The sequence below is a fragment of the Streptomyces sp. NPDC093568 genome (assembly GCF_044764945.1).
Classification (GTDB): Bacteria; Actinomycetota; Actinomycetes; order Streptomycetales; family Streptomycetaceae; genus Streptomyces.
Genome location: NZ_JBIWJD010000001.1, coordinates 1,712,412 through 1,762,626, shown reverse-complemented (window position 1 = coordinate 1,762,626; position 50,215 = coordinate 1,712,412). Strand labels below are relative to the sequence as shown.

Below are 50,215 nucleotides of genomic sequence, written 5' to 3'. Positions count from 1 at the left end.
GCCCCGCGCCCCTCCTGCCGTCGGCATCGACGCGAATCTCCCGCCACTTGACCGCATACCGCACCATGGGCCTATGAAAGAGCTGGCCGGGCGTCCCACCCAAACCGGCTGCGGCGGCCGTTGAGGCAGTAGCCATGCGCCGCGGCCACTCGCCCACCGGGATCGGCGCACGCGCGGCTCCGCCGCGTGGGCCCGACGAGCCAAGGGGGCCCCGCGCCCCTCCTGCCGTCGGCATCGACGCGAATCTCCCGCCACTTGACCGCATACCGCACCATGGGCCTATGAAAGAGCTGGCCGGGCGTCTGACCGCGCTCGATCCGGACGCCGGGGCCGCCGTCCGGGTCATCGCCTACTTCGATCGGCTCGCCGAGTCCCGGGCCGGTCTGGAGACGCTGGTGCGCGGTGCGGCCGTGCTCGCCGGGGTGCCGGCGCGGCTGGTGGAGGCGGACCGGCGGGTGCATGTCCGGGTCGAGGCCGACGGCGCGCGCCGGGACAGCGACCTGCCGCCGGATCCCGCCTGGCCGTCCGCCGCGCTGACACCGGGCGGGGCTCCGGCGCTGTGGCTGGAGCGGGCCGAGCAGGCGGAACCGAGCGTCGTGGACGCGGTGATCCTGGAGCGGGCCGCAGGCGTCATACGGCTGGTCCTCGACCGGACGCGCGGGCGGGCCCCCGCCGATGATCCGGCGCTGGTCGAGACCGTCCTCGACGCCACCGCGCCCGACGCCGCGCGGCTGCACGCGGCCCGCCGACTGGGGCTGGACCCCGCCGCACCGGCCCGCGTGCTCGCCCCGCTGGACGGCCGCCCGCGGATCGTCCCCGAGCACCTGGCCGTCGACGACTCCCCGGGCCGGGTCGGCGTGGGACCCGCCGTCCCGGTGCTCGACCTGCCGCGCTCCTGGTCCGAGGCCCGCGTCGCCCTGCGCTTCACGGCCGAGGGCACGGGACAGGACCCCGGCCCCGGCGTCGTCCACGCCGACGAGTTGGGCGGCATCGCCCTCCTCGCCGGCCTGGTCGTACCGGGTGCCGAGCCGCCGCCCGACGTCCAGGCACTGGAGGCGGCAGCGGCGGCCGCGCCCTGGCTGCTCGGCACGCTGCACGCGGTCGCCACGACGGTGAGCCTGCGGGCGGCGGCAGCCGAGATCAACGTCCACCACTCCACGCTCCAGGAGCGCCTGGCCCAGGCCGAGCACCTGCTGGGCTGGCCGCTGCGCACTCCGCAGGGCCGCTTCCGGCTCGGCCTGGCCCTGACGATGCGGCACCTGACGAGGACCTAGACCGGGTCCGCGAAGTCCCGCCCGTCCCGCTCGCGCCGACGTCCTGTCGCCGTCAGCGGAACTCGTGCACGACCTCGATCGTGCCGACGATGTGGGCGTTGAACTCGTCGAGCTCCTCGGCGGGCACCCACAGTTCGAGGATCGTCTCGCCCCCGGCCTGCCGGACGGGGTACCGGCCCAGGAACTCCGAGTCGACCTCGAACCGGGTCACGAAGCCGGCGCCGTCGTGCTTGACGTTCCAGTCCCGGGCGATCCGCACGGCGTAGTCCTCGTTGAGCACCGGGTAGAAGATCGGCTGCTCGGGCAACCGGGGCGGCCAGGCACGCCAGTTCAGCTCGCGGACCAGGTCCAGCTCGATGGGGCCGGTGGGTCGCCACAGTGTGGTCGTCGAGGGGCGGGTGATCACGGGCGGCGACGATAGCCGGACGTCCGAGGCGACGGCCAGGGAGTTTCCGCCGCGCGGTGCGCATGACGCCGGCCCCACGATGCTTGCAAGCGCTCAATAAACGCATTCGCAGGAAATTTCACGGATGCCCTATCCTGGATGTCATTCACATCGGGACGGAGGACACCGGCGCCATGACCGCCACGGATCCCGCGCTCACCGCCCTCGCGCAGGGCTGGTGCGCCCTCTCCCTGCTGCACGGCAGGATCGAGTCGCACATCGAACGCGCCCTGCAGGCCGGGCACGACCTCAGCGTGCGCGAGTACTCACTCCTCGACGTCCTCAGCCGCCAGCACAACGGCGAGGGCGGCCACCTGCAGATGAAACAGGTCGCCGACGCCGTCGTCCTCAGCCAGAGCGCCACCACCAGGCTGGTGACCCGCCTCGAGGACCGCGGACTGCTCTCCCGCTACCTCTGCCCCACCGACCGCCGCGGCATCTACACCGACGTCACAGAAGCCGGCCTCAAACTCCTCGCGGAAGCCCGGCCCACCAACGAGTCTGCCCTGCGCGAGGCACTGGACGAGGCCGCGAGGAATCCCGAACTGGCCCCGCTGGTCAGGGCGGTCGAGACCCTTCGCGTGCCCGCCTGAGCAGGACCGCGCCCCTCGTCACCCCGGCCTGCGAAGTCGGGCGCCGTTGACGCGATCTCCGGTGGGGCCGTACACATGGCCCCTATGAACGCGCCCCGCCTTCCCTTGTCCGGTGTCACCGTCGTCAGCCTGGAGCAGGCCGTGGCAGCCCCGTACGCCACCCGCCAGCTCGCCGACCTCGGGGCGCGGGTGATCAAGGTCGAGCGGCCCGGGGACGGGGACTTCGCCCGCCGGTACGACACGACCGTGCACGGCCAGTCCAGTTATTTCGTCTGGCTCAACCGGTCCAAGGAATCCCTCACGCTGGACCTCAAGGCCCCGCGAGGCCTGGAGATCCTGCACCGACTCCTCGACGGCGCCGACGTGTTCGTACAGAACCTGGCGCCGGGCGCCGCCGACCGCCTGGGCCTCGGTGCCGAGGCGCTCGGGGAGCGATGGCCGCGCCTGATCCCGTGCACGATCTCCGGGTACGGCACGTCCGGGCCGTGGGCCGGCCGGAAGTCGTACGACCTGCTGGTCCAGTGTCAGACGGGGCTGGTGTCCCTGACCGGAACCGCCGAGGAGAGCGCGCGGGTCGGTATCTCCGTCGCCGACATCGCCGCCGGGATGTACGCGTACAGCGGCATCCTCACCGCCCTGTACACCCGCGCCACCACGGGCACGGCCCACCCGGTGGAGGTATCCCTGTTCGAGGCGCTCGCCGAGTGGATGGGGCAGCCCGCCTACTACACCCGCCACGGCGGCACGCAGCCCGCGCGGCTGGGCACCCAGCACCCCACGCTCGCCCCGTACGGCGCCTTCACGGCCGCCGACGGCGGCGAGGTGCTGTTCTCCATCCAGAACGAGCGCGAGTGGGGCGTGCTGTGCGCCGAGTTCCTCGGCAGGCCCGAGCTCACCGACGATCCGCGCTTCGCCACGAGCTCCGCGCGGGTCGCGCACCGGGACGAGCTCAACGCCGTCGTCGCCGAGCGCTGCGCCCGCTCGGACGCCGAGGAGATCCTCAAGGACCTGGAGGCCGCCGGCATCGCCTGCGCCGGGGTCAACGACGTCGCCGCGTTCCTGGACCACCCGGTCCTGGCCGCCCGCGGCCGCTGGCGGGACGTGGCGGTGCCCGGGGGCGCGTCGGTTCAGGCCCTGCTGCCGCCGGCCGACCTCACCGGCGTGCCCGCGCGCATGGACCCGGTGCCCGCGGTGGGCGAGCACACCGAGGCGATCCTCGCCGAGCTGGGCCGTACGCCCGCCGAGATCGAGGCCCTGCGCGCCGACGCCGTCGTGTGAGGGGCCCGCCTCACCAGGGAAGCGGCCCGTCGAGGTCCAGGTAGGCGCCGGTCGGGCCGTCGGGGCCGATCTGCGCCATGCGGACGATGATCTCCGCGCCCTGCTCGACGCTCTGGGAGCCGGTGCGTCCGTTGAGGTCGGTGGCGGTGAAGCCGGGCTCGACGGCGTTGATCCGCATGTCCGGGAACGCCTTCGCGTACTGCACGGTGATCATGTTGACCGCCGTCTTCGAGGTCGGGTAGGCGACGGCCTGGTAGAAGTGGGCCGGTGAATCCGGCTCGGACAGCGCGGTCAGGGAGGCCAGGCCGCTGCTGACGTTGACCACGACGGGGGCCTCGGACCGCCGCAGGAGCGGCAGGAAGGCGTGCAGGACCCGGACGACGCCGAAGACGTTCGTCTCGAACACGGTGCGCATCTCGTCGGCGGTGGTGTCCGCGGCGGCCGGGATGCTGTTGTTCTCGCCCCGCACCTCGATGCCGGCGTTGTTGACCAGGACGTCCAGCCCGCCCTCGGCCTCGACGGTCTTCGCGGCGGCCCGCACGGAGGCGTCGTCGGTGACGTCGAGCTGCACGAACCGGGCGCCGAGCCGTTCTGCGGCGGCGCGGCCCCGCTCGGCGTTCCGGGCGCCGAGGTAGACGGTGTGACCTGCTTCGACGAGCCGACGTGCGGTCTCGAATCCGAGGCCCTTGTTAGCTCCGGTGATGAGTGTTGTCGTCATGCCCTCAGCGTCCTGCGCGGCCAGCGGGTCAGCCAGCAGTCCCGTCTTCCTGGGACTGCGGGTACCAGGCACGCGCCCGCGCGGCGGTGTTCACTGGGGGCATGACGGCGACGGAACTCGGCAAGGCCCTGCGCCGCTGGCGGGACCGGGTCGCACCGCAGTCGGCGGGTCTGCCGGCGGGCGGCCGGCGGCGTGCGGCCGGGCTGCGCCGTGAGGAACTGGCCCTGCTGGCCGGGATCTCGGTCGACTACGTCACCCGGCTCGAACAGGGCCGGGCGAGCAATCCGTCCGGCCAGATCGTCGAGGCCCTGGCCCGGGCGCTGCGGCTGTCGGCGGAGGAACGCGCGCACCTGTTCCGGCTGGCGGGTCTCGCGCCGCCCGGCCCCGAGACGGTGCCCGGGTACCTCACGCCGAGTGTGCAGCGCCTGCTGGACCGGCTGAACGGCACGCCCGTCGGGGTCTACGACGCGGCATGGACCCTGCTGGTGGCCAACTCCCACTACGCGGCCCTCGTGGGCGACCCGTCCGGATGGCGCGGCTTCGAACGCAACGGCGTGTGGCGGACCTTCCTCGGCCCACCCAGCCGGGCTCGCCAGACACCGCAGGAGAGAAGCGCCTTCGAGGCGGGGATCGTCGCCGACCTGAGCGCGACGGCGGCCCGCTACCCGTCGGACCCCCAACTCCGGCGCCTGATCGAGGAGTTGCGCACGCGCAGCCCGCGCTTCGCCGAACTGTGGGAGACGGGCACGGTCGGGCGCCACGAGGCCGGCCGCAAGGTCATCGACCACCCGCAGGTCGGCCCCATGGCGCTGGACTGCGACATCCTCACCGTGGCGGGCAGCGACCTGCGGCTGATGGTCTACACGGCCGCCCCCGGCACCGAGGACGCACAGCGGCTCGCCCTGCTCTCCGTGCTCGGCACCCAGTCACTGGTCTGACCGAACGCCGGCCGCCCTTCGTGCGTCACAGTGTCGGGGTGGTCGCGGGATCACCCCCTTTGTACCCATCGCCGTCCGCCCGGGGGAATCCATGCGTACGACCGTCACCCGCACCGCCCAACTGCTCACCGCACTCGGCCTGCTCGCCGCCGGATGCGGCACCGCGACGCAGAAGGTCGAGGGCTCCGATCCGGCGCCGGAGACCAGGACCCGCGCGGGAGCGGTGGCGAAGGCCTGGGACGGTTCACCGGCCGCCGCCGCCTGGCGCAAGGGGTACTACCCGATGGCGGACACGGTGCAACTGCCCGAGGACGCCTTCCACAACGAGGCCGACAAGGAGGCGTACCTCACCGAGAATTTCGTGTTGCGCGCCGACCTCCCCAAGTCGCCGAAGAAGGAGACACGGGTGACATGGCAGGGCGGCGGCTCGCTCACGCTGCCGCTCATGGGCGCGCGGGAGACCTACGAGCGGCTGGACCGCGGCGACGGCCCCGCCCCGCAGCTGACCGTGACCGGGGTGAAGCTGGGCGAGACGACGCTGGCCACCAGTCGCGGCCCGGCCACCGTGCCGGCCTGGCTGTTCACCCTCGAGGGCTACGACACCCCGCTGAAGCGCGTCGCCCTCGACCCGTCGAAGCTCCCCCGGCCGCCGATCGGGCCGGCCCGGGAGACCGGCACGAACGACCTGAACGAGCTCCAGGAGCTGGTCGAAGTGGCCGAGGACGAGCGGTCCCTCGTCGTGCACGCGTTCCACGGGTCCTGCGACGACGGCCCCCGCGTGAAAGCGCTAGAGACGGACGGCAGTGTGGTCCTTTCCGCGTACGTCGCCGACTCGCATGACGACGGGCTTCCGTGCACGGCCGACCTGCGCTCGAAGAAGGTGACGGTCAACCTGGACCGTCCGCTCGGCGACCGCATCCTGCTGGACGCGTTCACGGGCCGCCCCGTACCGCACGGCAACCTCACCGGGCCCTCGCCCAGCTGGCGTTGATCCCGGACGGATCCCGGTCAGCCGCGCGGGGAGAGCTGTTCGCGCACCCATGCCGGATCGGGGTTGGTGTGGGGACGGCCCGCCACGACGACGGTGGGCACCGTCTCGTTGCCGTCGTTGGCCGCCCTCACCTCGGCGGCTGCGGCCGGGTCGCGCCAGATGTCGACCCAGTGCAGCCGCCAGGCGTCCCTGCCCAGCCGGAGGCGCAGCCGCAGACAGTACGCGCAGCCGGGCCTCCAGAACACGATCGGCCGGCCGTCGACCGCGCTTCGGCGTTCCGCCTCCCGCGCGGCGATCGACGCCGGAAAGATCAGGGGCGAGTGCACGAAAGCCAGCACCGCGAACACCGACGCCAGTGCCGCGGCTGTCCCATGGCTGCCCTGGAGGGACAGCACGGTCGCGACGACCGAGCCGGTGAGCAGGAGCAGCAGCGGCAGGATCCAGGCACGGGTCATGGTGACGAAGGCTACCGATGCGCCCGGTCACCGTTCCCCGAGGACCTTCACATCCCAGAGGCTGAGGGGGACTTCCGCGGGAAGGGCCCATCGGAGCAGCTCCTTGGCGAAGGCGGGGTCCGGGCCGGTGCCGACGTAGGTGATGCGCCCGGCGCCGTGACGGTGCGTGGCCGGTTTCCTCCCGCGGCTCACGCCGTCAGCGCCGACTCGGCCGCCGCCAGGGCCTGTTCGGCGTATCCGCGGCCGAAGAGCACGGCGTGCACCAGAAGCGGGAACAGCTGGTGCAGGCCGACGCGGTCGCGCCAGCCGTCGGCGAGGGGCGCGCTCTCCTGATAGGCGGCGAGGACGCGGTCCAGGTGGGGGCAGCCGAAGAGGTGGAGCATGGCCAGGTCGGTCTCGCGGTGGCCGCCGTGCGCGGCGGGGTCGATCAGCCGGACATGTCCGTCGGCGCCCCACAGGACGTTGCCGTTCCACAGGTCGCCGTGCAGCCGGGCCGGCGGCTCGGCGGGTCCGGCCAGGTCGGTCAGCCGCGCGCAGACCCGCTCGATCACCGGCGCCTCGGCACCGCGGACGATCCCGTCGTCGACCGCCCGGCGCAGATACGGCAGCACCCGGTGCTCGGCGTACCAGCCGGGCCACTCGGGGCCGGTGACGTTACGCATCGGGGCCATCCCGATGTACGCGTCCTCGGGGCCGCCGGGTGGTGGGGCGCCGAACGCCCGGGCGCCGGAGGCGTGCAGGGCCGCCAGCTCGCGCCCGAACCGCTCCGCCGCGCCGGCGCTCGGCCGTCCGGTCACCACCCGGTCGAGGACCAGCCACCGCGCGTCCCGGCCGTGTACGGGCGGGACCCGGACGGTGCCGGACGCGGCCAGCCAGCGCAGTCCGGCCGCCTCGGCCCACGTGGCCCGGTCGTCGCCGCCGCGCTTGACGATCACCACCTGCCCGCCGTCGAGGGTGACTTCGGCGAGCGCTCCGGACAGACGGCGTTCACCGGTCACCGGACGCCCGGTGAGGCGCGCCGCCACGGCACCCGGGCTCTCGAAGCTGCTGTGCACGGCCCTCAGGGTACGGCCGCCGCGTGCCGTACCCGGATGCGGCGGGTCAGGAGTTGGCGGCGGCCTTGTTGATCGCCTCGCGGATCCGGGAGTAGGTGCCGCAGCGGCAGACGTTCTCGATGCGGTCGATGTCGTCGTCCGTCGGCCGGGGTGTCTTCTTCAGCAGGGCGGCCGTGGCCATGATCTGGCCGGGCTGGCAGAAGCCGCACTGGGCGACGTCGCAGTCCAGCCAGGCCCGTTGTACGGGGTGGAGGCGGTCGCCGTCGGCCAGGCCCTCGATGGTGGTGACCTCGCGGTCCGCGCAGTCGGCGACCGGGACGACACAGGGCTGGATCTCGTCGCCGTCGAGATGGCTGGTGCAGGCGCGGCAGGCGCCCACCCCGCAGCCGTACTTGGGGCCGGTGACGTTCAGCAGGTCGCGCAGCACCCAGAGCAGCGGCATGTCGGCCGGCGCCTCGACGGAGACCTGCTTCCCGTTGAGGGTGAAGGTGTAGGAGGGCATCAAGACCTTCTCTTCGGATGGCTCAGAGGCCTTCGGACGGCTGAGAGGCTCCCCGATGGCTCGGAAGCTTTCGGTCGGCTCAGAGGCCTTCGGACGGCTCAGAAGTTGAGGGGGAAGCGGCGCGGCTTCGTGCCGGTCGCGCGGGCGTAGGCGTTGGCCACGGCGCCTGCCGCGGCCGGGACGCCGAGTTCGCCCGCTCCGCCCGGGGCACGTCGGGACGGCATGATGTGCGCCTCGAAGTGGTAGGGGGCGTGCCGCGCACGGGCGTAATGGAAGTCGGCGAAGCTGCTCTCGCGGACGGCACCCTTGTCGATGTGCAGCCCGGCCCGCAGCACGGTGGAGATGCCGTCGACGGCGGTGCCCATGAGCTGGGCCTCCAGTCCGCGCGGGTTGACGGCCGTGCCGACGTCGGCCGCCATGACCACCTTGGTCACCCGGGGGTTCTTCGGGTCGGTGGCGTCGATCTCGACGAGGCAGGCGACGCACGAGCCGTACTCCTCGTGCAGCGCGACGCCCTGCCCATGGCCCCGGGGCAGCCGCCGGCCCCATTGACCGGCGGCCGCGACCTTGTCCAGTACGGCCTTGACGGTCTTGCTCCTGAGGGTCGTACGCCGGAAGGCGACCGGGTCCTGGCCGAGGGCGCGGGCCACCTCGTCCACGACGATCTCCTCGGCGGTGCGGACCGTACCGGAGTCGACCGAGCGCCAGGCGCCGAGCGGGATCGCCAGCGCGACCGAGCCCGAGTCGCCGGAGAGGCGGCCGAAGTTGTACAGGCCGCTGTCGCTGGGAAGCGGAGCCGCAGCGGGGCCGCGAACGGCGGATCGCGCGCCGCCCTGCGCGGACAGGCCCTGCTCGCCGAACGACTCGCTGACCGAGGCGGTGGCGTGGGCGAACGCCACCACCCTGCCCCGGGCGTGGCTGGCCCGGATGCGGTGGTGGGAGGCGGGGCGCATCCTGCCGTGCCGGATGTCGTCGGCCCGGCTCCACATCAGCTTCACCGGCCGGCGCGCCTTCTGGGAGATGACGGCCGCCTCGAGCGCGGCGTCGTGGTTCAGGCGCCGCCCGAACGAGCCGCCGCCGCGCAGCACATGGATCCGCACCTTCGACACCGGCACTCCGAGCGTCGCGGCGATGTCCTCCCGCGCCCCTTGCGGGGACTGGGAGGAGAACCAGATCTCGGCCCGGTCGGCCCGTACGTCCGCGACGGCGGTGAGCACTTCCATCGGGGCGTGGCTGACGAAGGCGAACTCGAACTCGGCCTCGGTCTGCGCCGATCCGCTCGGCGGGGTCCCCAGCTTCGGTACGGCAGCGCGCAGCCGGGAGCGGATCCGGTCGTCGGAGAGGTTCGCCAGCGGTCCCGGCGCCCACGTGACGCGCAGGGCGTCACGGGCCTGGAAGGCGTGGTGGAAGGTCTCCGCGACGACTGCGACACCGCCGCCGAACTGCACGACCGCGTGCACCCCGGGCATGGCGCGTGCGGCGGCCGAGTCGACCGTGACGACCTTCCCGCCGATCGTCGGCGGCCGGGCCACGACCGTCGGCTTCGCCCCCGCGACCGCGAGGTCTCCGGTGTACTTGGCCTTGCCGGTGACGATGTCGCGGGCGTCGATACGGTTCGTGGGCCGTCCGATGATCCGGTGCCGCGACGCCGGTTTGGGCGTGGTGGGCACGGTGGGCCGGGTGATCGGGGCGGCGGCTCTGGTCAGGGAACCGAAGGTGGCCATGCGGCCGTCCGGTGCGAAGACCCGGGTGCCCCGGGTGATCAGGGTCCGCGCGGGGACGTGCCAGCGACGGGCGGCGGCGGTCAGGAGTTTGGCGCGGGCGGTGGCGGCCAGTTGACGGGCCGGTCCGTACAGCGAACTGACCGAGCTGGAACCGCCGGTGAACTGGTTGCCCCGGCTGCGGGCGTCCGCGAGCGGGATCTCGACGTCGGCGAGCCGGGCGTCCAGTTCCTCGGCGATCATCATGGCGACGGCGGTGGTGACGCCCTGGCCGACCTCGACGCGCGGCAGCCGTACGACGACCTTGTTGGTCTGGGTGACCTCCAGGACCAGCATTTCGGCGTCGGTGCCGGTCACCAGCACGTCGGACGCGCGGCGTTCGCCGTCGGCGGTCTGCTCGGCACCCTCGGCGGTCGAGCCGTCGCAGCCGAGTGGCGCCGCGACGGTCAGGGTGGTCGCCGCGAGCGAGTAGACCACGAACTGCCGCCGGGACAATTGACGGGCCAACAGGTGCTCCTCTCCGCGAACCCGGTGTGGTTCGACCTCTATGAGGGGCCTGTGCGCTTCGGGGTTGCCCCGCTTGGCATGTCCATCGATCTAGGACGCGGGCCACCGGAGGCCGGTGTTCCAGTCGAGCTGCCCCATGAGCTCGTCGTCGCCGTGCCGGTGCGGACCCGCGCCGCGCGGACCGGGGCCCGACGGGGTGTGGATGCCGCGGGAGATGTTGCCGCTGACGGCGATGTTGTGTTCCACACGCGGGCGGCGCAGTCGCTCGTACAGGGCGAGCGCGGTGTCGGTGTCCGGCGCGTCCCGCAGGGACTTGGCGAGGACGACGGCGTCCTCCAGCGCCATCGACGCGCCCTGCCCGGTGGCGGGGGACGCCGCGTGGGCCGCGTCGCCGATGAGGAGGGTCCGGCCGCTGCGCCAGGGCGTCCCGGCGGGGAGTTCGGTGGCGTTGGTGACCATGAGGTCGTCCGGGGTGGCCGCGACGAGGTCCGCGGCCGGAGTGGCGTCCTTGCGGAGCAGCGGCAGCAGAAGGTCACGCAGGCGGGCCGGTGTGGCCCGCTCGATCTCGTCGGCGGCCAGGGGCTCGGCGGCGACGCGCGCGAACCAGTGGGTCTCCCCCTCGGGCGAGACCGCGTACCCGAAGGCGACGGCCCTGCCGCGCACCATGGTGATCGTCTCGGCGTGGCCCGCCTCGGGCGCCTCGGAGGTGTAGCCGTAGAAGACCTGCTGACCGGCGTGGGCCGGGCGGGAGTCGGGGGCGGCGAGCCGGCGGACGGTGGAGTTCAGGCCGTCGGCCCCGATGAGCAGATCGCCGGTCGCCTTGCTGCCGTCGGCGAAGTGGGCGGTGACGCCGTCGGGGCCGTCGTCGACCGAGGCGAGGCGTATGCCGTGCCGGATCCCGATGCCCCGGCGGGTGACCTCCGTCTGGAGGGCGGCGTTGAGCTCGCCGCGCCGCACGCAGCGGTACCGAAGGTGCGAGGTGCCGGCCTCGCCGAGGGGCACCCGGGCGATCTCGGCGCCGGTGTCGTCGAGGACCCGCATCGAGGTCAGCGGGAAGCCGATCGCGGTGACCGCCGCCGAGGCGTCCAGCTCCGCCAGGGCGCGCATGCCGTTGCTCGCGAGGGTGAGGAACGCGCCGATGTCCTCCGCGGAGTCGGGGTGCGCCTCGTGCACGGTGACGTCGAATCCGGCCTTGTGCAGTGCCAGAGCCGCACCCGCGCCGGCGATTCCGCCCCCCACGACCAGTAATCGCGCCACATCGCCCCCGCTTCACCGTCGAAACCCCGCCCCTCGCGGCCGTCCTTCGTGGAACGTCCCAGGTCCGGTCCGGGTTCCCCGGCGGGCCGCCGGTCGCCGCGAAGTCCGGACGGTCGACCTCCGGAAGAGTGCAACCATTCCACCAAGACGGTTGTCTCCCCTAATATCAGGCACATCACCTCCCGGGGGACACAATGGGACGAAACAGAACCGCCTGGGCGGCCACCACCGCGCTCATGGTCGCCACCTTGGGCGTGGCGGCGGTCCCGGCCGAAGCGACCACGACCGCCGCCACCGCGCAGGCAACGGCCTGCCCCGTCGGCTGGGGCAGCCAGGCCAAGACCCGCTCCGCCGGCACCACGGACTCGATGACGAACATCAGGACCGGCCGGCACGCGTGCTTCGACCGGATGGTCGTCGACGTCCCCGGCGCGGGCACCCGTGAACTGGGCTACTCCGTCCAGTACGTCAGCCGCCTGTACCAGGACGGCTCGGGCCGGCAGATCGCCGTCGGCGGCGGAGCCGTCATCGAGGTACGGGTGACCGCTCCGGCGTACGACCCCGACACCGGCAAGCCCACCTATCCCGCGAGGGCCGGCCAGCGTCTGGTCGGCGTCGATCTCACGGGATACCGCACCTTCCGGGACGCGAGGTTCGTCGGCAGTTTCGAGGGCGACACACAGATCGGGCTCGGCGTCCGGGCACGGCTGCCGTTCCGGGTCTGGGTGGCGGACGGCCGTGTCGTCGTCGACGTCGCGCACAACTGGACCGGGGCGCGCTGAGCACCCTCGCGGTCAGGGCCTCGGCCCGATGAGGGCGTCCCGGCCCTGATACTCCCGCAGCTTGCGGTACAGGGTGGCGCGGGCGATCCCCAACGCCGCCGCGGCGCGCGCCTTGTTGCCGCCGTGGCGGCGCAGCGTCTCCAGGATCGCGGCCCGTTCGGCCAGTTCCATCGGGCTGAGGGTCCGGCCCGCGGGTCCTTCGCGCACCGGATCGGGCAGTTCGCCGCGCCGCACCGGCCCCGAGTACCGTCGCCGGCCGGCCAGGGCCCGGACGAGATGGGCGAGTTCCGTCACGTTCCCGGGCCAGGGATGCCGCTCCAGCGCCCGCAGCGCGTCCAGCGTCCAGGTCAGCGGCGGGCTGCCGGGGTCGGGGTCGGGCGCCAGGGCGGGGAGCAACTCCCGGATGTCCTCGGGGCGTTCCCGCAGCGCCGGCAGGGTCACCGAGCGGGCCGCGAGGGTGTCGAGGAGGCGCTGGAGGCAGGGGCCCGGTGGGGCGCCGGGCGTGTAGGTCGCGACGAGCGGGGCGTCCGGGCGCTCGTCGAGGAGGGAGTTGAGGGCGGCGACGTCCGGCTGGGCCAGCCGTTCGGCGTGACGCAGCACCAGGGGGCGGCCGCCGGCCGGGCCGTGGCCCTTGAGGTCCAGTTCGGGTGACTCGGCGGCGTCCACGACCAACGGGTCGGTCGCGTCGAGCAGTTCGAGGGCGAGGGTGGTCTTTCCGGTGCCCCGCTCGCCGATCACCAGGACGGGGCCCGCCGTACGGAACAGCGCGGTCGCTCGTGCGACCGCGTGCCGCCAGGGCACCGAGCCTCCTGCCGGAGCGCTCGCCGGTGCCCGGGACGACGGCTGCGGCTCCACCGGGCGCGGTTCGAGCACGGCGACCAGGCCGAGACAGCGGCCCTCGTGCCGTACCGGAGTGACCTCGGCGGTGCACCCGGCGTCCTCGGGCAGCGGGACCGCGTACGGACCGCCGGCGGTCCCCCTCCCCCACTCGCGCGCCGCGTGCTCCAGTGCCTCCAGCACCTGCGGCGAGGCGAGACGTGCGGCGGCCTCGCTGACCAGGCGGCTGCGGCCGTCCAGCGCGACGACCGCCCGCTCGTGCCCGCGCGCGGCCCGCTCGTAGGCGTCGAGCAGCGCGCGTTCCGCGGTACGCGCGCGTGCCCGCAGTTCCGCCTCCACCGCCGCGGCGGCCGCCTCGGCGAGGGCGGCGCCGGGATGCGGACGGCAGCCCGCGCACAGGCCGCAGGCCAGGGTGACCGTGCCGAGCGTCTGCCCGGTCCTGGGCGAGATCAGGGGGACGCTGACCGCGGAGACGTCCTGCCACACGTCGAGGAAGTGCTCGGGGCCGTGCACCTCGGCCCGGCAGCGGGTGCGCAGGGCGAGCGCGGCGCTGTTGTGCCCGACTTCCCGCTCGGACAGGTCGGCGCAGGTGGCGTCGCCGGGCGCGCTGCCGCTCGACCACAGCACCCGCAGCCGCTCGTCGGTGAGCACGAGCGCCGAGCGTCCCGCGTCCAGGGTCGAGGCGATGCGGGCGAGCGCGGGGCGTGCCGCCTCCAGCAGCGGTGAGTCGGCCGGGCGGGCCGACTCCCGGACGGGGCCGTCGAGATCGGGCCGGACGCCGAAGAACCGGGCGCGCCGCCAGGCGGCGACCACGTCGTCCGGTACGCCGTCCGGCAGGGGACGCCCCGTCAGGAACCGTTCGCGGGCCTGGCGTAGCGGGGCGAGGGCTGGGGAATGTTCCGCGGTGGTCATGGCGTCCCTCACCGTATCGGGGGCGTCACCCGCGTCGCGACGGCGGGTTCTCCCCCGCTCCCACCGCACACCCGCGACGGCGGGATGTCTCGTAATGAGACACCCACGACCGGCCGAACCGCTCCATGATCTTGAAAGTCGGGGTCTCTTCTCATCTCCTGGAGCGTTCTGTCGTGCACACCGTCGAGACCGATGTACTGATCGTGGGCAGCGGCCCGGCGGGCGCGTCGGCCGCGCTGGCCCTGAGCACCTACGGCGTGCGCAACATGGTCGTCACCCGGTACGCGAGCCTCGCCGACACACCCCGCGCGCACATCACCAACCAGCGCACCATGGAGGTGCTGCGCGACCTGGGCGTCGAGCGGGACGTGATCGCCAAGGCGACGCCGCAGCATCTGATGGGGAACACGACCTTCTGCACCAGCCTCGCCGGCGAGGAGCTCGGCCGGGTGCGCTCGTGGGGCAACGACCCGCTGGTGCAGGCCGCGCACGAGCTGGCCAGCCCGACCCGGATGTGCGACATGCCGCAGCATCTGATGGAGCCGGTGCTGGTGGACGCGGCCATCGCGCGCGGCACCGACTTCCGGTTCAGCACGGTCTACAAGTCCTTCGTGCAGGACGAGGACGGCGTCACGGTCACCGTCGAGGACCGGCTGCGCGGCGACGAGTACACCATCCGCGCGAAGTACCTGATCGGCGCCGACGGCGGCCGTTCCAAGGTTGCCGAGGACGCGGGGCTGCCGATGGGCGGTCAGATGGGCGTCGCGGGCAGCATCAACATCGTCTTCGACGCGGACCTGAGCAAGTACACCGCGCACCGCCCCTCCACCCTCTACTGGGTGCTCGCGCCGGGCGCCACCGTCGGCGGCATCGGCGCGGGCCTGGTGCGCTGCGTGCGGCCCTGGGACGAGTGGCTGATCGTGTGGGGCTACGACGTGACGGCGGGCGCCCCCGATCTGACCGAGGAGTACGCCCTGTCCGTCGTACGCCAGCTGATCGGCGACGACGAGATCCCGGTGACCATCAAGTCGTCGTCGGCGTGGACGGTCAACGAGATGTACGCCGAGACGTACGCGAACGGCCGGGTCTTCTGCGCCGGTGACGCCGTGCACCGGCACCCGCCGTCCAACGGGCTCGGCTCCAACACCTCCATCCAGGACTCCCACAACCTGGCCTGGAAGCTGAAGCTGGTCCTGGACGGGGTGGCGACGCCGAAGCTCCTCGACACCTACACCGTGGAGCGCGCGCCCGTCGGCCGGCAGATCGTGACGCGGGCCAACAAGTCCATCGCCGAGACCGCCCCGATCTTCGAGGCGCTCGACGGGCTCTCGCCGCAGACGCCCGAGCAGCTGTGGGCCAACATCGCCGCCCGCAAGGACGCCACCGAGGCCGCCGCCAAGCAGCGGACGGCACTGCGCGAGGCCATCGCCTTCAAGGCGTACGAGTTCAACGCGCACGGCGTCGACCTCAACCAGCGCTACGCCTCCGACGCGGTGATCCCCGACGGCACGCCCGACCCGGGCTTCACCCGCGACCCCGAGCTGCACCACCAGCCCACCTCCCGCCCCGGCGCCAAGCTCCCGCACGCCTGGCTCACCGCCGGCACCCGGACCCTGTCCACCCTCGACACCGTCGGCGGGGGCCGCTTCACCCTGCTCACCGGCATCGGCGGCGAGGCGTGGCTGCGGGCCGCCGAGGCCCAGCCCCTCGACATCCGGGCGGTCGTCGTCGGACCGGGCCAGGAGTACGAGGACCCCTACGGCGACTGGGCGGGCCTGAGCGAGATCTCCGACGCGGGCGCCCTCCTCGTACGCCCCGACGGGTATGTGGCGTTCCGGCACGCCGAGCCGGCCTCGGCCGAGGACGCCGAACGGTTGCTCACGGACGCGCTGCGGCGGATCCTCGGGCACGGTTGAGATGGGTGCCGAGAAGGGAGCCGACATGAGCGGCGACACGACGGTCACGGACGAGGCCGTCGCCAGTCTCCACGGGGCGGCCGATCCACGTCTGCGGGAGCTGCTGACCGGCCTGATCCGGCATCTGCACGCCTTCGCGCGCGAGACCCGGCTGACGCAGCAGGAGTGGGAACGCGCGATCGGGTTCCTGACGGCGACCGGGCAGATGTGCACGGACACCCGCCAGGAGTTCATCCTGCTGTCGGACGTGCTCGGCCTGTCGATGCTCCTCGAGACCATCAACGAGCGTCAGGGTCCGGGGGCCACCGAGTCGACGGTGCTGGGGCCGTTCCACATGACCGAGTCGCCGGTGCGGGCCCTCGGCGCGAACATCGACCTGGTCGGGGACGGTGAGCCGTGCGTGGTCAGCGGCCGGGTCCTGTCCCGTGACGGCCACCCGCTGCCGGGCGCGGTGATCGACGTGTGGCAGGCCGACGGGAACGGCTTCTACGACGTACAGCGGCCGGACGCGCAGCCGCCCGGCAACGGACGGGGCCTGTTCACCGCCGACGCCGAGGGGCGTTTCTGGTTCCGTACCTGCGTGCCCAGCCCCTACCCGATCCCGACGGACGGCCCCGTCGGTGACCTGCTGCGCGCCACCGCCCGGCACCCCTTCCGCCCGGCCCACATCCACTTCATCGCGTCGGCCCCCGGCCACACCCCGGTGACCACGCACATCTTCGTGGCGGGCAGCGACTACCTGGACTCCGACGCGGTGTTCGCGGTCAAGCCGAGCCTGGTGCAGGACTTCGCGGCCACCGACGACCCGTCGTCCGCCCGGGAGTTCGGAGTCGCCAACCCCTTCCGGCACGCCCGCTTCGACCTCGTGCTGGAGCGGTCGTGACGGACGCCTTCGACTTCTCCTACGAGAGCCGCCCCGTGCGGGTCGTCTTCCGGCCCGGGGCGGCGGTGTCCGCGACACCGGGCGAGGTGGAGCGGCTGGGGCTGCGGCGGGTGCTCGTGGTGTGCGGGGCACGGGGCGCGGACACCGCGCGTGCGGTCGCCGACGCGCTCGGCCCGGCGTGCGCAGGGGTGCATGACGGGGCCCGCATGCATGTCCCCGTCGAGGTCGCCGACGCCGCCGTGCGGGTGGCTCGGGCGGCGGGCGCCGACGGGTGCGTGGCGGTGGGCGGCGGCTCGTCGATCGGGCTGGGCAAGGCCATCGCCCTGCGCACCGGCCTGCCGCTGGTCGCGGTGCCCTCCACGTACTCCGGCTCGGAGATGACTCCGGTGTGGGGCCTGACCGAGCACGGTGCCAAGCGCACGGGGCGCGATGCGAAGGTGCTGCCCCGCAGCGTGGTCTACGACCCCGAGCTCACCCTCTCGCTGCCGGTACCGCTCTCGGTGACCAGCGGCGTCAACGCGATCGCGCACGCCGTGGAGGCCCTGTACGCCCCCGACAGCTCGCCCCTGGTCGCGCTGATGGCCGAGGAGGGCGTCCGGGCGATGGCTCGGGCGCTGCCGGCCGTGGCCGAGGAGCCGGCGTCGTCGCAGGCCCGCGCACGTGCCCTGTACGGAGCCTGGCTGTGCGGGTCCTGCCTTGGCGCCACCACCATGGGCCTGCACCACAAGCTCTGCCATGTCCTCGGCGGCACCTTCTCGTTGCCGCACGCCGAGACGCACACCGTCGTGCTGCCGTACGTGCTGGCGCACAACGCCTCCGCCGCACCCGGCGCCACCGCCGCCGTGGCCCGCGCCCTGGACGCGGCCGACGCGCCGACGGCCCTGTGGGAGCTGGCGGGACGCCTCGGCGCACCCCGCTCGCTCGCCGAACTGGGCCTCACCGAGGCCGACCTGGAGACAGCCGCCGCGCAGACCGCGGGCCAGGCGTACGCCAACCCGCGCCCGGTCACGGCCGACGGCGTACTGACCCTGCTGCGGGCCGCGTACGAGGGCGCACCGCCCTCCGCGGCCGCCCACTGACACCCCCCACGCACACATCCCCCCCCACGCCGGAAGAAAAGGTGATCAGCATGCCCCTCGGTCTGCTCAGGAGTCGACGCTCCCGAGGAGCTCCGGGTGTCCCGTTGCCCGTGCCGCCCGGAGCGGGCGTCCTGGGCCGTGAGGTCGTGGACCCGATGGCGCTGCCGATGCGCGGCGCCGACGTGACCGTGACCGCGCTCGACTCGCACGAGGTCGTGGCGTCCGGTACGACGGACCCCTACGGCCTGTTCTTCGCGACCCTGCCCCCGGGCCGCTACAGCCTCATGATCACGGCCGAGGGCCTGACTCCGCACCGCGAGACCCTGGACATGGTCGCCGGTCCCGCGCAGCCGCCCGTCCGGGTCCAGCTGACGTCGGCCCGGCAGCTGGAACTGCCGGCGCCCGGCACCTGGCTGTTCGACCCGCCGCACACGGCGATCCGGTTCATCGCCAAGCACGTCGGCATGGCCCATGTCCACGGCCGTTTCGAGCGGTTCACCGGCGGGATCCGGGTGGCCCCCGACATGGCCGACTCCCAGGTGTCCGTGCGCATCGAAGCGGCCAGCATCACGACGGGCAACACCACCCGGGACAACCATCTGCGTTCGGCCGACTTTCTGGACGTGCAGCGCTACCCGTACATCGACTTCGCGAGCACGCGGTTCGCCTACCGGGGCGGCGCCAAATGGACGCTGCACGGCTCGCTGACCATGCACGGCGTGAGCCGCTCGGTGGAGCTGGACACCACCTACCTGGGGTCGGTCAACGGCGGCTACGGCGAGGAGCTGCGGTGCGCGGCGCTGGCCAAGGCCGAGCTGCACCGGGAGGACTTCACCCTGAACTGGCGCAGCATGCTGGCCCGCGGAATCGCGGTGGTCGGGCCGACGGTGCAGCTGGAGCTGGACGTACAGGCCATGTACCGGACCCACGACACCCCGACGCCTCCCGAATAGGCGCGAAATGGCTGAGAGGTTCCTCACGCCCCGGTTACGAATCGCTCAACCTCTGGTTGCGACGCGGTGATCGAGTGACTATGGACGCATGACACTGGCCCAACGCGCCATGGAACAACTGCAGGCCTGGCCCGATCTCAGCTCGGGGCAGGCCAGTTGTGGCGCGGGGCGGGCCCTGCGCTCCGTCCACAGCGAGATCGTGCACTTCCACTCCGAGCGGGACGTGGACCTGCATCTGACGGTCCAGGCCATCGGGCGCTTCCATGACGATCTTCAGGGGTCGACCGCGATCCGGCTGGTCCCCGGCTCGGGCTGGGTGACCGTCCATCTCGACTGCGACACGGACGTCGACCTGCTGATGAGCCTGGTCAGCGCCGCCCTCAAGGCGCACCAGAACCATCCCTCCCCTGCCGGGCACCCGGCAGGGGGCGAGTGCAACTTCCGCCGCGTCACGGTGCTGCCCCGCGGCTAGGCAACGGCGCAGGGGGCTGCGGTCAGCTCCGGTGCTCCGAGTCGTCCTCGCCCGCCTCCAACAGGCCGGCGGCGGCGCCGACGATGCGCGGGTCGGCCGTACCGACGACCTCGTCGTCCTTGTTGTCGTAGTCGAAGCGGGCGAGCACGCTGCGCATGGCCTCGACGCGGGCCCGCTTCTTGTCGTTGCTCTTCACCACGGTCCAGGGGGCGTGCTCGGTGTCCGTCTCCCGGAACATCGCGACCTTGGCGGCGGTGTAGTCCTCCCAGCGGTCCAGCGAGGCGAGGTCCATGGGGCTGAGCTTCCACTGCCGTACGGGGTCGACCTGGCGGATGGTGAACCGGGTGCGCTGCTCGCCCTGGGACACCGAGAACCAGAACTTGATCAGGTCCACCCCGTCGTCCACCAGCATCCGCTCGAAGGCCGGGGCCTGCCGCATGAAGCGCCGGTACTCGTCGTCGGTGCAGAAGCCCATCACGCGCTCCACGCCGGCCCGGTTGTACCAGGAGCGGTCGAACAGCACGATCTCGCCGGCCGTCGGCAGGTGCTCGACGTACCGCTGGAAGTACCACTGGCCGCGCTCGCGCTCGGTCGGCTTCTCCAGCGCCACCACGCGGGCGCCGCGCGGGTTGAGGTGCTCGGTGAACCGCTTGATGGTGCCGCCCTTGCCGGCCGCGTCCCGTCCCTCGAAGAGGACGACGAGCCGGCGGCCGGTCTCCTTGACCCAGCCCTGGAGCTTCAGCAGTTCGATCTGCTGGAGCCGCTTGTGCCACTCGTACTCGGGGCGCTCCATGCGCTGCTCGTACGGATAGTTCTCGCGCCAGGTGTCCACCGGGCTGCCGTCCGGCCTGATCAGTACGGGGTCGTCCTGGTCGGTGTAGTCGACGCGCAGCCCTGACAGCAGTTCGGTGTCCATACTTCCGCATCGAAGCGAGCGCTTTCATACGCGCGGCGAACCCCAGGCGAAGATCAGGTAACCGCCGGGTCAGTTGTGGGTGGCGTCAGGCGGACTCGACGAGCCGGGCGAGGTTGTCCAGCGCCATCCGGGTGCCCGTCTCGTTGTCCGCGGCGGGCACGGCGTCGGGGAGCCCCTCGTGCACGATCAGGGCTCACGATAAGCGACGTGGGTACTGCCCGGCAGCCGGACGTGCCTCAGGCGGACTCCCTGTGGGCCAGGGCGCGCATGGCGGCCGCGGTCCGGGTGAACCCGTCCTCGCCGAGCAGCTCCCGCGCCTCGGCGTTGAACCGGTCGACCTCCGGCTGAGCCGCATCGAGCGCGGAGGTGCCATCACCGGTCAACTCCAGTACCACCGCCCGGTGTTCCCGCGGGTGCGCCCGCCTCACCACCAGACCGGCCGCGGTGAGCCGGCCGACCAGCCCGGTCACGGCGGACTCGCGCAGCCCGAGGGCGTGCGCCAGCCCTTGCTGGGTGAGGCCCGGCTGGTCGCGGATCGCGTACAGCGCGCCGAGCTGGGCCGTGGTGATCCCGGCGGTGGCCAGCAGGCGCCGGTCGGAGGCGGTGCGCAGCTGGTGCGCGGCGCGCTGGAGCAGGAAGTACAGACGCTGGTCGGGCTCGGGCATGGACCGATGTTGACAGACCCCGGGAGTCGGCGCCATGCTCACTTCACTAGTGAAGTGAACCTTGGTGAAGTGAACCCTGGTGGAGCGAGGCTTGGTGAATTGAGCCTTGGTGACCATCGAAAGAGGCCGAGCCCATGCCCGTCATCGACGCCTGGCTGCAGCACCCGACGCCACGCCACGCCAACCACGAGATGTTCGCGTCCCTGCGCCGCTGGACCGGCATGGAGCGGCTCGAGAAGCCCTTGCCCGTCGAGGTCACCGTGGCGGCGCTGGACGCGGGGGACGTGGAGATCGGCCTCGCGTCGGCCTGGTACGGGCCGCAGGGCGCGCTGATCGACAACGACGAGGTGGCCGCCTTCGTCGACGCGTCCGGCGGGCGGCTGCGCGGCGTGGCGGGCGTCGATCTCGCGCGGCCGATGGCGGCGGTGCGGGAACTGCGCCGGGCCGTCGGGGAGTTGGGCTTCGTGGCGCTGCGGATCGTGCCGTGGCTGTGGGGGCTGCCGCCCACCGACCGGCTGTACTACCCGCTGTACGCGGCCTGTGTGGACCTCGGCGTGCCGTTCTGCACTCAGGTCGGCCACACCGGCCCGCTGCGGCCGTCGGAGACCGGGCGGCCCATCCCGTACGTCGACCAGGTCGCGCTGGACTTCCCCGAGCTGACGATCGTGTGCGGGCACATCGGCTATCCGTGGACGGGGGAGATGATCGCGGTCGCCGACAAGCACGAGAACGTCTTCATCGACACCAGCGCCTATACCGTCCGCCGCTATCCGCCGGAGCTGGTGGAGTATCTGCGCGGCCGGGGCCGGCACAAGGTCCTGTTCGGCTCCAACTACCCGATGATCACGCCTGCTCGGGCCCTGGATCACCTGGACGCCCTGGGGCTGGACGAGGAGACGCGGGAGCTGTTCCTGCACGGCAACGCCCGCCGCGTCTTCGCCCTCTGATCCCGCTCGCGGCTCTCAGCGCACGAGGCAGGGCCGCTTCGCGTCGAAGGTCCAGCCCTCGATCAGATACCGCATGCCGACGGCGTCGTCCCGGCCCGAGAGCGCCTTCTCCCGGTAGAGCTCGTGGGCGGCGAGGAGCCGGTCCATGTCGAGATCGACTCCCAGCCCCGGGGTGTCCGGTACGGCGACCTCGCCGCCGTTGACCACCGGCGGCGCCACCGTGAGCCGCTCCAGCCCCTCCTGCCAGATCCAGTGCGTGTCGAGGGCGTTGTACTCGCCGGGGGCGGCGGCTCCGCAGTGGGCCATCATCGCCAGGGAGATGTCGAAGTGGTTGTTGGAGTGGCAGCCCCAGGTCAGCCCCATGGCGTTGCACAGCTGGGCGACCCGGACCGAGCCCTGCATGGTCCAGAAGTGCGGGTCGGCGAGCGGGATGGACACCGACTGCAGGGCCAGGGCATGGGTCAGCTGGCGCCAGTCGGTGGCGATCATGTTGGTGGCCGTGGGCAGGCCGGTGGCCCGGCGGAACTCCGCGAGGATCTCCCGGCCCGAGTAGCCGCCCTCCGCCCCGCAGGGGTCCTCGGCGTAGGCGAGGGTGCCGAGGAGCGGGCGGCACAGTTCGACGGCCTCCCGCAGGGACCAGGCTCCGTTGGGGTCGAGGGTGATCCGGGCGTCGGGGAAGCGTTCCTTGAGCGCGGTGACGGCCTCGACCTCCTCCGCTCCGGCCAGGACACCGCCCTTGAGCTTGAAGTCGCGGAAGCCGTAGTGGTCGTAGGTGGCCTCGGCCTGCCGGACGATCGCCTCGGGGGTCAGTGCCTCCTGGTGCCGGACGCGGTACCACTCGACGTCGGCGTCGGGTTCGCGGACGTAGTCCAAGTCGGTGCGGTCCGGGTCGCCGACGTAGAAGAGGTAGCCGAGGACACGTACGGAGTCGCGCTGCTTGCCGTCGCCCAGCAGGGCGGCGACCGGGACCTCCAGGTGCTGTCCGAGCAGGTCGAGGAGGGCGGACTCGACGGCGGTGACGGCGTGGACCGCCGTACGCAGGTCGAAGGTCTGCGCGCCGCGCCCGCCCGCGTCACGGTCGGCGAACGTGGACCCGATCGCCCGCAGGACGTTCTTGTAGTCGCCGACGCGGGCGCCGACGACCAGGGGCGCGGCGTCCCGCAGGGTCCGCGTGATCTTCTCCCCGCCGGGCACCTCTCCGAGCCCCGTTCGGCCCTCCGAGTCCTCCAGGACGACGACGTTGCGGGTGAAGTACGGGGCGTGGGCTCCGGAGAGGTTGAGGAGCATCGAGTCCCGGCCGGCGACCGGATAGACGGAGAGGCGGGTGATGACGGGCTGACTCATGGCTGGCGGATGCCGTTCTCGTGAGGGGGGTCAGATGCTGAAGGCGTCGAGGACCTGTTCCAGGACCAGTACGCCACCGAGTCCGAGGATCGCGAGCACCGTCGTGTAGGTGGTGCGCGCCTTGATGGCGTCGAGGACGGACAGGTTGAAGTACTCCTTGAACATCCAGAAGCCCGGGTCGTTGACGTGGGAAAAGGCGATCGAGCCGCAGGAGACGGCGAGCACCATGACCTCGCGGTGGATGCCGCTGCCCGCGAGCAGGGGCAGCGCCACGCCGGAGGCGGTGACGACGGCGACGGTCGCGGAGCCGAGGGCGACGCGCAGGATGGCGGCGATCAGCCAGGCCAGGATGATCGGGGAGATGGACCAGCCGTCGGCGCGTCCTTGATGCAGTCGGATATCCCGCCCTCGGCCGGGTTCATCGCCCGGACGAACGGCAGGCGCGGCCACAGCAGCGCGATGAACGCGCCGACCGGGACGGCGATGAACAGGCCGTAGAACAGGGTGAGTCCGATGAGCATGGCGGTCAGCACCATGGCGACCTGGACCCAGCGGGGCCCGCACACCTCCAGGAGTCCGCCGGCCATGCTCCAGCAGCAGCGCGGCGAAGCCGTTCAGTTTGAGCTTGGTCATCAGGACGAGCAGGACCAGGGCGCTGATCCCGAGCACCACGAGCGGCATGTCTCAGCTCTCCTTTGAACGCCGGCCGCCACGTTCACCCCACTGAATGGGGTCCTCACATGAAGATGACGTCTACATATGAGGACGGAGATTATGTTCGTGGATGGTCAAGGTCAATGGGTCTGCGCCCGTGGATTACCGCGGCCGTGCGTTCAGCCGGGCCCGGGCGCCGCCCGCCAGCCGCTCCAGTGCAGGACGGTGATCACGGTCACCGGCCCGGTCGGAGGCTCCTGCCGGTACTGCGCGTACTTCTGCCGCAGCAGTTCGACGGCGTCGGTGTACTCGTCCCGTGTCGCCTCGTCGGGCGCGTCGGGCGGCAGGACGCGTGCGCCGCCGTCCGCCCTGACCCACCACAGCCGGTCCCAGTCGGCGTCGTACTCGTCCACCAGCAGGCAGACCGCGGGGCGCACCTCCATGTTGTGCAGCCGCTTCAGCCGCTGCGACCGCTTCGGCTTGCCGTCCACGGCGGTGACGACCTCGTCGCCGCGCGCCGCGAAGACGACCGGCACCAGATGCGGGCGGCCCTCGGGGTCGACCGTCGCCAGCCGTGCGACGGACGCCTTGGCGAACCGCTCCCGCGCCTCGTCGTGCTCCATGTCCGGCATGTCGGCTCCCTCGTTCCCGGCGGTACGCGGTGCTCCGTCTCGGGTACCCCTATCCGTGTAGCACTCCTAACGGACGGCTCGGTGGATCAGGTGGTGCCGATGGTCGGTGACACGGACGACGACATCCAGGCGCGGCGGCGCGGTGAGAGCGGCCATCGGGCGGTTCCGCACCCGGACGACGTGCGGATCGAGGCGTGGGGAGTGAGCCGGGAGCGCTGTCTGGTGGAGGCGGCCCTCGGCATGGTGGAGTGCTTCGCCGACGTCACCGCGGTGCGGCCGACGTCGGTGGAGCGGATCCGGCTGGCCCAGGACAGCGACGAGGGGCTGCTGACCGCCCTCCTCGACGAGGTCGTCGAGCGCCTCGACGTGGACGGCCGAGTGGCGGTCGACCTGGAGGCGGACGTCACGGAGGGCGATCTGGACGTACGGCTCGCCCTCGCCGACCTGGCGGACGTGCGGGTCACCGGCGCCACCGCGGAGGACGTCTCCTGGCACGGGGTGACCATCGGGCCGGGCCCCTACGGCTGGTCGTGCGCGGTGACCGTGGACGTGTGAGGAGCGGGGCGGAGCGCCTCGGCGGGCGTTCCCCCGTCCCGGCCCATGCTCGTACCGTGGAGGCATGAGCGGCGGCACGGTGACGCTGTTCGTCTGCGGTGACGTGATGCTCGGACGCGGCGTCGACCAGATCCTGGCCCGGCCCGGCGACCCGGCGCTGCGCGAGGGGTACGTCACGGACGCCCGCGCGTACGTGCGCATGGCGGAGTCGGTGAACGGCCCGATCCCGGCGCCGGTCGACCCGTCCTGGCCCTGGGGCGAGGCGCTGCGGCTGCTGGAGGCGAACGCGCCCGACGTCCGGATCGTCAACCTGGAGACGTCCGTGACGCGCAGTGACGCCTTCGAGCCCGGCAAGGCGGTCCACTACCGCATGCACCCGGCCAACCTGCCCGCGCTCACGGTCGCCCGCCCCGACGTCTGCGTGCTGGCCAACAATCATGTGCGGGACTTCGGCCTCTCCGGCCTGCGGGAGACGCTGGACGTCCTGCACGGCGCGGGCCTGCGGACGGCCGGCGCCGGGCGGACCGCCGAGGAGGCGTACACGCCGGTGGCGCTGCCGCTCCCCCACGGCGGCCGGGTGCTGGTCTTCGCCCTGGGCGCCGCCGACAGCGGCGTCCCGGCCGGCTGGGCGGCGACCGCGGAGCGGCCCGGTGTCGCCCACGTGCCCGAGCTGACGCCCGCCACGGCCGCCGCCGCGGTGCGGCGCATACGGCGGGTGAAGCGGCCCGGCGACCTCGTGGTCGTGTCCGTGCACTGGGGGTCGAACTGGGGCTACATAGTCCCGCGCGAGCAGCGCCGCTTCGGGCACGCCCTGGTGGACGGCGGCGCCGACGTCGTGCACGGCCACTCCTCGCACCATCCGCGTGCCGCCGAGGTCTACCGGGACCGGCTGATCCTGCACGGCTGCGGCGACTTCATCGACGACTACGAGGGCATCCCGGGGTTCGAGGAGTACCGCGACGACCTGCGCATCGCCTATTTCGTCACGCTGGCGGCCGACACGGGCGCGCTCACCGGCCTGCGCATGGAACCCCTGCTGGCCCGCCGTATGCGGCTGGAACCGGCGCCGGCGAAGGACCGCGGCTGGCTGCAGACGACCCTCGACCGCATCGGCTACGACGTCCACGTCACCCTGGACCGGGACGGCGCCCTGGTGCTGAGCGGGCGGTCGGCCGTCAGTCGCCGCGCAGCGCCGCCAGCACATCGGCGTCCGTCAGCTGACGGAAGTCGTCGTACCACTCACCGACCGAGCTGAACAGCCGCGGCTCGTGCAGACAGACGAACTCGTCGACCTGCCGGCGCAGCTCCTCGGCCGCTTCCGGAGCGCAGACGGGGACGGCGAGGACCAGGTGCTCGGGTCGCTGACGGCGTACGGCACGCAGGGCGACGCGTGCCGTGGAGCCGGTCGCGACACCGTCGTCGACGACGATCGCGGCATGGCCGCGCAGCTCGGGCGCCGGCCGGCCCTGCCGATAGCGCTCCTCGCGCCGCCGCAGCTCCGCGCGCTCCCGCTCCACGGTCGGCGCCAGGTCGGCCTCGCTGAGCCCCAGCCGGTCCAGCGTGGGCCCGTCGTAGAGCGGGGGCCCGTCGCCCGCGAGCGCTCCGACCCCGAACTCCTCGTGGAAGGGCGCCCCGATCTTGCGTACGACCAGCACGTCCAGTGGGGCCTGCAGCACCCGGGCGATCTCCTGGGCGACCGCGACACCGCCACGCGGCAGTGCGAGGACGACGGGCTGCGGAAGGAGTCCCTTGTCCTGCCGGAGGCGCAGTTGCTCGGCCAGCTCCCGCCCGGCCTCGGTGCGGTCACGGAACTGCATGGGTCTCCCCTTCCGTCCGTCGCCGCGTACCCCTCCGGCCGGTGCCGGACACCCCGCCGGACTCTGCCCTTGCCGGTGGTGGCCCGAGGTCACTGGATGGACCACCCGACGCTGCCCACGCCGGAGCCGTAGATGGCGCAGACCCGACGACTCGCCGTTCTGCCGACTTCAGTCAAGGTCAGCGGCTCTTCGACGGGAACCTCGGAGGTGCCAGGGTGGCACTCGCCGTCATTCGTCCGCCGTGTCCGACGTACTCGCGGCGTTCCAGTCGTACGGCCCGCCGCCGAGCCACTCGATCAGCTCGGGGTCGTCGACGGCCCGGTCCTCGCCGGGCAGGCCCGCGCGGTGCACCAGGTCCATGACGTCGAACAGGCTGTACGCGGTGCCCGTCGGCTCGCCACGGATCGTCACCTGACGCCCGCCGTCCGACTCCGGCGGGGACACCACCACGGGGGGACGCGTGCTCATGCCACCACCATGCGCTCTGAGTGGCGGGAACGCAGCCCGGCGTACCGGTCACGGTTGAATCGTCACCGAAATGGGTCGTCTGCGCTCAGGTGGCTCCCCGGGGCTACGGCAGCGGTGTCCCGCCCGTGGCGTTCAGGATCTCCGCGGTGATGAAGCCCGCTTCCTGGGAGGCCAGATAGACGTACGCGGGGGCCAGCTCGGCCGGTTGCGCCGGGCGGCCAAGGGGGCTCTGTTTGCCGAACTCGACCGTGTCGGGCATCGTCGCCGGGATCAGCGGGGTCCACACCGGGCCGGGCGCGACCGCGTTGACGCGGATGCCGCGGCCGGCCAGCATCTGGGCGAGTCCCTGGGTGAACGTCACGATCGCGCCCTTGGTCATCGCGTAGTCCAGCAGATGCGGGCTGGGCTTGTAGGCCTGCACCGACGTGGAGTTGATGACGCTGTCGCCCTCGGGGATGTGCGGCAGGGCGAACTTCGTCAGCCAGAACATGCCGTAGAGGTTGGTGCGCATGACCCGGTCGAACTGCTCGGTCGTGATCGCCTCGATGCCGTCCGGCTGGGACATCTGGAAGGCGGCGTTGTTGACCAGCACGTCGATGCGCCCGAACTCACCGACCGCGCGCTCGATCAGGTCCCGGCAGTTGTCCTCGTCCCGGATGTCGCAGGCGACGGCGACCGCCTTGCGGCCGGCGTCCTCGACCAGCCGGGACGTCTCACGTGCCTCGTCCGCCTCCTCCGGGAGGTGGGTGAAGAGCACGTCGGCGCCCTCGCGGGCGTAGGCGAGGGCCACCGCCCGGCCGATGCCGGAGTCGCCCCCGGTGATGACGGTCGCGCGTCCCTCCAGCCGGCCGGTACCGCGGTAGCTCTCCTCACCATGGTCGGGCGGCGGGTCCATCGGCCCGGTCCAGCCCGGGTGGGGCTGGTCCTGCGCGGGGAACTCGGGCCGCGGATGCCGGGTGACCGGGTTCTCGCCGGCTTGCTGTTCGTCGGTCACGACGGCCTCCTGGGTCTGTGGGGGGGCGGACGCTGCCCGAGTTCCCGCCTCGCCGAGGTCCAAAGCCGCGTCGGTCACCCGGGGCCCGGGCTCCCTGTCGTTTCGCGGCCGCTCGCGCCGGGCACTCGGCGGCTGCCCCGAGTGCGAGGGAGGAGTGCCGTGCCGTTCCGCGACCGTACCCACGCCGGACAGGAACTCGGACTGCGGCTGGTCGAATGGGCCCACTCCGGCGACCTGATCAATGTGCTCGTCCTTGCGCTGCCACCCGGCGGCGTGCCGGTGGCCTGCGAGATCGGCCGTGCTCTGCATGCCCCGCTGGATGTGCTGGTCGCCGGCGAGGTCAGCACCCCGATCCGGCCCCAGACGCCGATCGGCGCCGTCGTCGCCGACGACCCGCCGCTGTACGACCGGCAGAGCCTGGCGATGATGCACCTGTCCGAGGACCGGCTGGGTGACGTCGTGGTGAGCCGGCGCAACGAGCTGCACCGGCTCGAATACCTCTACCGGGGCCGCCGTCCGCCGCCCTCCGTGGACGGCCGCACGGTCCTCCTCGTCGACGACGCGCTGACCACCGGCCTGACCGCCACGGCCGCCCTGCGCTTCCTACGCCGGCACGGCCCGTCGCGGCTGATCCTGGCGGTCCCGGTCGGCAGCCCGCGGACGGTCGCCGCCATGCGCTCCGAGTGCGACGACCTGATCTGCCTCGAACAGCCGCCGGGCCTGCATGTGGCCGGCGAGTGGTATGAGGACTACGCCCGGGTCTCCGACGAACAAGTGGCGGACAGTCTGCGCGTGTTCCACGCGACGGCGTGAGGCCGGGCGGCCGGCCGGTACCGGGGAAGATCCGAAGTCACCCGCGCCCGGGCCGTCGCCGTGGCAGGGTGGTGCCATGGTCATAGAAGTCCGCCCGGCGTCCGTCTTCGAGGACGTCCGTGCGGTCGTCGGTCCGAAGTCGCCGACGGCGACCGTCTGTTGGTGCCTGAGCTACCGCATCCCGTCGAAGCTGAACAACGAGCTGCGCGGGCCGGCCCGCGGTGAGTACGTCGCCGAGCTGTGCCGCGCCGACCCGCCACCCGGGGTGCTGGCCTACGACGGCGACGAACCGGTCGGCTGGGCCGCCGTGGCCCCGCGCTCGGCCACCTCCTTCGCCCGCAACCGCAAGATCCCGCACGTCGACGACCTGCCGGTCTGGTCGCTGTGGTGCATCCGCGTCCGGCCCGGCCACCGCAAGCAGGGCATCACCCACGCCCTCATCGCCGGAGCCGTCGAGTTCGCCCGCGACCGGGGCGCTCCGGTGATCGAGGCTTACCCGCTGGACAACGGCGACGCCCGGGTCGACCTGACGATGGCGTACGCGGGGCTGCGCAAGAACTTCGAGCGCGCCGGGTTCGTCCATGCCGCCGACACGACGTCCGTGCTGTCCGGTCATCCGCGCGTGCTGATGCGGCTCGACCTGCGCTGAGGGGCCGGTCAGCGCAGACTCAGTGCACGGAGAAACCTCCGTCGACGAAGATCGACTGTCCGGTGACGTACGCGGAGGCACGGCTCGCGAGGAACACCGCCGCGCCGGCGAAGTCCTCCGCCAGGCCGTTACGCCCGATCATGGTGCGCGCGGCGAGCGCCGCGACCTTCTCCGGGTCGGAGGACAGGCGTTCGTTGAGGGGCGTCATGACGAATCCGGGCACCAGCGTGTTGCAGGTGACGCCGTACGGCGACCAGGCCTCCGCCTGGGAGCGGGCCAGCGATTCCAGCGCCCCCTTGGAGACGCCGTAGGCGCCGCTGTGGACGAACGCCCGGTGCGCCTGCTGCGAGGTGACGTGGATGATCCGCCCGAAGCCGCGCTCCGCCATGCCGGGCCCGAACCGCTGCCCGAGAAGGTAGGGCGCGTCCAGGTTCACGGCCATCGTGGTGTCCCACACGTCCTCGCCCAGCTCCCCCATCGGCGGCCGCAGATTGATCCCGGCGCAGTTGACGAGGATGTCGGGCTCACCGAACGCCTCGACCGCCTCCTCGGCCGCCGCGCGCACACCGTCGCGCGTGCTCAGGTCCCCGCTCACCCAGGCCGCCCGGCAGCCCCGCGCCTCCAGCTCGCCGACGGTCGCGGCCAGCTCGGCCTTCCTGCGCGCGACGATCACGACACCGGCCCCCGCGCGGGCGAGGGCCTCGGCGACGGCCCGGCCGATGCCGGAACTGCCGCCGGTGACGACGGCGACACGGCCTTCCAGGGAGAACAGTTCGGAGAGATACGCCTGCGATGTCATGTCCGCACCCTAGGGCCTGCCCTGTGACGGCGCGGATGCCCGGGGCGGCGTCGTGTGAGCCTGCCGACGGCGGGCACTCGATGCGCACGGTGTGCCCGTCCGGGCCGCCGCCGGAGGCAGGAGGTGGAGAACATGGGTCATGGCGGGAACGTCATCGACGAACTCGTGACCGATCACCGCGAGGTCGAGGAGCTCTTCGGCCGGATCGAGGGGCTCACGCCCGGTCACAAGGACCGCAAGCTGTACGCCGACCAGGTCACGATGGAGCTGGTGCGGCACTCGGTGGCCGAGGAGGCCTATCTGTACCCGGCCGTGCGGCGGCACGTGGCGGGCGGGGACGCCATCGCCGACCGGGAGATCGACGATCACTCGAAGGCCGAACGGATCATGAAGGACCTGGAGGGGTGCGACGCCGGCGATCCCGACTTCGACCGGCTCATCGGCATGCTGATGGCGGAGGTCCGCTCGCACATCGCCGACGAGGAGAGTGCCCTCTTCCCGGCGCTGCGCGCGGCCTGTCCGCCTGACGCGCTCGACGATCTGGGCGACAAGGTGCGTCAGGCGAAGAAGCTGGCGCCGACCCGCCCGCACCCGTCCGCCCCGGACAAGCCGCCGGCCAACAAGCTGCTGGCCCCCGGTGCCGGAATGGTCGACCGGCTGCGCGACGCGCTGTCAGGACGCGGCAAGAAGGACTGACCCGCCCCCGGCCCTCGGGTGCCTCAGGCGATGAGCGCCGGGCCGGGGTCCACGAGCCGCTCGTGCAGTGCCGTGCGGTGCAGTGCCGCCACCGGGGCCAGGAGGTCGGGGTGGCGCAGCAGTGCCGCCGCCTCGCGGTCGTCGGCGTCGGGTGACACCAGGCGCCGGAACTCGACCGGGGCGGCGGCGGTGTGTCCGCCGTCGGCGATCGCGGCGACCGCGCGCCGGGCCAGCTCGCCGTCGGTGAGCAGGCAGGCGGCCCAGCTGGCCACGACCTCGTCGACCCAGGTGCGCCAGGCGACGTCGTCCGGCTCCGCGAGCGCGCTCGCGTCGGCGCCGGTGATCCAGTCCAGCGCGGCCGAACCGCCGGGGCCGGCCAGGTGGACCAGGGCGGCGTCCGTCGGCGTCGGGTAGCGCAGCCATGCCGCGGCCGTGACGGCCTGGCGGGCCTGCACCTCGCCGAGGGCGGCGGCCAGGGCGCCACCGCACGCCGGGTAGGAGCGCGTGAGCCATTCGGTGGTCGCCGCGATGAGCGGGGAGAGATCTGCGAGCACTGCCGGGCCGTCCGAGGTACTGGCGAGGGGGCGGGCTTCCCGCGCCGCCGGCCGGATCCGTCAGGAGCAGGGATCCGCAGGAGTACGGGAATTCAGCAAACGGTAGCCGGTGCCCCCGGCCCGCGGAAATGCCTGTGCCCTTGTGAACGGCGTGGCCTCGCCCACACCCGAGGCCCACACCCGAGCCGGGCGCTCAGCCCTCCGGGACGCCCCGCTCGGACTCCGCCAGGTGGTAGACGTGGAACGCCCGGCCGATCACCGGCTGTGCGACGTTGCGCACCTTCACGCCGCCGCTGGTCATGCCGTGCTCGGTGCCCAGGTGCGCGTGTCCGTGCACCGCGAGGTCGGCGCCCGCCGTGTCGATCGCCTCGGCGAGGAGGTAGCTGCCGAGGAACGGGTAGATCTCGGGCGGTTCGCCGGCCAGTGTGTCCGGCACCGGGGAGAAGTGGGTCAGGGCGACGCGCACGTCGCAGTCCTGCCCGCGGAGCTCCTCCAGACCGGCGCGCAGACTGTCGGCGCGGCGGCGGGAGTACCTGACGAACTCCTTCATGATCGGCTCGCCGAACTCACCGGCGCAGCGGCCCACGAACCCGCCGCCGAACCCCTTGGTCCCGGCCACCCCGATGCGTACGTCCCCGTCGCCGACCACCGTCGACTGCCCTTCCAGGACCCGCGCGCCGGCCTCCTGGAGCACGGCGGCGACCTCCTGCGGGCAGTCGGCGTGGTGGTCGTGGTTGCCGAGGACCGCGACCACGGGGACCGCCAGGCCCTTGATCTCCCGTGCGACGACCTGGGCCTCCTCGCGGGTGCCGTGGCGGGTGAGGTCCCCGGCGAGCAGCAGGACGTCCGCGTTCTTGTGCAGGGTCTCGAAGGAGGGGCGGAGCGTGCCCTCGCTCTCCGGGCCCATGTGGATGTCGCCGACGGCCGCGATCCGGATCATTCGAGCTCCTCGGCGTGATCGGGCGCGGAGGTGTCCGCGACCACGATGTCGCAGTGGACGGGGGTTCCCGGCAGCTCCTCGCGGGCCAGGCGCAGGACGTCGTCCCGGCAGCGCATGGACGGCACGGTGCCGGTCAGCAGGACCGCCTCGCCGCGGATCTCGATCCGTACGCCCAGCTCGGCGAGGTCGCCCGCGGCCAGCTGCTCGGTGACGTGGGCGACGCGGTAGTCCAGGTGCCGGGAAGCGCCCGCGTCGGGAGCCGTGGGGCCGCCGTGTCCGCTCATCGGTGCTCCTCCGGCGGGGCGATCACGTTCAGGCGTTCGAGGAGGTAGAAGAAGGCCGCCGGCATCGGTTCGTCGCCGCAGGAGGCGCGTACGTCCTCCCAGTCGACCTTCTCGCGCAGCGCCCGGGCCGCGGCGAGTACCGGGCCGAAGTCGCAGTAGTGCTCCGAGAACGCCTCGACCAGGCCGCGCATGAGGTCGGTCGGCGCGAGGACGGGCATGTGGACCGAGTCGACCGGCACCTCCTGCGCGCGGGCCAGCATGTCGGTGGTGACCGGGCGGTGTGCCAGTTCGAAGAGGAAGTCGACCTCCTGGCCGAGACAGGTGGTCTTCATCAGCCAGTCCTCCGGCGGTGTGCGCACCGTGAGACCGGCGTCGGTCAAGGTCTGCGCCACCGCCTCGGCGTCCGAGCGGCGTACGCAGAAGTCGGCGTCGTGCCGCAGATGGCCGCTGCCGCCGTGGGCGTACACGGCCACGCTTCCCGCCAGGGCGAAGGTGTGCCCCGCGCGTTTCAGCAGTGCGCCGACCTGCTTCGCCGCCTCCAGGATCTCCTGACTGCGGTCGAGGGGCGGCTCCTGGTGGTTCGGCGACGGCGGCTCCCACGGCCGACGGCCCTCCCCGACCGGGCGCAGCTCGGGGAACTCGGATCGCCGTTCGGGCGTCGCCCACTCCCGGTTCCGCGTCATCTCGCCTCCGTTCGCACCATGGCCCGGACCGGGCTCGGTTGAGGCTCCGAGTACCCGGCACGCCCGGTTTCGATACGGCCCCGCTCAGCGGGCTCCCACGGCGGCGTTCAGGCGGCGGTGTAGCCGAGCTGGCGCCGCATGTAGGGCGTCATCAGGGTCTTCGCCTTGGCCACGGTCGTGGTGCGGCCGCCGAGGACGGCCGTCTCGCCGCCCGGCACCGGCAGGACCGTCACGCCGTCGGCCGGGCCGAACGGGACGATCAGCGGGGTCCGGTGGACAGGCCGGTAGAAGCGGGGCTGTTTGCGGTGCTTGCCGCTGCTGTTGAGGTAGGCGCGGATGTTGTGGGCGGCCAGGTCGGCCTGCGCGAGGGCGGCGGGGGTGATCTTGAGGTCGGTGGCGTCGTTGACGTCGCCGACGGCGAACACGTCGGGGCGGCCGCGCACCCGCAGCGCCTCGTCGACCTTGACGTGGCCGCTGCCGTTCAGCCAGTCGCCGTGCCCGGCGAGCCGCAGCCAGAGGGTGTTGGGGGTGGTGCCGGTCGCCCAGAAGGAGCGGTCGGCCTCGATGAGGTTGCCGCGGGCGTCGCGATAGGTGCCGAAGTCGTTGCCGGGGGACATGAACGAGTCCAGCCACACCTGGACCCCGTGCGACTCCAGCCAGGTCCGCGCCTTGCGCCCGGCGCGCGTGCTGCCGGTGGAGTGCAGCAGCTCCGGACCGGAGTGGGCGAGGGTGACGCGGGCGTCGGGCCGGGCGAGCCGGATCTCGGCGCTGAGCTCGACGCCGGAGGGGCCGCCGCCGACGACCAGGACGTGCTCGGCCGCCGCTATGTGCTGCTGGTGGGTGGTGAAGGACTTCACCGCTTCCTCGGTGGTGGTGCCGCTGAAGCGGGCCGGTTCCGGGTAGTCGGCGCCGGTGGCGATCACCAGGACGTCGTACGGCAGCCGCTCCCCCGTGCCGAGGACGACCTGCCGTTCGGCGGTGTCGATGCGCAGCGCCTTGCCCACGACCACGTGGCCGCGGCTCAGCAGCCGGTCGTAGGGGATGAAGGGGCTGTGCGACCAGTCCGGACGCACTCCGGCGCGCAGGGAGGCGATGCGGTGGAAGAAGACCTCCTTGCGGTCCACCAGCGTGACCCGCGCGGTCGCGTCGAGCCGCTTTGCCAGACGTACGCCGGCATAGCCGCCGCCGATCACCACTACGTCGCCGTCGAGCACGCCGGGTCTCCTGTGCTGGTGGGGGAAACGGGGGGTGAACGGCGCGAACGGCGCGGCGGGTGGGCCGCCTTGGGCCACTCCCCTGTTTCCGCGAGCCTAGCGCTTGAAACATAAAGAATTGCTGGGGCCCGGTGTGCGTTGTGTGAAGGGTGCGGCCCGTGCGGCACCGGCGCACAAACGGAGACGTCCAGGCCGACCCGTGCGGGCCGGCCTGGACGTCTACGAGGTGCGGATCAGACGAGGTCGAACCGGTCCAGGTTCATGACCTTGACCCACGCGTCGACGAAGTCCTTGACGAACTTCTCCTTGGCGTCGTCGCTCGCGTAGACCTCCGCGAGGGCGCGCAGCTCGGAGTTGGAGCCGAAGACGAGGTCGGCACGGGTGCCGGTCCACTTGACCGCGCCGGAGGCGTCACGGCCCTCGAACGTGGTCTGGTCCCCGGAGGTGGACTTCCAGGTCGTGCCCAGGTCGAGCAGGTTGACGAAGAAGTCGTTGGTCAGCTTGCCCGGGGTCTCGGTGAAGACGCCGTGCTTGGACCCGTTCTGGTTGGCGCCGAGGACGCGCAGGCCGCCGACCAGGACGGTCATCTCGGGGGCGCTGAGCGCGAGCAGGTTGGCGCGGTCCAGCAGCAGGTACTCGGCCGGCAGGCGGTTGCCCTTGCCGAGGTAGTTGCGGAACCCGTCGTACGTCGGCTCCAGGGCCGCGAACGACTCGACGTCCGTGTGCTCCTCGGTGGCGTCGACGCGGCCCGGGGCGAACGGCACCTCGACGGCCACACCGGCGTCCCCCGCGGCCTTCTCCACGGCGGCGGAGCCACCGAGGACGATCAGGTCGGCCAGGGAGACCTTCTTGGCGCCCGAGTTGAACTCGGCCTGGATGCTCTCCAGGGTGCGCAGGACCTGGGCGAGCTCGTCCGGGTCGTTGACCTCCCAGCCGCGCTGCGGCTCCAGGCGGATGCGGCCGCCGTTGGCGCCACCGCGCTTGTCGCTGGCGCGGTGCGTGGCGGCGGACGCCCACGCGGCCTTGACCAACTGGGGGACGGTCAGGCCGGAGTCGAGGATCTTGGCCTTGAGGGCCGTCACGTCGGCGGCGTCAATGGCCTCGCCCTCGGCTGCGGGCAGCGGGTCCTGCCACAGCAGGGTCTCCGCGGGGACCTCCGGGCCGAGGTACAGGGACTTCGGGCCCAGGTCACGGTGGGTGAGCTTGTACCAGGCGCGGGCGAAGGCGTCCGCGAACTCGGCCGGGTTCTCGTGGAAGCGCTTCGAGATGGGGCCGTAGATCGGGTCGAAGCGCAGCGAGAGGTCCGTGGTGAGCATCGTGGGCAGACGCTTCTTCGACGGGTCGTGCGCGTCGGGGATGATCTCCTGCGCGTCCTTGGCCACCCACTGGTTGGCGCCGGCGGGGCTCTGCGTGAGCTCCCACTCGTAGCCGAAGAGGATGTCGAAGAAGTCGTTGCTCCACTGGGTGGGCTTGGTGGTCCAGGTCACCTCGAGGCCGGAGGTGATGGCGTCGCCGCCCTTGCCGGTGCCGTAGGTGGACTTCCAGCCCAGGCCCTGCTGCTCCATGTCGGCGGCCTCGGGGTCGTTGCCGACCGCGTCGGCCGGGCCGGCGCCGTGGGTCTTGCCGAAGGTGTGGCCGCCGGCGATGAGGGCGACGGTCTCCTCGTCGTTCATCGCCATGCGGCGGAACGTCTCGCGGATGTCGCGGGCCGCGGCGATCGGGTCCGGGTTGCCGTTCGGGCCCTCGGGGTTGACGTAGATGAGGCCCATCTGGACGGCGCCGAGGGGGTTCTCCAGCTCACGGTCACCGCTGTAGCGCTGGTCGTCCAGCCAGGTGGTCTCGGGACCCCAGTAGACGTCCTCGTCGGCCTCCCAGACGTCGGCGCGGCCGCCGCCGAAGCCGAAGGTCTCGAAGCCCATCGTCTCCAGCGCGACGTTGCCCGTGAGGATCATGAGGTCGGCCCAGGAGATGGACTGGCCGTACTTCTTCTTGACCGGCCACAGCAGACGGCGGGCCTTGTCCAGGTTGCCGTTGTCCGGCCAGCTGTTCAGCGGCGCGAAGCGCTGCTGACCGCGGCCGCCACCGCCGCGGCCGTCACTGATGCGGTAGGTGCCGGCGCTGTGCCAGGCCATACGGACCATCAGCGGGCCGTAGTTGCCGAAGTCGGCGGGCCACCAGTCCTGCGAGGTGGTCAGCACCTCGGCGATGTCCCGTTTCACGGCCGCCAGGTCGAGGGCCTGGAACGCCTCGGCGTAGTCGAAGTCGGCGCCGAGCGGGTTCGCGACGACCGGGTCCTTGGCGAGGATCTTCAGGTTGAGCCGCTCCGGCCACCACTGACGGTTGCCGCCGCCCTGCGTCGGGTGCGCGGCGCGACCGTGCGCGACGGGGCAGCCACCGGTGCCCTCATCCTTCGCGTCAGTGACGATCGCATCGGGGTTCTCAGCCATGGGAAACCTTCCGAACTAGGTGGATCACAGTGCTCGGGGTGCACTGCGGGCGGTGGAACAGTCGGGGCACAGGCCCCAGTAGATGACCTCGGCCTCGTCGATGGTGAAGCCGTGATCGTCGGACGCGGCCAGGCAGGGCGCCTCGCCGACCTCGCAGTCGACGTCGGCGACGACACCGCACGAACGGCACACGATGTGGTGGTGGTTGTCGCCGACACGCCCCTCGAACCTGGCCGGACTCCCGGCCGGTTCGATACGACGTATGAGTCCCGCCGCGGTGAGCGCGTGGAGGCCCTCGTACACGGCTTGCAGGGAGACATGACCCACGCGATCACGGACCCCGGAGGCGATGGCCTCGACACCGAGGTGGTCACCGGCCCGGACGGTGTCGAGCAGCGCGACCCGCGCCGCGGTCACCCTCAGACCGGCACCGCGGAGCTCCTCGGCGGGGGTCGGAGTCTGGGATGCGGTCATGGGGACAACCTACCTCTCTAAACACGAATGATTCAAGAAAACGAATGATGAAACTCTGGTGCCGCGTGCCACGATTCCGTCGGCCGGCGCACATGGCAGCGCACCGGGCCTCCCATAGCGCGAAAAATCATCTTTTCTGACATTGACTCAGGTCTTTCTGTCAAGGGCTCCACTTGGTCGGATTCCCACTCGTCCTTGATGGAGGTACATCCCATGCTGGGCAGACATACCGCGCTCGGTCGCCGCGCCGCCCTGACCACCGCCTGTGCCCTCGTTCTCACCGGCGTCACCTCGGCCGCCACGGCCGCGCCGCCCCCGGCCCCGGTACCCGCGTCCGTCGCCGCGCAGACGCTCGGCGCCGACAAGCCGCCGGCCGCGGTGGTACGCGCCATGGAGCGGGACCTGAAACTGGAGCCCGGTCAGGCGGCCGAGCGGCTGGTCAACGAGGCGGAGGCGGGTGTCCGCGCGGGCCGCCTGCGCAACGCCCTGGGCGAGCGCTTCGCGGGGGCCTGGCTGCGCGGGGCGACCTCCAGCGAACTCGCCGTCGCGACCACCCATGCCGACGACGTGTCCGCCATTCAGGCCCAGGGCGCGAAGGCCGTCGTCGTCAAGCGGCCCCTCAAGGACCTGCGGGCCGTCAAGGAGCGGCTGGACAAGGCCGCGGACCGTGTCGACACGCGTGACACTCCGGTCTGGTACGTCGACGTACCGACGAACCAGGTCGTCGTCCAGGCGATCAAGGAATCCGCCGCGACCGCCTTCATCAAGGCCGCCGGCGTCCAGGACAAGAGCGTGGGCGTGCGCGTGTCGGCGCAGCGGCCGCGCCCGCTGGCCGACCTCGTCGGCGGCGAGGCCTACTACATCGAGGGCTCGGCCCGCTGCTCCATCGGGTTCTCCGTCACCAAGGACACCCAGCAGGGCTTCGCCTCGGCGGGCCACTGCGGCGACCCCGACGACTCGACCACCGGCTTCAACATGGCCGAGCAGGGCACCTTCGAGGCCTCCACGTTCCCCGGCAAGGACATGTCGTGGGTGAGCGTCAACAGCGACTGGACGGCCACGCCCGACGTCAAGGGCGAGGGCGGCCAGCGCACCCAGGTCACCGGCTCGGTGCAGGCGCTGGTCGGCGCGTCGATCTGCCGCTCGGGCTCCACCACCGGCTGGCACTGCGGCACCATCGAGCAGCACGACACGAGCGTCAGCTACTCCCAGGGCAGGGTCGACGGGGTCACCGAGACCACCGTGTGCGCCGAGCCGGGCGACTCCGGCGGCCCGTACGTCTCCGGCTCCCAGGCACAGGGCGTGACCTCGGGCGGCTCCGGTGACTGCACGGCCGGCGGCACCACCTTCTACCAGCCGATCAACCCGATCCTCAGCGACTTCGGGCTCGTCCTGAAGACCGCGGCCGCCCAGGCCGGCGCTCCCGCCCCGCAGGACAACGAGGCAGCCGTCTCCTGGGCCGCCGGCCGGGTCTTCGAGGCCGGCGCCACGGTGACCCACGCGGGTGTGCGATACCAGTGCCTGCAGACCCACCAGGCGCAGAGCAGGTGGTCGCCGAACACCACCCCGGCCCTGTGGCAGCGGCTGTAGCGGGCCGCGGACGTCGTACGGCGTGGGGGGGGGGGGGGGGGCCCCCCCCCCCCCCCCGGGGTGGGGGGGCCCCGCCCCCCCGCCCGCGGCCGGGGGGGGGGGGGGGCCCGCGGCCGGGGGGGGGGGGGGGGGGGGGGGCGGGCGCCCCCCCCCCCCCCCCCACGCCTGTGATCAGGGCCGCCGATCCCGCGCGAGGAGACCGTAGGCGGTGGCGACGAAGGCGTCGCGGGCGCGGAAGCGGCGGGTGCACAGCGCGACCAGCGCGGTGCCGGTGTCGGGCCGGAAGCCCAGGAAGGCCTGCTGGCCGAGGGTCGCCCCGCTGTGGAAGTACATCGGTCCGCCGTCCGTGGGGTGCCGGAACCACGCCACCGTGTGGACGTGCCGGTGGTCCAGCCCCCGCCGCAGCACGGGCGTGCGCACGGCCCGCAGGGCCCCGGCGAGCGGGGTGCCGGCCGGGTCGAGGTGGGCCTCCAGGAACGTCAGCAGGTCGTGCGGGGTGGCGCGGACGGCGCCCGCCGCCTCGAATCCGCCGGCGTCGAAGGCGAGCGTGGGCGTGCGCCCGTCCTTGGCGTGTCCCACGGCGTCGGCCTTGGCGTCCTCGGCCCGCAGGGCGACTCCGCTCAGGCCGAGCGGGCGCAGTACATGTGCGCCGAGCAGTTCCGCCCAGGGGGTGCCGGTCGCGGCGGCGAGGGCGTGACCGAGCACGGCCACGCCGAAGTTGGAGTACTGCCAGCGGGTGCCGGGCCGGCGTCGCGGGCGGTGGCGCAGGAAGGCGCCGGTCACCCGCTCGGCCGAGTAGCTGCCGTAGGGGTTGGTGCCCCAGGCGGGCAGCGCCCGCAGATAGAAGTCGGCGGGGAGAGTGGGCAGTCCGCCGGTGTGGGTGACGAGGTGGGCGAGGGTCACCGGGGCCGCGGCGGTCCGCCGGCCCGGCGCCAGGCAGGCGGCGGCCGGCTCGCCCCCGCTCAGCAGGCCGCGCTGGATGAGCTGGGCCAGCAGCAGCCCGGTGAACGTCTTGGACGCCGACCCGATCTCGTAGCGCAGGTCCTGCCGGGGCACCGGCGGATGGGGCGCGCTGCCGCCGCAGTGCAGGAAGCGGCGGCCGAAGCGCGACACGGCGAAGACGACGTCGGGCGCGTCGACCGCCTCCACCGCGGCGGCCAGCCGCTCGCGCAGCGGGGCGTCGCCGGCACCGCCGGGTGAGACGGCCCCGCGCTCCTCGTCGGCCTCGTCGTCGGTGCCCGGCCAGGGCGGTGTCCAGGCGGTCATGACGTGGCGTGGGTCAGTTCGGCGAGGGCGCGGGAGGTGGCCAGGACGGACGCGAACGCCGCGACCAGCGTCGGGTGGTAGACGATGTCGAACACCTCGTCCGGCTCGCCCTGTGGCATCGTCCGCACGGCGGGCATCGCGCCGTTGGGCTGCTGCGCGGCGGCGAAACCGGCCCACGCCCGCTCGTCCAGCGTGGGGCGGGGCAGACAGGCGTCGACGACGAGGAGTTCGCCGAGCAGGTCCCAGCGCTCCAGGTCCAGCCAGTCGTCGATCCAGACCGGCAGCCAGGTGGCGAGGTAGTCGGCGACGTCGGGCGGCAGGTTCTCGGGGTGCTCGCCCCAGTCGGTGAGGTGGAACACCGTGTGGGTGACGTCGTAGGCGATGTGCCCGCTGACCGTCCAGGGTTCGGGGGTGCGGGCCAGCCAGGTGGGGGCGACGAGGGCGGACTCCGGCGGGCGGGGCGTGAGGCCGAAGCGGCGCTGGAACGCGGCCAGTCCGAGACGCCGGGTGGGGTCCAGTTCGAGGGCCGACCAGCTCTCCAGCCGGTGGTAGAGGACGGTCGCGCGCTCCACCTCGGGCTCGCTGTAGCCGAGTTCCTTGTACGGCAGGTACACCTCGAAGGGGATGGGCGACATCGGCTCGATGCGCTGGCCGCGCACCAGCATGCGGCCGCCGTCCAGGGTGTGCCGCCAGGTGTGGTCGAGGAGCCGGCGTGCCAGGTCGGCCTGCCGGGATCCGGCGACGCCCTCGCGGAACAGCACCCGGCAGATCAGGGCCAGTTCGCCGACGGGCTTGAAGCGCTCCAGGAAGCCGATCTCGGGATCGACGTCGGGCTCCAGGCGAAATCCGTCGCGGTGGGCCCACAGCCACTCCAGGGCGCGGACGCCGACGGTGTGCATCAGACGGGTGTCGGTCATCCGGGCACTCCTTGTCCGCCGGTGCGGGTGTGCGTGCGGACCGCGTGCGATCCGTGGCCGTCGGGGTCTGCGTGGGCCTCGCCGGGGAGGCGCTTGACGGTCTGTGCCGCCGCGAAGGCGGCCATCAGGGTGGAGTGGTAGCAGCGCAGGAAGTCCGGCTCCGCGGTGCCGGCCGAGCCGGGATCCTCCTGCGGGAGCGCGCCGGAGTCGTACTGTGCCCGGGCGATCCGCCGCCAGGCGTCCTGGAACACCGCGAGCCGGGGCGGGGCCGGCAGGCTCGCGGCCACGACCAGCAACTCGCAGCTCAGATCCCACATTCCGGCGTCGAGGCAGGTGTCGAGCCAGGACGGCAGCCAGTGGGTGAGGTAGGCGGCCAGGTCCGCGGGGACGCCCTCGGGGTCGCGGCCCCAGTCGGTGAGGTGGAAGACGACGTGGGTGAGCGCGTACCCCGAGGAGCGCTCGAACGTCCACGGCTCGGGCAGTCCGCCCAGCCAGGTTTGTCGCAGCACCTGTCCGGACTCGTCCGGGCGGTCGATGCCGCTGCGCAGCTCGGCCTTGATGACGCCAAGCCGGCGGGTGGGTTCCTGTTCGGTGAGCCGCCAGCCCCGGGCGGCGGCCGTCGTGGCGGCGGCGGCCTCGTAACCGGGGTGCCGCAGCCCGGCCGCGGCGAAGACGGAGTAGACCTCCAGGGGGTAGGTCGCGAAGGGCTCCAACCGCTGGAGCCTTACGAAGAGTTCACCGCGGCCCGTCTGCTGCCAGGCGAACCTCAGCAGGTCCGAGGCGCACACGTGCAGCGGGTCCGACGGCTCCAGACCCGTGCGTACGCTGTGGCAGGTCTGGGCGAGCTCCCCGAGCGGTTTCCAGGTGGCGTCCACCTGGCCGTCCGCGGTGAGCGCGTCCTCGCCCAGGGCGAAGTCGCCGCGGTGCGCGGACAGCCACGCGAACGCCGCGGCGCCCATCTCCCGGATCTCGCCGACGCCGATCGCCGTCATACGAGCGCTCCGGCCGCCCGCACGACCCGGGCCGCCTGCACCTGAAGCGCCACCCTGGGGTCGGTTCCGCCCATCAACTCCACGAAGTCCAGACCGGTTTCGAGGCCGAGGGTGTCCGGTACCCCGTCGATCAGGGTCAGCCAGCGCCCGGCTCCGGCCGCCTGCTGCCAGTCCCTGCGGCGTACCGCCCGGACGAAGCCCCGGGCCAGGTCGACCGGACGGCGCCGGGCCGCGCGGGCCACGCCGCTGTCCTCGCCGGGAACGGCGAGCGGGGCGAGGACGGCGAGTTGGTGCGTCATCATCTGCCACGTCGCGTCCTCGAGCCAGCCCGCGTCGGGTTCGGTGTCCCCGGGGCCGACGGGCGGGCCGTCGGCGGGCATGCCGAGCCGCAGCAGGGTGCGGCGCATGGCCCAGTGGCTCCACTGGACCGTGGGTGCCGCGTCGGGTCTCGGCGGGAATGCCTCCACCGTCCTGCGGAAGACCGCAAGTACGTCCGGGGCGGGGGGAGTCGGGAAGAGAACGTGCGGAAGGAGCGCATCCGCGCCCAGCACCCGCACGGCCGCGAGGGTCAGCCCCGCCTCCACGTCGTCCATCGTCTCCGTGCCGGACATGCGCACGTGGTCTCCGCCCCGAAGGGCGGAGACCACGTCTGACGCAAGGTCCTGCACAGCGCCCTGCAAGAGGGCCGAAGTGCCTGACTGCTCCATTCAGTCGCTCCCGTTCGGTCCGCTCAGCCCTTCTTCGGGCGAGGGGTCGGTGGCGACAGCAGCAGCTTGGTGTCTGCGGAGAGCAGCGCCAGTGCGGCGCACTCGCGGCTGTCTCGGAAGACGCCGTCGGGTTCTGCGGGGTCGAGTGCCGCTTCGAGGTCGGTCCGAACGCCGGTGGTGTCCTGGATCGCCTTGTCAATGGAAGGCATATCACCATCTCCTCTGGGGTCAGCCATAGCCTCCACAACCAAGAGCACCACACAGTCACAAAGCGCGCATCTTTTCCCACAGTGCGCAATAAGTCGCGTGTTCAACATTCAGGACACCGTCGGCCGGGGCGGGATGACGGGTGCGATGACGCCTCTCCCCGGCCCGCGGGCCCGGTACCGGGAATTTCGAATCGAAGTCAACTGAACGACTGTCAGGAATCCGGGGCCGAGCGGGTTGGATTCGTTTTTACGGCGGCGGGTACGGATGAAGGCCAACTGTGGCCGTCAGTACGGGAATCAAGTGTTCACCCGCGTTACCGGCCAGTTTCTCGCAGATGGCCCGACGGTGGCCGGAGCCGGATCAAGTCCATGGCCTGATCAGGCGGGTTGGCGGGAAGGAACGCACGATGAGCGGTCGCGAGTTTCAACGAGGGCGTCTCGCGTTCCCGCCGACTTATCAACGCGTGTTGATTCCTCAGTAACCTCAAAAAAAGCTCAGGGATCCCTCGGTAAACGTGTAATGGGCGTTGGAGGCTCGCTAATCTCCGATTCGAAGGCAGAGCAGGTCACCGGCTGTCATCAGACGAGAGGTGCGCATGCGAAACCGTCCGCGGCTCGCCGTCCTACCCCCCACCGCCCCCCACGGTGTGCGTGCCGCGACCCCCCAGGGTCGCCCATGACCACCGTCCCCGCTTTCGTCCCCGCTCAACTCATAGGCCGGCAGGCCGTACTCGACACCCTCGACGGATTCCTCGACCGGCTGCGGGACGGTGTCTCGGACATCGCCGTCGTCACCGGCCCCGTCGGCTCCGGCCGCAGCGCCGTGCTCGAGAGGACCGTCGACCGCGCCCGGGCCGCCGGGCTCGCCGTCGGTGTGGCCCGCTGCTCACCGCGCGAGTCCCAGCTCCCCTACGGTGCCATCACCCAACTGCTGGGCACCCTGTGCCGGCCGTCCCGGATCGGTGCCCTCGCCTCCGGCATCGGCCCCACCAGCCGGCCCACCGACACCGTCGCCCGGATGAGCGACACGCTGCTGGAGCTGTCGGCGGGGCGGCCCGTGGTGCTGGCCGTCGACGATCTGCACCTCGCCGACCCGCACTCCCTGCGCCGGCTCGTGGACCTCATGCACCGCGCTCGCCGGGGTGCGGTCCTCGCCGTGGTCACCTCCCCGCTGCCCGTCCGGCAGATCCTGGAGGCGGCCGGGGCGCGGCTCTCGGCCCCCTGCCCGGTGCACACCCTGCGCCTCGAGGCGCTCACCACCGACGAGGCACGAGCCCTGATCGAGTCCCGCGTCGGCCACCCCGTACAGCGGTCCGTGCTCACGGTGGCCGGTGTCGCCGGCTGGTCCCCCGCCGTCCTGCACGCCGTGGCGGACCGGATCACGGCCCTCGGCCGCCCGTTGGCCACCGACGCCGTGCCGCAGCTCGTCGCCGCCGCCCGCACCACGTGGTCCGGCCGCGCCCTCACCACCGTGCGGGGGCTGCCCAAGAGCGGCGTCGCCCTGCTGCGTGCCACCGCCGTCGGCGGCCACCAGCTGGAGCCGGCCCGGCTCGCGGCCCTGGCCGGCCTCGACGCCACCGCGTTCGCGGACGCCGTGGACGCCCTGCGGGCCTGCGGGCTGCTCGCCGACACCGACACCCCCCGGCTGCGCCACCCCTGGTTCGCCGACGACGTCGTGGCGGGCATGACCGGTCCCGAGCGCGACCGCCTGCACCGGCGCGCTGCCTCGCTGCACGGCCAGGAGGGCTCCCGCGTCGGCACCGTCGCCGATCTGCTCGGCGACGTCACCGCGCTCGTACGGCCCTGGAACGCCTCGGACCTCAGCCCCGCCCCCCGTCCGCGGCAGGCCGCCGAACTCGCCACCGCGAGCCTGCGGCACTCGCTGTCCGAACCGGTGACGGAGACCGAACGTGCCCGGCGTCTGATCCGGCTGGCGGCCGCCGAGGCCGTCACCGCCCCGCAGGCCTCGGACGGCCGGCTCCGCCAGGTGATGCTGCGCCACCTGAGCCGCGAGACCTGGCCGCATGTGCTCAACGCGGCCGACCTGCTGCTCAGTCGCGGCGACGCGGAGACCGCCCGCTGGGTGATCGCCGACGTGCACCAGCGGGCCCTCACCAAGATCCCCGACGAGGAGCTGCATCCGCTGCGCGCCCTCGGCCGGCTCGCCCACAAGGAGAAGGGCGGCCTGCCGCTCGTCGCCCCGCCGCCCCTGCACTCCGACCGCGCCGGGCACCCGGCCCAGTCCGCCGTGCACGCCTGGACCCTCGCGACCCGCGGCGACGACCGGCCGCAGGCGCTCGAACTCGCCCGCGCGGCGCTGGACGAGCCCGCGTCCCTGCCGTTCATGTGCCGCACGGCGGCGGCACGGGCCCTGCTGTGCGCGGACGACGTACCGACCGCCCTGGACCGTCTCGACACCGTCGCCGCGGACGCCCGCCGCGACAACGCCCTCGCGGCGGCCGCCCAGGCGCTGCTCAGCCACGCCGAGGCGGAAGTGGCCCTCGGCCGGGGCGAGGAGGCGCTGCGCCGGCTGGCGGAGGCGACACGGGCCCTGCCGCCCGCCTCGTGGCACTGCCTGCTCGCACCCCGGCTCGCCGCCGCCGAGATCCTCGCGCTCATCCGCTGCGACCGCGTCGAGGAGGCCCGCCACGCCTCGGAACGCGCCCGCAGCCGGCCCGAGGTGCAGGGCGTCACCACGGCCTTCCTGCTGTACGCCCGTGCCGAGCTCGCCCTCATCGACGGGGACGCCGGCCGGGCCCTGCTGCTGCTCGAGGAGTGCGGCCGTGTGCTGCGCGCCAAGCGCTGGCGCAACCCCATGCTCGTCCCGTGGCGCGGCGTCGCGGCGGTCGCCCACCATCTCCTCGGCGCGTCCGCCACGGCGGACGAACTGCTCGTCAAGGAGCGGGAGCTCGCGGAGCGCTGGGGAACGGGGAGCGCCTTCGCGGCGCTGCGCGCCCGCACCCTCGAGGCGCTGGCACGGCACGGCGTGGAGATCCCCTGGGTGCCCGGACCGGACCGAGCCCCGGCCGTGCCGGTCGAGACCACCCCGGCGCCGGACGCGCTCACGTCCTCCGAGCGCGACGTGGCCGCCCTCGTCGTCGAGGGGCTGGCCAACCGTGAGATATCCCGGCGCCTGGGACTCGCCATCCGCACCGTCGAGCTGCGTCTCACGCACGTCTACCGCAAGCTCGGCGTCAAGGGGCGCGCCGCCCTCGTGGCCCACCTGCGGGCCCGGCAGGAGGACGGCTGATCCATGCTGCTGGAGCGCGAGAAGGAGCTGGCCGTCCTGGACGAGGCGGTGGCCCACGCCGAGGCCGGCACCGGGGTGCTCGTCCTCGTCGAGGGTGGTGCCGGCGCCGGCACCACGGCCCTGCTGAACCGGCTGGCGGACCGGGCGACGGCGGCCGGCGCCCTGGTCCTGCGCTCCACCGGCACCCCCGGCGAACGCGCCGTCGCCTTCGGGGTGCTGCGCCAGCTGGTGCTGCCGCTCGTCGCCGAACGCGACCTGCTCACCCCGCCGCTGGCCGCCGCACCGCCCATCGCCGCCGGCACCGGCCACCCGGCGCCGGGTGGCGAGAGCGGCGCCGCCGTCCGCGCCGACACGCTCCACTGGGTGCACATCCTGTTCGCCGGCCTGAGCGCCGAGCGGACGGTCGTCCTCGCCGTCGACGACCTGGCCTGGGTCGACGACACCTCCCTGGAGGCGCTCGCGCACCTCGCCGCCCGCCTCGACGGGCTGCGCCTGCTGCTGGCCGTGGTCCACAAGGACGGCCTGGGCGCGCGCAGTCCGCTCGTCGGCGAGATCACCGCCGCCGCCACCCACCGCGTCCGGGCCCGCCCCCTGTCGCACCGTGCCACGGCCGAGCTGGTCGCCCGCCAGTTCGGGCCGGGCTGCCCCGACGCGTTCGGCCGCGCCTGCCACGACGTCACCGGGGGCCGGCCCAAGGACCTGAGGGCGCTGTGCGATCGGGCCCGGCTCCGGCGGCTGGGCGCGCCTCACTGGCACACCCAGCGGCTGCGCGCGCTCGGCGAGTCCCTGCGCCGCGAGCGCCTGCTGTCCCTGCTGCGCCGCGAACCCGTCCTGGACGCCTTCCTCAAGGCCACGGCCGTCCTCGCCGACCAGGCCACCGACGAGCTCGTCGCGCGGCTCGCCGGGCTGAGCCTGCCGCAGTGCGAGCAGGCCCGCGAGACGCTCGCCCAGGTGTGGCCCCCGGCCGACGGCCAGGGCGAGGCGGCCCGCATCCGCGCGGCCTGCGCGGTGGTGCTGCAGGCCATGGGGGACGAGGAGAGCTCGCGCCGGCACCGGGAGGCGTCCGCCGTGCTCGACGCGTGCGGCGCCGGGCCGGAGGAGGTCGCCGTGCCGCTGCTGCACGTGGACCGGCTGGGCGACCCGTGGGAGATCCACCAGTTACGGGCCGCGGCGACCGCCGCCCGGCGCCGGGGCGCACCCGAGACGGCCGTGCGCTATCTCAGCCGTGCCCTCGTCGACGTACCCGCCGCGAGCCATGTCCGCGCCGAGTTGCTGTTCGAACTCGGGGTCACGGAACTGGACCTCAAGTCCCCGGTCGCGGGCCGCCACTTCGTGCAGGCCGCGCGGCTGATGCCCCGGCTGCGGCGGCGCGCCGAGGTGGTCTCCAGCACGCCGATGGACATCGTGCGCAGCGACCCCGAGGTCGCCGCCCTCGTCCGGGAGACGGCCGCCGGTCTCGGCACGCCGCGCGAGACCGACCGGCAGGGCGGATACCTCGCGATGCGGCTGGAGGCCAGGGCCCGCTACGCCGGCCTGGAGGACCCCGATCTGGTGACGTCGGCGGCGCACCGGCTGGACGAACTCGCCGAAAGCCGCCGAGGCGCCTCGGCGGCCGAACGCGAACTGCGCACCGTCCTGGTGTTCACGGCCGCCATGGGCGGACAGACCGACCACGGGACCGTGGCCCGGATGGCCCGGCAGGTCCTGGAGGAGGAGCCGGCGCACACGGCCCCCTCCGGGCTGGCGCTCGAACTGCTGCCTCCGGTCCTGTACTGCGCGGGCACCCCGCACATCGCCACGTCGTGGCTGGACGCCGCGCACCTGCACGCCGCGCAGGACGGCGGTGGCGCGACGCTGTCCCGGATCGAGGCCGTGCGGGGTCTCATCCAGCTGGCGCGGGGCGAAGTCGGTGCGGCCCGGGAGTGCGGGGACCGCGCGGTCGCGCTGAGCGAGGGCACGGCGGGCCGGGACAGGGTGCAGCCCGCGCTCCTCCTCGGCCTCATCGCACTCGAACTGGACGACGCCGAACTCGCACAACGTGTGCTCGACCCCGCCGAACCCCCCGCCGACCTGCGGCTGTTCGCACTGCACGGGGTGCTCAACGGCATGTTGGCGGAGGTACGCGGAGATCTGCCGGTGGCGCTCGCGCACTATCTGGACTGCGGGCGTGTCCTGGAGCGCGCCGGCTGGGTGAATCCGGCGTTCGCCCACTGGCAGGTGCGGGCCGCGCTGGTCCAGCACCGGATGGGCCGGACCGCGCAGGCCGTCGCGATGGCGCGCACCCATCACGGACACGCCGTCCGCTGGGGAGCCCCGAGCGCCCTGAGCCGCGCGCTGCGCCTGCTGGGGGTCGTCACCGACGGCGCGGCGGGTGTCGAATTGCTGCGGCAGGCCGTCGACACGGTCGAAACGCGGGGCAGCCGCCTGGAGTCGGCCCACGCCCTCGTCGCATTGGGCAGGCGCCTTCAACGGGAGTCGGTCCCGGAGGGCGAGGGGTTACTCAGGCGTGGCCGCCGGCTTGCCGCCGAATTGCTGAACACACCGGCCGACACCGGGCGGGGAGCCCCGGCCCGTCCGGCGCGCGCGCTCGCGGCGGGACTCACCCCGGCCGAGACGAGGGTGGCGGAACGCGCGGCGCGCGGTCTCAGCAATAGGGAGATCGCGGAGGAACTCGAAACGAGCCTGCGGGCCGTGGAAAGACACCTCACCAGCTCCTACCGCAAATTCTCTATTACCGGCCGGGAACAACTCGCCGAGGCCCTGGGAATGGACGAAAACCGGTAGTCCGCCCAGGACGCCCCGCACCCATGCACACCGAACTGCGAAGAGTTTTGTTCATTGTGTTCACGGCATACGGGCGGCGCAAAGTCCGCACATTTTTCACGACCTTCGCGGCCGCACACTCGGCCGACCTGTCCGGGTGACCGCGCACCCACTCTGACGTGGGAAGATATCGACCTGGGCGCCTGCCGCAGGTGAACATTCGCGGGTTACCGAACGGTACTCGGAAAGCCACCGCAAGCGGGACCGCAATGCGCACCGAACCCCCGCCCGCAGGCACCGCAGTCTTAGCCGTAAATAGGGCCCACGTAACCCGGTATGCCTTGACATGTATTTTCATTCGATGGCAATGTCGTGAGTGAAGGAACACTCCCCGCTGCGGGATGCACC

At 72.8% G+C, this 50,215-nt stretch carries 48 protein-coding genes and 2 pseudogenes; 20 read left to right on the top strand and 30 right to left on the bottom strand.

Annotated features, from left to right (window positions below):
* Positions 1-281: 281 nt before the first annotated feature.
* Positions 282-1,274, top strand: coding sequence for a helix-turn-helix domain-containing protein (locus ACIRD7_RS06785; protein ID WP_403450654.1), 993 nt, complete (start codon positions 282-284; stop codon positions 1,272-1,274).
* Between the two features lie 52 nt (positions 1,275-1,326).
* On the opposite strand, the gene ACIRD7_RS06780 is transcribed toward ACIRD7_RS06785, so the two are convergent.
* The gene (locus ACIRD7_RS06780) at positions 1,327-1,680 is read right to left on the bottom strand and encodes a hypothetical protein (protein ID WP_403450651.1); all 354 of its coding nucleotides are present in this window, start codon (positions 1,678-1,680) and stop codon (positions 1,327-1,329) included.
* A gap of 173 nt (positions 1,681-1,853) precedes the next feature.
* Between ACIRD7_RS06780 and ACIRD7_RS06775 the strand changes: the two genes are divergently transcribed.
* Both ACIRD7_RS06775 and ACIRD7_RS06770 read left to right on the top strand, forming a co-directional pair.
* The gene (locus ACIRD7_RS06775; protein WP_403450649.1) at positions 1,854-2,312 is read left to right on the top strand and encodes a MarR family winged helix-turn-helix transcriptional regulator; all 459 of its coding nucleotides are present in this window, start codon (positions 1,854-1,856) and stop codon (positions 2,310-2,312) included.
* Positions 2,313-2,396: 84 nt separating this feature from the next.
* Positions 2,397-3,590, top strand: a complete 1,194-nt coding sequence (locus ACIRD7_RS06770; protein ID WP_403450646.1) for a CaiB/BaiF CoA transferase family protein — start codon at positions 2,397-2,399, stop codon at positions 3,588-3,590.
* A 10-nt stretch (positions 3,591-3,600) separates the two neighbouring features.
* Here the strand turns inward: ACIRD7_RS06770 and ACIRD7_RS06765 are convergent, their stop codons facing one another.
* Positions 3,601-4,308 (bottom strand): SDR family oxidoreductase, encoded by a 708-nt coding sequence (locus ACIRD7_RS06765; protein ID WP_403450644.1) that lies wholly within the window; start codon positions 4,306-4,308, stop codon positions 3,601-3,603.
* Between the two features lie 101 nt (positions 4,309-4,409).
* Between ACIRD7_RS06765 and ACIRD7_RS06760 the strand changes: the two genes are divergently transcribed.
* Both ACIRD7_RS06760 and ACIRD7_RS06755 read left to right on the top strand, forming a co-directional pair.
* The gene (locus tag ACIRD7_RS06760; RefSeq protein ID WP_403450643.1) at positions 4,410-5,246 is read left to right on the top strand and encodes a helix-turn-helix transcriptional regulator; all 837 of its coding nucleotides are present in this window, start codon (positions 4,410-4,412) and stop codon (positions 5,244-5,246) included.
* Between the two features lie 91 nt (positions 5,247-5,337).
* Positions 5,338-6,237, top strand: a complete 900-nt coding sequence (locus ACIRD7_RS06755; protein ID WP_403450641.1) for a hypothetical protein — start codon at positions 5,338-5,340, stop codon at positions 6,235-6,237.
* A gap of 17 nt (positions 6,238-6,254) precedes the next feature.
* Here the strand turns inward: ACIRD7_RS06755 and ACIRD7_RS06750 are convergent, their stop codons facing one another.
* From ACIRD7_RS06750 to ACIRD7_RS06730, 5 genes are all read right to left on the bottom strand, one after another.
* Positions 6,255-6,692, bottom strand: a complete 438-nt coding sequence (locus tag ACIRD7_RS06750) for a glutaredoxin domain-containing protein (RefSeq protein ID WP_403450639.1) — start codon at positions 6,690-6,692, stop codon at positions 6,255-6,257.
* 188 nt (positions 6,693-6,880) lie between these two features.
* Positions 6,881-7,747: a fructosamine kinase family protein gene (locus ACIRD7_RS06745; protein ID WP_403450637.1), complete on the bottom strand. Its 867-nt coding sequence runs from the start codon at positions 7,745-7,747 to the stop codon at positions 6,881-6,883.
* Positions 7,748-7,793: 46 nt separating this feature from the next.
* Positions 7,794-8,249: a (2Fe-2S)-binding protein gene (locus ACIRD7_RS06740; protein ID WP_403450634.1), complete on the bottom strand. Its 456-nt coding sequence runs from the start codon at positions 8,247-8,249 to the stop codon at positions 7,794-7,796.
* Between the two features lie 98 nt (positions 8,250-8,347).
* Entirely contained in the window at positions 8,348-10,447 is a 2,100-nt protein-coding gene (locus ACIRD7_RS06735; protein WP_403451700.1) for a molybdopterin cofactor-binding domain-containing protein, read from the bottom strand.
* Positions 10,448-10,567: 120 nt separating this feature from the next.
* Positions 10,568-11,734, bottom strand: a complete 1,167-nt coding sequence (locus ACIRD7_RS06730) for an FAD-dependent oxidoreductase (RefSeq protein WP_403450631.1) — start codon at positions 11,732-11,734, stop codon at positions 10,568-10,570.
* A 194-nt stretch (positions 11,735-11,928) separates the two neighbouring features.
* Between ACIRD7_RS06730 and ACIRD7_RS06725 the strand changes: the two genes are divergently transcribed.
* A complete protein-coding gene (locus ACIRD7_RS06725; RefSeq protein WP_403450630.1) occupies positions 11,929-12,516 on the top strand; it encodes a hypothetical protein in 588 nt (195 codons plus the stop codon).
* A gap of 12 nt (positions 12,517-12,528) precedes the next feature.
* Here ACIRD7_RS06725 and ACIRD7_RS06720 read toward each other — a convergent pair whose 3' ends face one another.
* Complete coding sequence (locus ACIRD7_RS06720) at positions 12,529-14,265, bottom strand: helix-turn-helix domain-containing protein (RefSeq protein WP_403450628.1); 1,737 nt, start codon at positions 14,263-14,265, stop codon at positions 12,529-12,531.
* A 173-nt stretch (positions 14,266-14,438) separates the two neighbouring features.
* Here ACIRD7_RS06720 and ACIRD7_RS06715 point away from each other — a divergent pair, with 173 nt between their 5' ends.
* From ACIRD7_RS06715 to ACIRD7_RS06695, 5 genes are all read left to right on the top strand, one after another.
* A complete protein-coding gene (locus tag ACIRD7_RS06715; protein ID WP_403450625.1) occupies positions 14,439-16,181 on the top strand; it encodes an FAD-dependent oxidoreductase in 1,743 nt (580 codons plus the stop codon).
* Between the two features lie 25 nt (positions 16,182-16,206).
* The gene (locus ACIRD7_RS06710) at positions 16,207-17,064 is read left to right on the top strand and encodes an intradiol ring-cleavage dioxygenase (RefSeq protein ID WP_403450622.1); all 858 of its coding nucleotides are present in this window, start codon (positions 16,207-16,209) and stop codon (positions 17,062-17,064) included.
* Positions 17,061-18,143: a maleylacetate reductase gene (locus ACIRD7_RS06705; protein ID WP_403450620.1), complete on the top strand. Its 1,083-nt coding sequence runs from the start codon at positions 17,061-17,063 to the stop codon at positions 18,141-18,143. Before ACIRD7_RS06710 ends, ACIRD7_RS06705 begins: the two co-directional genes overlap by 4 nt.
* A gap of 50 nt (positions 18,144-18,193) precedes the next feature.
* Positions 18,194-19,096 (top strand): YceI family protein, encoded by a 903-nt coding sequence (locus ACIRD7_RS06700; protein ID WP_403450617.1) that lies wholly within the window; start codon positions 18,194-18,196, stop codon positions 19,094-19,096.
* Positions 19,097-19,184: 88 nt separating this feature from the next.
* Complete coding sequence (locus ACIRD7_RS06695) at positions 19,185-19,568, top strand: luciferase family protein (RefSeq protein WP_403450614.1); 384 nt, start codon at positions 19,185-19,187, stop codon at positions 19,566-19,568.
* A 22-nt stretch (positions 19,569-19,590) separates the two neighbouring features.
* Here the strand turns inward: ACIRD7_RS06695 and ppk2 are convergent, their stop codons facing one another.
* From ppk2 to ACIRD7_RS06680, 3 genes and pseudogenes are all read right to left on the bottom strand, one after another.
* Positions 19,591-20,484 (bottom strand): polyphosphate kinase 2, encoded by an 894-nt coding sequence (ppk2, locus tag ACIRD7_RS06690; protein WP_403450611.1) that lies wholly within the window; start codon positions 20,482-20,484, stop codon positions 19,591-19,593.
* 85 nt (positions 20,485-20,569) lie between these two features.
* Positions 20,570-20,674: pseudogene (locus ACIRD7_RS06685) on the bottom strand (polyketide cyclase); the annotation flags it as partial.
* A 46-nt stretch (positions 20,675-20,720) separates the two neighbouring features.
* Positions 20,721-21,149 (bottom strand): MarR family winged helix-turn-helix transcriptional regulator, encoded by a 429-nt coding sequence (locus ACIRD7_RS06680; RefSeq protein WP_403450608.1) that lies wholly within the window; start codon positions 21,147-21,149, stop codon positions 20,721-20,723.
* 134 nt (positions 21,150-21,283) lie between these two features.
* On the opposite strand from ACIRD7_RS06680, the gene ACIRD7_RS06675 reads away from it, so the two are divergent.
* Complete coding sequence (locus ACIRD7_RS06675) at positions 21,284-22,096, top strand: amidohydrolase family protein (RefSeq protein ID WP_403450605.1); 813 nt, start codon at positions 21,284-21,286, stop codon at positions 22,094-22,096.
* A gap of 15 nt (positions 22,097-22,111) precedes the next feature.
* Here the strand turns inward: ACIRD7_RS06675 and ACIRD7_RS06670 are convergent, their stop codons facing one another.
* The 3 genes and pseudogenes from ACIRD7_RS06670 to ACIRD7_RS06660 all read right to left on the bottom strand — a co-directional run bounded on the left by ACIRD7_RS06670 (position 22,112) and on the right by ACIRD7_RS06660 (position 24,726).
* Positions 22,112-23,440 carry an enolase C-terminal domain-like protein gene (locus ACIRD7_RS06670; RefSeq protein ID WP_403450603.1) on the bottom strand — a complete coding sequence of 443 codons (1,329 nt, stop codon included), beginning with the start codon at positions 23,438-23,440 and terminating at the stop codon, positions 22,112-22,114.
* A gap of 30 nt (positions 23,441-23,470) precedes the next feature.
* Positions 23,471-24,121: pseudogene (locus ACIRD7_RS06665) on the bottom strand (hypothetical protein).
* Positions 24,122-24,273: 152 nt separating this feature from the next.
* Positions 24,274-24,726, bottom strand: a complete 453-nt coding sequence (locus ACIRD7_RS06660; protein ID WP_403450600.1) for a TIGR03668 family PPOX class F420-dependent oxidoreductase — start codon at positions 24,724-24,726, stop codon at positions 24,274-24,276.
* Between the two features lie 99 nt (positions 24,727-24,825).
* Here ACIRD7_RS06660 and ACIRD7_RS06655 point away from each other — a divergent pair, with 99 nt between their 5' ends.
* Positions 24,826-25,281 carry an archease gene (locus ACIRD7_RS06655; protein ID WP_403450597.1) on the top strand — a complete coding sequence of 152 codons (456 nt, stop codon included), beginning with the start codon at positions 24,826-24,828 and terminating at the stop codon, positions 25,279-25,281.
* 64 nt (positions 25,282-25,345) lie between these two features.
* Complete coding sequence (locus ACIRD7_RS06650) at positions 25,346-26,536, top strand: CapA family protein (RefSeq protein ID WP_403450594.1); 1,191 nt, start codon at positions 25,346-25,348, stop codon at positions 26,534-26,536.
* Here ACIRD7_RS06650 and ACIRD7_RS06645 read toward each other — a convergent pair.
* The 3 genes from ACIRD7_RS06645 to ACIRD7_RS06635 all read right to left on the bottom strand — a co-directional run bounded on the left by ACIRD7_RS06645 (position 26,457) and on the right by ACIRD7_RS06635 (position 28,560).
* Complete coding sequence (locus tag ACIRD7_RS06645) at positions 26,457-27,098, bottom strand: phosphoribosyltransferase (protein WP_403450592.1); 642 nt, start codon at positions 27,096-27,098, stop codon at positions 26,457-26,459. The genes ACIRD7_RS06650 and ACIRD7_RS06645 overlap by 80 nt on opposite strands.
* Before the next feature lie 228 nt (positions 27,099-27,326).
* Positions 27,327-27,566: a hypothetical protein gene (locus tag ACIRD7_RS06640; protein ID WP_403450590.1), complete on the bottom strand. Its 240-nt coding sequence runs from the start codon at positions 27,564-27,566 to the stop codon at positions 27,327-27,329.
* Between the two features lie 103 nt (positions 27,567-27,669).
* Positions 27,670-28,560, bottom strand: coding sequence for an SDR family oxidoreductase (locus ACIRD7_RS06635; RefSeq protein WP_403450587.1), 891 nt, complete (start codon positions 28,558-28,560; stop codon positions 27,670-27,672).
* Between the two features lie 159 nt (positions 28,561-28,719).
* Here ACIRD7_RS06635 and ACIRD7_RS06630 point away from each other — a divergent pair, with 159 nt between their 5' ends.
* Positions 28,720-29,373: a phosphoribosyltransferase gene (locus ACIRD7_RS06630; protein ID WP_403450585.1), complete on the top strand. Its 654-nt coding sequence runs from the start codon at positions 28,720-28,722 to the stop codon at positions 29,371-29,373.
* Between the two features lie 76 nt (positions 29,374-29,449).
* Positions 29,450-30,022 carry a GNAT family N-acetyltransferase gene (locus tag ACIRD7_RS06625; protein ID WP_403450582.1) on the top strand — a complete coding sequence of 191 codons (573 nt, stop codon included), beginning with the start codon at positions 29,450-29,452 and terminating at the stop codon, positions 30,020-30,022.
* A gap of 19 nt (positions 30,023-30,041) precedes the next feature.
* Here ACIRD7_RS06625 and ACIRD7_RS06620 read toward each other — a convergent pair whose 3' ends face one another.
* Positions 30,042-30,821 carry an SDR family NAD(P)-dependent oxidoreductase gene (locus tag ACIRD7_RS06620; protein ID WP_403450580.1) on the bottom strand — a complete coding sequence of 260 codons (780 nt, stop codon included), beginning with the start codon at positions 30,819-30,821 and terminating at the stop codon, positions 30,042-30,044.
* A 132-nt stretch (positions 30,822-30,953) separates the two neighbouring features.
* Here ACIRD7_RS06620 and ACIRD7_RS06615 point away from each other — a divergent pair, with 132 nt between their 5' ends.
* Positions 30,954-31,517: a hemerythrin domain-containing protein gene (locus ACIRD7_RS06615; RefSeq protein WP_403450578.1), complete on the top strand. Its 564-nt coding sequence runs from the start codon at positions 30,954-30,956 to the stop codon at positions 31,515-31,517.
* A 23-nt stretch (positions 31,518-31,540) separates the two neighbouring features.
* Here the strand turns inward: ACIRD7_RS06615 and ACIRD7_RS06610 are convergent, their stop codons facing one another.
* The 7 genes from ACIRD7_RS06610 to ACIRD7_RS06580 all read right to left on the bottom strand — a co-directional run bounded on the left by ACIRD7_RS06610 (position 31,541) and on the right by ACIRD7_RS06580 (position 38,113).
* Entirely contained in the window at positions 31,541-32,071 is a 531-nt protein-coding gene (locus ACIRD7_RS06610; protein WP_403450575.1) for a hypothetical protein, read from the bottom strand.
* Positions 32,072-32,264: 193 nt separating this feature from the next.
* Positions 32,265-33,011, bottom strand: coding sequence for a metallophosphoesterase (locus ACIRD7_RS06605; RefSeq protein ID WP_403450572.1), 747 nt, complete (start codon positions 33,009-33,011; stop codon positions 32,265-32,267).
* On the bottom strand, positions 33,008-33,295 hold the full coding sequence (locus ACIRD7_RS06600) for a BON domain-containing protein (protein ID WP_403450570.1): 288 nt from the start codon (positions 33,293-33,295) through the stop codon (positions 33,008-33,010). Before ACIRD7_RS06600 ends, ACIRD7_RS06605 begins: the two co-directional genes overlap by 4 nt.
* Positions 33,292-33,978, bottom strand: a complete 687-nt coding sequence (locus tag ACIRD7_RS06595) for a hypothetical protein (RefSeq protein WP_403450567.1) — start codon at positions 33,976-33,978, stop codon at positions 33,292-33,294. Before ACIRD7_RS06595 ends, ACIRD7_RS06600 begins: the two co-directional genes overlap by 4 nt.
* A gap of 107 nt (positions 33,979-34,085) precedes the next feature.
* Positions 34,086-35,192: an NAD(P)/FAD-dependent oxidoreductase gene (locus tag ACIRD7_RS06590; protein ID WP_403450564.1), complete on the bottom strand. Its 1,107-nt coding sequence runs from the start codon at positions 35,190-35,192 to the stop codon at positions 34,086-34,088.
* Between the two features lie 233 nt (positions 35,193-35,425).
* Positions 35,426-37,639 carry a catalase/peroxidase HPI gene (gene katG / locus ACIRD7_RS06585; RefSeq protein WP_403450561.1) on the bottom strand — a complete coding sequence of 738 codons (2,214 nt, stop codon included), beginning with the start codon at positions 37,637-37,639 and terminating at the stop codon, positions 35,426-35,428.
* A 24-nt stretch (positions 37,640-37,663) separates the two neighbouring features.
* A complete protein-coding gene (locus ACIRD7_RS06580; RefSeq protein ID WP_403450558.1) occupies positions 37,664-38,113 on the bottom strand; it encodes a Fur family transcriptional regulator in 450 nt (149 codons plus the stop codon).
* A gap of 213 nt (positions 38,114-38,326) precedes the next feature.
* On the opposite strand from ACIRD7_RS06580, the gene ACIRD7_RS06575 reads away from it, so the two are divergent.
* Positions 38,327-39,703, top strand: coding sequence for an alpha-lytic protease prodomain-containing protein (locus ACIRD7_RS06575; RefSeq protein ID WP_403450556.1), 1,377 nt, complete (start codon positions 38,327-38,329; stop codon positions 39,701-39,703).
* Between the two features lie 171 nt (positions 39,704-39,874).
* Here ACIRD7_RS06575 and ACIRD7_RS06570 read toward each other — a convergent pair whose 3' ends face one another.
* From ACIRD7_RS06570 to ACIRD7_RS06550, 5 genes are read right to left on the bottom strand one after another with little or no spacing between them, the layout of a single operon-like run.
* Positions 39,875-40,969 carry a serine hydrolase domain-containing protein gene (locus ACIRD7_RS06570; protein ID WP_403450554.1) on the bottom strand — a complete coding sequence of 365 codons (1,095 nt, stop codon included), beginning with the start codon at positions 40,967-40,969 and terminating at the stop codon, positions 39,875-39,877.
* Positions 40,966-41,886, bottom strand: a complete 921-nt coding sequence (locus tag ACIRD7_RS06565; protein ID WP_403450551.1) for a DUF6895 family protein — start codon at positions 41,884-41,886, stop codon at positions 40,966-40,968. Before ACIRD7_RS06565 ends, ACIRD7_RS06570 begins: the two co-directional genes overlap by 4 nt.
* Positions 41,883-42,878 carry a DUF6895 family protein gene (locus tag ACIRD7_RS06560; RefSeq protein WP_403450549.1) on the bottom strand — a complete coding sequence of 332 codons (996 nt, stop codon included), beginning with the start codon at positions 42,876-42,878 and terminating at the stop codon, positions 41,883-41,885. The genes ACIRD7_RS06565 and ACIRD7_RS06560 overlap by 4 nt, the downstream gene beginning before the upstream one ends.
* On the bottom strand, positions 42,875-43,585 hold the full coding sequence (locus ACIRD7_RS06555; protein WP_403450546.1) for a hypothetical protein: 711 nt from the start codon (positions 43,583-43,585) through the stop codon (positions 42,875-42,877). Before ACIRD7_RS06555 ends, ACIRD7_RS06560 begins: the two co-directional genes overlap by 4 nt.
* Positions 43,586-43,608: 23 nt before the next feature.
* A complete protein-coding gene (locus tag ACIRD7_RS06550) occupies positions 43,609-43,794 on the bottom strand; it encodes a hypothetical protein (protein WP_194048999.1) in 186 nt (61 codons plus the stop codon).
* Positions 43,795-44,470: 676 nt separating this feature from the next.
* Here ACIRD7_RS06550 and ACIRD7_RS06545 point away from each other — a divergent pair.
* Both ACIRD7_RS06545 and ACIRD7_RS06540 read left to right on the top strand, forming a co-directional pair.
* Positions 44,471-47,044, top strand: a complete 2,574-nt coding sequence (locus ACIRD7_RS06545) for an AAA family ATPase (RefSeq protein ID WP_403450544.1) — start codon at positions 44,471-44,473, stop codon at positions 47,042-47,044.
* 3 nt (positions 47,045-47,047) lie between these two features.
* On the top strand, positions 47,048-49,828 hold the full coding sequence (locus ACIRD7_RS06540) for an AAA family ATPase (protein ID WP_403450541.1): 2,781 nt from the start codon (positions 47,048-47,050) through the stop codon (positions 49,826-49,828).
* The last annotated feature ends 387 nt before the right edge of the window (positions 49,829-50,215 follow it).

Bases quoted from the DNA above. Each gene is read 5' to 3' on its own strand.
- ACIRD7_RS06785 (WP_403450654.1), top strand. From the start codon at position 282: ATGAAAGAGCTGGCCGGGCGTCTGACCGCGCTCGATCCGGACGCCGGG.
- ACIRD7_RS06775 (WP_403450649.1), top strand. From the start codon at position 1,854: ATGACCGCCACGGATCCCGCGCTCACCGCCCTCGCGCAGGGCTGGTGC.
- ACIRD7_RS06770 (WP_403450646.1), top strand. From the start codon at position 2,397: ATGAACGCGCCCCGCCTTCCCTTGTCCGGTGTCACCGTCGTCAGCCTG.
- ACIRD7_RS06765 (WP_403450644.1), bottom strand. From the start codon at position 4,308: ATGACGACAACACTCATCACCGGAGCTAACAAGGGCCTCGGATTCGAG.
- ACIRD7_RS06760 (WP_403450643.1), top strand. From the start codon at position 4,410: ATGACGGCGACGGAACTCGGCAAGGCCCTGCGCCGCTGGCGGGACCGG.
- ACIRD7_RS06755 (WP_403450641.1), top strand. From the start codon at position 5,338: ATGCGTACGACCGTCACCCGCACCGCCCAACTGCTCACCGCACTCGGC.
- ACIRD7_RS06750 (WP_403450639.1), bottom strand. From the start codon at position 6,692: ATGACCCGTGCCTGGATCCTGCCGCTGCTGCTCCTGCTCACCGGCTCG.
- ACIRD7_RS06740 (WP_403450634.1), bottom strand. From the start codon at position 8,249: ATGCCCTCCTACACCTTCACCCTCAACGGGAAGCAGGTCTCCGTCGAG.
- ACIRD7_RS06725 (WP_403450630.1), top strand. From the start codon at position 11,929: ATGGGACGAAACAGAACCGCCTGGGCGGCCACCACCGCGCTCATGGTC.
- ACIRD7_RS06720 (WP_403450628.1), bottom strand. From the start codon at position 14,265: ATGACCACCGCGGAACATTCCCCAGCCCTCGCCCCGCTACGCCAGGCC.
- ACIRD7_RS06710 (WP_403450622.1), top strand. From the start codon at position 16,207: ATGAGCGGCGACACGACGGTCACGGACGAGGCCGTCGCCAGTCTCCAC.
- ACIRD7_RS06700 (WP_403450617.1), top strand. From the start codon at position 18,194: ATGCCCCTCGGTCTGCTCAGGAGTCGACGCTCCCGAGGAGCTCCGGGT.
- ACIRD7_RS06695 (WP_403450614.1), top strand. From the start codon at position 19,185: ATGACACTGGCCCAACGCGCCATGGAACAACTGCAGGCCTGGCCCGAT.
- ppk2 (WP_403450611.1), bottom strand. From the start codon at position 20,484: ATGGACACCGAACTGCTGTCAGGGCTGCGCGTCGACTACACCGACCAG.
- ACIRD7_RS06680 (WP_403450608.1), bottom strand. From the start codon at position 21,149: ATGCCCGAGCCCGACCAGCGTCTGTACTTCCTGCTCCAGCGCGCCGCG.
- ACIRD7_RS06675 (WP_403450605.1), top strand. From the start codon at position 21,284: ATGCCCGTCATCGACGCCTGGCTGCAGCACCCGACGCCACGCCACGCC.
- ACIRD7_RS06670 (WP_403450603.1), bottom strand. From the start codon at position 23,440: ATGAGTCAGCCCGTCATCACCCGCCTCTCCGTCTATCCGGTCGCCGGC.
- ACIRD7_RS06660 (WP_403450600.1), bottom strand. From the start codon at position 24,726: ATGCCGGACATGGAGCACGACGAGGCGCGGGAGCGGTTCGCCAAGGCG.
- ACIRD7_RS06655 (WP_403450597.1), top strand. From the start codon at position 24,826: ATGGTCGGTGACACGGACGACGACATCCAGGCGCGGCGGCGCGGTGAG.
- ACIRD7_RS06650 (WP_403450594.1), top strand. From the start codon at position 25,346: ATGAGCGGCGGCACGGTGACGCTGTTCGTCTGCGGTGACGTGATGCTC.
- ACIRD7_RS06645 (WP_403450592.1), bottom strand. From the start codon at position 27,098: ATGCAGTTCCGTGACCGCACCGAGGCCGGGCGGGAGCTGGCCGAGCAA.
- ACIRD7_RS06640 (WP_403450590.1), bottom strand. From the start codon at position 27,566: ATGAGCACGCGTCCCCCCGTGGTGGTGTCCCCGCCGGAGTCGGACGGC.
- ACIRD7_RS06625 (WP_403450582.1), top strand. From the start codon at position 29,450: ATGGTCATAGAAGTCCGCCCGGCGTCCGTCTTCGAGGACGTCCGTGCG.
- ACIRD7_RS06620 (WP_403450580.1), bottom strand. From the start codon at position 30,821: ATGACATCGCAGGCGTATCTCTCCGAACTGTTCTCCCTGGAAGGCCGT.
- ACIRD7_RS06615 (WP_403450578.1), top strand. From the start codon at position 30,954: ATGGGTCATGGCGGGAACGTCATCGACGAACTCGTGACCGATCACCGC.
- ACIRD7_RS06605 (WP_403450572.1), bottom strand. From the start codon at position 33,011: ATGATCCGGATCGCGGCCGTCGGCGACATCCACATGGGCCCGGAGAGC.
- ACIRD7_RS06600 (WP_403450570.1), bottom strand. From the start codon at position 33,295: ATGAGCGGACACGGCGGCCCCACGGCTCCCGACGCGGGCGCTTCCCGG.
- ACIRD7_RS06595 (WP_403450567.1), bottom strand. From the start codon at position 33,978: ATGACGCGGAACCGGGAGTGGGCGACGCCCGAACGGCGATCCGAGTTC.
- katG (WP_403450561.1), bottom strand. From the start codon at position 37,639: ATGGCTGAGAACCCCGATGCGATCGTCACTGACGCGAAGGATGAGGGC.
- ACIRD7_RS06580 (WP_403450558.1), bottom strand. From the start codon at position 38,113: ATGACCGCATCCCAGACTCCGACCCCCGCCGAGGAGCTCCGCGGTGCC.
- ACIRD7_RS06575 (WP_403450556.1), top strand. From the start codon at position 38,327: ATGCTGGGCAGACATACCGCGCTCGGTCGCCGCGCCGCCCTGACCACC.
- ACIRD7_RS06570 (WP_403450554.1), bottom strand. From the start codon at position 40,969: ATGACCGCCTGGACACCGCCCTGGCCGGGCACCGACGACGAGGCCGAC.
- ACIRD7_RS06565 (WP_403450551.1), bottom strand. From the start codon at position 41,886: ATGACCGACACCCGTCTGATGCACACCGTCGGCGTCCGCGCCCTGGAG.
- ACIRD7_RS06560 (WP_403450549.1), bottom strand. From the start codon at position 42,878: ATGACGGCGATCGGCGTCGGCGAGATCCGGGAGATGGGCGCCGCGGCG.
- ACIRD7_RS06555 (WP_403450546.1), bottom strand. From the start codon at position 43,585: ATGGAGCAGTCAGGCACTTCGGCCCTCTTGCAGGGCGCTGTGCAGGAC.
- ACIRD7_RS06550 (WP_194048999.1), bottom strand. From the start codon at position 43,794: ATGCCTTCCATTGACAAGGCGATCCAGGACACCACCGGCGTTCGGACC.
- ACIRD7_RS06545 (WP_403450544.1), top strand. From the start codon at position 44,471: ATGACCACCGTCCCCGCTTTCGTCCCCGCTCAACTCATAGGCCGGCAG.
- ACIRD7_RS06540 (WP_403450541.1), top strand. From the start codon at position 47,048: ATGCTGCTGGAGCGCGAGAAGGAGCTGGCCGTCCTGGACGAGGCGGTG.